Source organism: Pseudomonas sp. zfem002 (genome assembly GCF_032621685.1).
GTDB lineage: Bacteria > Pseudomonadota > Gammaproteobacteria > Pseudomonadales > Pseudomonadaceae > Aquipseudomonas > Aquipseudomonas japonica.
In genome coordinates, this window is record NZ_JAVYJH010000002.1 from 1 (window position 1) to 56,739 (window position 56,739).

53 protein-coding genes and 1 pseudogene (1 of these 54 only partly in view) are annotated in these 56,739 nt (G+C 64.8%); 25 read left to right on the forward strand and 29 right to left on the reverse strand.

What is annotated here, in order from left to right:
- Positions 1-66: 66 nt before the first annotated feature.
- From RTI28_RS03285 to RTI28_RS03320, 8 genes and pseudogenes are all read left to right on the forward strand, one after another.
- Positions 67-198: pseudogene (locus tag RTI28_RS03285) on the forward strand (spermidine/putrescine ABC transporter substrate-binding protein); the annotation flags it as partial.
- A 108-nt stretch (positions 199-306) separates the two neighbouring features.
- A complete protein-coding gene (locus RTI28_RS03290; RefSeq protein WP_316919119.1) occupies positions 307-1,344 on the forward strand; it encodes an ABC transporter ATP-binding protein in 1,038 nt (345 codons plus the stop codon).
- 1 nt (position 1,345) lies between these two features.
- Entirely contained in the window at positions 1,346-2,299 is a 954-nt protein-coding gene (locus RTI28_RS03295) for an ABC transporter permease (RefSeq protein WP_316919120.1), read from the forward strand.
- The gene (locus RTI28_RS03300) at positions 2,289-3,095 is read left to right on the forward strand and encodes an ABC transporter permease (RefSeq protein WP_316919121.1); all 807 of its coding nucleotides are present in this window, start codon (positions 2,289-2,291) and stop codon (positions 3,093-3,095) included. Before RTI28_RS03295 ends, RTI28_RS03300 begins: the two co-directional genes overlap by 11 nt.
- Before the next feature lie 28 nt (positions 3,096-3,123).
- Positions 3,124-4,548, forward strand: a complete 1,425-nt coding sequence (locus RTI28_RS03305) for a gamma-aminobutyraldehyde dehydrogenase (RefSeq protein ID WP_316919122.1) — start codon at positions 3,124-3,126, stop codon at positions 4,546-4,548.
- Between the two features lie 9 nt (positions 4,549-4,557).
- Positions 4,558-6,420, forward strand: coding sequence for an FAD-dependent oxidoreductase (locus RTI28_RS03310; protein ID WP_316919123.1), 1,863 nt, complete (start codon positions 4,558-4,560; stop codon positions 6,418-6,420).
- A gap of 229 nt (positions 6,421-6,649) precedes the next feature.
- Complete coding sequence (locus tag RTI28_RS03315; RefSeq protein ID WP_316919124.1) at positions 6,650-6,880, forward strand: type II toxin-antitoxin system HicA family toxin; 231 nt, start codon at positions 6,650-6,652, stop codon at positions 6,878-6,880.
- On the forward strand, positions 6,877-7,209 hold the full coding sequence (locus tag RTI28_RS03320) for a type II toxin-antitoxin system HicB family antitoxin (protein ID WP_316919125.1): 333 nt from the start codon (positions 6,877-6,879) through the stop codon (positions 7,207-7,209). The genes RTI28_RS03315 and RTI28_RS03320 overlap by 4 nt, the downstream gene beginning before the upstream one ends.
- 36 nt (positions 7,210-7,245) lie before the next feature.
- Here RTI28_RS03320 and RTI28_RS03325 read toward each other — a convergent pair whose 3' ends face one another.
- The 3 genes from RTI28_RS03325 to RTI28_RS03335 all read right to left on the reverse strand — a co-directional run bounded on the left by RTI28_RS03325 (position 7,246) and on the right by RTI28_RS03335 (position 10,756).
- Entirely contained in the window at positions 7,246-8,352 is a 1,107-nt protein-coding gene (locus RTI28_RS03325; RefSeq protein WP_316919126.1) for an NADH:flavin oxidoreductase/NADH oxidase, read from the reverse strand.
- Positions 8,353-8,457: 105 nt separating this feature from the next.
- Positions 8,458-10,167 carry a single-stranded-DNA-specific exonuclease RecJ gene (gene recJ, locus RTI28_RS03330; protein ID WP_316919127.1) on the reverse strand — a complete coding sequence of 570 codons (1,710 nt, stop codon included), beginning with the start codon at positions 10,165-10,167 and terminating at the stop codon, positions 8,458-8,460.
- A gap of 46 nt (positions 10,168-10,213) precedes the next feature.
- Positions 10,214-10,756, reverse strand: coding sequence for a YaeQ family protein (locus tag RTI28_RS03335; protein WP_042122065.1), 543 nt, complete (start codon positions 10,754-10,756; stop codon positions 10,214-10,216).
- Between the two features lie 152 nt (positions 10,757-10,908).
- Here RTI28_RS03335 and RTI28_RS03340 point away from each other — a divergent pair, with 152 nt between their 5' ends.
- Positions 10,909-12,108, forward strand: a complete 1,200-nt coding sequence (locus RTI28_RS03340) for a CaiB/BaiF CoA-transferase family protein (protein WP_316919128.1) — start codon at positions 10,909-10,911, stop codon at positions 12,106-12,108.
- 41 nt (positions 12,109-12,149) lie between these two features.
- A complete protein-coding gene (locus tag RTI28_RS03345) occupies positions 12,150-12,980 on the forward strand; it encodes a TIGR02285 family protein (RefSeq protein ID WP_316919129.1) in 831 nt (276 codons plus the stop codon).
- A 158-nt stretch (positions 12,981-13,138) separates the two neighbouring features.
- On the opposite strand, the gene RTI28_RS03350 is transcribed toward RTI28_RS03345, so the two are convergent.
- The 11 genes from RTI28_RS03350 to ffh all read right to left on the reverse strand — a co-directional run bounded on the left by RTI28_RS03350 (position 13,139) and on the right by ffh (position 23,319).
- On the reverse strand, positions 13,139-13,423 hold the full coding sequence (locus RTI28_RS03350; protein ID WP_316919607.1) for a DUF3509 domain-containing protein: 285 nt from the start codon (positions 13,421-13,423) through the stop codon (positions 13,139-13,141).
- Positions 13,424-13,591: 168 nt separating this feature from the next.
- Complete coding sequence (locus RTI28_RS03355) at positions 13,592-14,812, reverse strand: EAL domain-containing response regulator (RefSeq protein WP_316919130.1); 1,221 nt, start codon at positions 14,810-14,812, stop codon at positions 13,592-13,594.
- A gap of 176 nt (positions 14,813-14,988) precedes the next feature.
- Entirely contained in the window at positions 14,989-16,398 is a 1,410-nt protein-coding gene (gene thrC / locus RTI28_RS03360) for a threonine synthase (RefSeq protein ID WP_316919131.1), read from the reverse strand.
- A gap of 57 nt (positions 16,399-16,455) precedes the next feature.
- On the reverse strand, positions 16,456-17,760 hold the full coding sequence (locus RTI28_RS03365) for a homoserine dehydrogenase (protein ID WP_042122077.1): 1,305 nt from the start codon (positions 17,758-17,760) through the stop codon (positions 16,456-16,458).
- Positions 17,761-17,841: 81 nt separating this feature from the next.
- Positions 17,842-18,573: a bifunctional protein-disulfide isomerase/oxidoreductase DsbC gene (gene dsbC / locus RTI28_RS03370; protein WP_316919132.1), complete on the reverse strand. Its 732-nt coding sequence runs from the start codon at positions 18,571-18,573 to the stop codon at positions 17,842-17,844.
- Between the two features lie 141 nt (positions 18,574-18,714).
- Complete coding sequence (gene xerD, locus RTI28_RS03375) at positions 18,715-19,611, reverse strand: site-specific tyrosine recombinase XerD (RefSeq protein ID WP_316919133.1); 897 nt, start codon at positions 19,609-19,611, stop codon at positions 18,715-18,717.
- Positions 19,612-19,767: 156 nt separating this feature from the next.
- A complete protein-coding gene (rplS, locus tag RTI28_RS03380; protein WP_042122082.1) occupies positions 19,768-20,118 on the reverse strand; it encodes a 50S ribosomal protein L19 in 351 nt (116 codons plus the stop codon).
- A gap of 41 nt (positions 20,119-20,159) precedes the next feature.
- Positions 20,160-20,912: a tRNA (guanosine(37)-N1)-methyltransferase TrmD gene (gene trmD, locus RTI28_RS03385; RefSeq protein ID WP_316919134.1), complete on the reverse strand. Its 753-nt coding sequence runs from the start codon at positions 20,910-20,912 to the stop codon at positions 20,160-20,162.
- 3 nt (positions 20,913-20,915) lie between these two features.
- Positions 20,916-21,452 carry a ribosome maturation factor RimM gene (rimM, locus tag RTI28_RS03390; RefSeq protein WP_042122086.1) on the reverse strand — a complete coding sequence of 179 codons (537 nt, stop codon included), beginning with the start codon at positions 21,450-21,452 and terminating at the stop codon, positions 20,916-20,918.
- A 5-nt stretch (positions 21,453-21,457) separates the two neighbouring features.
- Positions 21,458-21,709, reverse strand: a complete 252-nt coding sequence (gene rpsP, locus RTI28_RS03395) for a 30S ribosomal protein S16 (RefSeq protein WP_042122088.1) — start codon at positions 21,707-21,709, stop codon at positions 21,458-21,460.
- Positions 21,710-21,942: 233 nt separating this feature from the next.
- Complete coding sequence (gene ffh / locus RTI28_RS03400; RefSeq protein WP_042122090.1) at positions 21,943-23,319, reverse strand: signal recognition particle protein; 1,377 nt, start codon at positions 23,317-23,319, stop codon at positions 21,943-21,945.
- Between the two features lie 175 nt (positions 23,320-23,494).
- On the opposite strand from ffh, the gene RTI28_RS03405 reads away from it, so the two are divergent.
- The 3 genes from RTI28_RS03405 to RTI28_RS03415 all read left to right on the forward strand — a co-directional run bounded on the left by RTI28_RS03405 (position 23,495) and on the right by RTI28_RS03415 (position 27,146).
- Positions 23,495-24,307 carry an inner membrane protein YpjD gene (locus tag RTI28_RS03405; protein ID WP_410478945.1) on the forward strand — a complete coding sequence of 271 codons (813 nt, stop codon included), beginning with the start codon at positions 23,495-23,497 and terminating at the stop codon, positions 24,305-24,307.
- A 10-nt stretch (positions 24,308-24,317) separates the two neighbouring features.
- The gene (locus RTI28_RS03410) at positions 24,318-25,538 is read left to right on the forward strand and encodes a transporter associated domain-containing protein (RefSeq protein WP_316919136.1); all 1,221 of its coding nucleotides are present in this window, start codon (positions 24,318-24,320) and stop codon (positions 25,536-25,538) included.
- Between the two features lie 306 nt (positions 25,539-25,844).
- Entirely contained in the window at positions 25,845-27,146 is a 1,302-nt protein-coding gene (locus RTI28_RS03415) for an MFS transporter (protein WP_316919137.1), read from the forward strand.
- 42 nt (positions 27,147-27,188) lie between these two features.
- Here RTI28_RS03415 and purT read toward each other — a convergent pair whose 3' ends face one another.
- From purT to RTI28_RS03440, 5 genes are all read right to left on the reverse strand, one after another.
- Positions 27,189-28,370, reverse strand: coding sequence for a formate-dependent phosphoribosylglycinamide formyltransferase (purT, locus tag RTI28_RS03420; RefSeq protein WP_316919138.1), 1,182 nt, complete (start codon positions 28,368-28,370; stop codon positions 27,189-27,191).
- A gap of 216 nt (positions 28,371-28,586) precedes the next feature.
- On the reverse strand, positions 28,587-29,054 hold the full coding sequence (locus RTI28_RS03425) for a VUT family protein (RefSeq protein ID WP_316919139.1): 468 nt from the start codon (positions 29,052-29,054) through the stop codon (positions 28,587-28,589).
- Between the two features lie 64 nt (positions 29,055-29,118).
- Entirely contained in the window at positions 29,119-29,331 is a 213-nt protein-coding gene (locus RTI28_RS03430; RefSeq protein WP_316919140.1) for a DUF1289 domain-containing protein, read from the reverse strand.
- Positions 29,331-29,855 carry a gamma carbonic anhydrase family protein gene (locus tag RTI28_RS03435; protein ID WP_316919141.1) on the reverse strand — a complete coding sequence of 175 codons (525 nt, stop codon included), beginning with the start codon at positions 29,853-29,855 and terminating at the stop codon, positions 29,331-29,333. The genes RTI28_RS03430 and RTI28_RS03435 overlap by 1 nt, the downstream gene beginning before the upstream one ends.
- A gap of 43 nt (positions 29,856-29,898) precedes the next feature.
- Positions 29,899-30,528: a CoA pyrophosphatase gene (locus tag RTI28_RS03440; RefSeq protein ID WP_281177099.1), complete on the reverse strand. Its 630-nt coding sequence runs from the start codon at positions 30,526-30,528 to the stop codon at positions 29,899-29,901.
- Positions 30,529-30,629: 101 nt separating this feature from the next.
- Here RTI28_RS03440 and RTI28_RS03445 point away from each other — a divergent pair, with 101 nt between their 5' ends.
- Both RTI28_RS03445 and RTI28_RS03450 read left to right on the forward strand, forming a co-directional pair.
- A complete protein-coding gene (locus RTI28_RS03445; RefSeq protein ID WP_316919142.1) occupies positions 30,630-31,190 on the forward strand; it encodes an NUDIX hydrolase in 561 nt (186 codons plus the stop codon).
- Positions 31,191-31,215: 25 nt separating this feature from the next.
- Complete coding sequence (locus RTI28_RS03450; RefSeq protein WP_316919143.1) at positions 31,216-31,776, forward strand: murein L,D-transpeptidase family protein; 561 nt, start codon at positions 31,216-31,218, stop codon at positions 31,774-31,776.
- 135 nt (positions 31,777-31,911) lie between these two features.
- Here RTI28_RS03450 and RTI28_RS03455 read toward each other — a convergent pair whose 3' ends face one another.
- Both RTI28_RS03455 and purL read right to left on the reverse strand, forming a co-directional pair.
- Positions 31,912-32,223 (reverse strand): YqfO family protein, encoded by a 312-nt coding sequence (locus RTI28_RS03455; RefSeq protein ID WP_042122114.1) that lies wholly within the window; start codon positions 32,221-32,223, stop codon positions 31,912-31,914.
- A 1-nt stretch (position 32,224) separates the two neighbouring features.
- Complete coding sequence (gene purL, locus RTI28_RS03460) at positions 32,225-36,124, reverse strand: phosphoribosylformylglycinamidine synthase (protein ID WP_316919144.1); 3,900 nt, start codon at positions 36,122-36,124, stop codon at positions 32,225-32,227.
- A gap of 245 nt (positions 36,125-36,369) precedes the next feature.
- Here purL and mltF point away from each other — a divergent pair, with 245 nt between their 5' ends.
- Complete coding sequence (gene mltF / locus RTI28_RS03465) at positions 36,370-37,830, forward strand: membrane-bound lytic murein transglycosylase MltF (RefSeq protein ID WP_316919145.1); 1,461 nt, start codon at positions 36,370-36,372, stop codon at positions 37,828-37,830.
- Between the two features lie 117 nt (positions 37,831-37,947).
- On the opposite strand, the gene tadA is transcribed toward mltF, so the two are convergent.
- The 6 genes from tadA to RTI28_RS03495 form a co-directional block, all read right to left on the reverse strand.
- The gene (tadA, locus tag RTI28_RS03470) at positions 37,948-38,427 is read right to left on the reverse strand and encodes a tRNA adenosine(34) deaminase TadA (RefSeq protein WP_316919146.1); all 480 of its coding nucleotides are present in this window, start codon (positions 38,425-38,427) and stop codon (positions 37,948-37,950) included.
- Complete coding sequence (locus RTI28_RS03475) at positions 38,427-39,809, reverse strand: multicopper oxidase family protein (RefSeq protein ID WP_316919147.1); 1,383 nt, start codon at positions 39,807-39,809, stop codon at positions 38,427-38,429. Before RTI28_RS03475 ends, tadA begins: the two co-directional genes overlap by 1 nt.
- A 241-nt stretch (positions 39,810-40,050) precedes the next feature.
- Entirely contained in the window at positions 40,051-41,628 is a 1,578-nt protein-coding gene (guaA, locus tag RTI28_RS03480) for a glutamine-hydrolyzing GMP synthase (RefSeq protein WP_316919148.1), read from the reverse strand.
- 80 nt (positions 41,629-41,708) lie between these two features.
- The gene (gene guaB, locus RTI28_RS03485) at positions 41,709-43,178 is read right to left on the reverse strand and encodes an IMP dehydrogenase (protein ID WP_316919149.1); all 1,470 of its coding nucleotides are present in this window, start codon (positions 43,176-43,178) and stop codon (positions 41,709-41,711) included.
- 85 nt (positions 43,179-43,263) lie between these two features.
- Entirely contained in the window at positions 43,264-43,821 is a 558-nt protein-coding gene (locus RTI28_RS03490) for a sugar ABC transporter ATPase (protein ID WP_316919150.1), read from the reverse strand.
- A gap of 24 nt (positions 43,822-43,845) precedes the next feature.
- Entirely contained in the window at positions 43,846-44,610 is a 765-nt protein-coding gene (locus tag RTI28_RS03495; RefSeq protein ID WP_316919608.1) for a sulfite exporter TauE/SafE family protein, read from the reverse strand.
- A 115-nt stretch (positions 44,611-44,725) separates the two neighbouring features.
- Here RTI28_RS03495 and RTI28_RS03500 point away from each other — a divergent pair, with 115 nt between their 5' ends.
- From RTI28_RS03500 to RTI28_RS03510, 3 genes are read left to right on the forward strand one after another with little or no spacing between them, the layout of a single operon-like run.
- The gene (locus RTI28_RS03500; protein WP_316919151.1) at positions 44,726-45,628 is read left to right on the forward strand and encodes a LysR family transcriptional regulator; all 903 of its coding nucleotides are present in this window, start codon (positions 44,726-44,728) and stop codon (positions 45,626-45,628) included.
- 9 nt (positions 45,629-45,637) lie between these two features.
- Positions 45,638-47,017 carry an exodeoxyribonuclease VII large subunit gene (gene xseA / locus RTI28_RS03505; protein ID WP_316919152.1) on the forward strand — a complete coding sequence of 460 codons (1,380 nt, stop codon included), beginning with the start codon at positions 45,638-45,640 and terminating at the stop codon, positions 47,015-47,017.
- A 3-nt stretch (positions 47,018-47,020) separates the two neighbouring features.
- A complete protein-coding gene (locus tag RTI28_RS03510) occupies positions 47,021-47,845 on the forward strand; it encodes a peptidoglycan DD-metalloendopeptidase family protein (RefSeq protein WP_316919153.1) in 825 nt (274 codons plus the stop codon).
- On the opposite strand, the gene RTI28_RS03515 is transcribed toward RTI28_RS03510, so the two are convergent.
- Positions 47,842-48,138, reverse strand: coding sequence for a hypothetical protein (locus RTI28_RS03515; protein ID WP_316919154.1), 297 nt, complete (start codon positions 48,136-48,138; stop codon positions 47,842-47,844). The two genes, RTI28_RS03510 and RTI28_RS03515, sit on opposite strands and share 4 nt — an antisense overlap.
- 183 nt (positions 48,139-48,321) lie before the next feature.
- On the opposite strand from RTI28_RS03515, the gene leuA reads away from it, so the two are divergent.
- From leuA to RTI28_RS03545, 6 genes are all read left to right on the forward strand, one after another.
- The gene (gene leuA, locus RTI28_RS03520; protein WP_316919155.1) at positions 48,322-49,995 is read left to right on the forward strand and encodes a 2-isopropylmalate synthase; all 1,674 of its coding nucleotides are present in this window, start codon (positions 48,322-48,324) and stop codon (positions 49,993-49,995) included.
- 315 nt (positions 49,996-50,310) lie between these two features.
- The gene (locus tag RTI28_RS03525) at positions 50,311-51,702 is read left to right on the forward strand and encodes a hypothetical protein (RefSeq protein WP_316919156.1); all 1,392 of its coding nucleotides are present in this window, start codon (positions 50,311-50,313) and stop codon (positions 51,700-51,702) included.
- A complete protein-coding gene (locus RTI28_RS03530; RefSeq protein ID WP_316919157.1) occupies positions 51,699-52,001 on the forward strand; it encodes a DUF6384 family protein in 303 nt (100 codons plus the stop codon). Before RTI28_RS03525 ends, RTI28_RS03530 begins: the two co-directional genes overlap by 4 nt.
- Before the next feature lie 549 nt (positions 52,002-52,550).
- Entirely contained in the window at positions 52,551-53,921 is a 1,371-nt protein-coding gene (locus RTI28_RS03535) for a hypothetical protein (protein ID WP_316919158.1), read from the forward strand.
- A 10-nt stretch (positions 53,922-53,931) separates the two neighbouring features.
- On the forward strand, positions 53,932-55,074 hold the full coding sequence (locus RTI28_RS03540) for a merozoite surface protein 3b (RefSeq protein WP_316919159.1): 1,143 nt from the start codon (positions 53,932-53,934) through the stop codon (positions 55,072-55,074).
- Complete coding sequence (locus RTI28_RS03545) at positions 55,071-56,039, forward strand: DUF6384 family protein (protein WP_316919160.1); 969 nt, start codon at positions 55,071-55,073, stop codon at positions 56,037-56,039. The genes RTI28_RS03540 and RTI28_RS03545 overlap by 4 nt, the downstream gene beginning before the upstream one ends.
- A 63-nt stretch (positions 56,040-56,102) precedes the next feature.
- Here the strand turns inward: RTI28_RS03545 and RTI28_RS03550 are convergent, their stop codons facing one another.
- Positions 56,103-56,739: the 3' portion of a bifunctional 4-hydroxy-2-oxoglutarate aldolase/2-dehydro-3-deoxy-phosphogluconate aldolase gene (locus RTI28_RS03550; protein WP_316919161.1), read on the reverse strand. The gene runs 41 nt beyond the window's last position; only the last 637 of its 678 coding nucleotides appear in the window; its start codon lies off the right edge, out of view; its stop codon occupies positions 56,103-56,105.

Here is a 56,739-nt window from a genome sequence, read left to right on the forward strand (position 1 = left end):
GACTACATCGCGATCATGGGTGGGCGCTGACAGAACCTAGCCACGCCCCTCTGCTGTAGGAGCGTGGGGTGCAAGACCAACGGCTTCGACCAGTTCGACAAGATCGCCTTCTGGAAGACCCCGCAGGCCGAGGGCGGCAAGTTCGTGCCGTACAGCCGCTGGACCCAGGACTACATCGCGATCATGGGTGGGCGCTGACAGAACCTAGCCACGCTCCTACAAGGGAACGCCCCTCCTTAACACCTCAGTACAGTCGTCCAGGCCTGGGCCGCTGCACACACCCACGCCTATCCGGAGCACCGCACCATGACCCTTGCAGTCCAGTTCACCCAGGTTTCCCGTCTGTTCGGCGAGGTCAAGGCCGTCGACCGGGTATCCATCGATATCCAGGACGGCGAGTTCTTTTCCATGCTCGGCCCGTCCGGCTCAGGCAAGACCACCTGCCTGCGCCTGATCGCCGGCTTCGAACAACCCAGCCACGGTTCGATCCGCATCCACGGCGCCGAAGCCGCCGGCCTGCCGCCCTACCAGCGCGACGTCAACACCGTGTTCCAGGACTACGCGCTGTTCCCGCACATGAGCGTGCTGGACAACGTCGCCTACGGCCTCAAGGTCAAGGGCATCGGCAAGCAGGAACGCCACGCCCGCGCCGAGGAAGCCCTGGCCATGGTCGCCCTCGGCGGCTACGGCGGGCGCAAGCCGGTGCAGCTGTCCGGCGGCCAGCGCCAGCGCGTGGCCCTGGCCCGTGCCCTGGTCAACCGCCCGCGGGTGCTGCTGCTCGACGAACCGCTGGGCGCCCTCGACCTGAAACTGCGTGAGCAGATGCAGTCCGAGCTGAAGAAACTCCAGCGCCAGCTCGGCATCACCTTCATCTTCGTCACCCACGACCAGACCGAAGCGCTGTCGATGTCCGACCGCGTCGCTGTGTTCAACCGCGGCCGCATCGAGCAGGTCGACACCCCGCGCAACCTGTACATGAAGCCGGCCACCACCTTCGTCGCCGAATTCGTCGGCACCTCCAACGTGCTCCGTGGCGACCTCGCCAGCCAGCTCGCCGGCAACACCCAGCCGTTCTCCATCCGCCCCGAGCACATCCGCCTCGGCGAAGCCGCGGCCAGCGGCCAGGTGCAGATCAGCGGCGTGCTCCACGACATCCAGTACCAGGGCAGCGCGACCCGCTACGAACTGAAACTGGACAACGGCCAGCTGCTCAACGTCAGCCAGGCCAACAACCAGTGGCAGGCCGACGTCGCCCAGTTGCAGCCAGGCCAGCGCCTGGCCGCGCACTGGGCCCGCGAGGCAATGACGCCGCTGCAGGAAACCGTGCTGAGCGAGGGTCGCTGAGATGAGCCTGGCCCTGGAAAAACCGGCCCTGGCGCCGACACCGATGTCGCCCATGCGGCGCATCTCCAACCTGCTCTACCGCAAGCCCAACCTGTACCTGGCGCTGCTGCTGATCCCGCCGCTGATCTGGTTCGGCGCGATCTACCTCGGCTCGCTGCTGGGCCTGCTGTGGCAAGGGTTCTACACCTTCGACGACTTCACCATGGCGGTGACGCCGGACCTGACCCTGGCCAACTTCGCCGCGCTGTTCAACCCGGCGAACTTCGACATCATCCTGCGCACCCTGACCATGGCCATCGCCGTGTCCATCGCCAGCGCCACCCTGGCCTTCCCCATCGCCTACTACATGGCGCGCTACACCACGGGCAAGACCAAGGCGTTCTTCTACATCGCGGTGATGATGCCGATGTGGGCCAGCTACATCGTCAAGGCCTACGCCTGGACCCTGCTCCTGGCCAAGGGCGGCGTGGCCCAGTGGTTCGTGCAGTTGCTGCACCTGGAGCCGGTGCTGCAGTTCATCCTCGGCATCCCCGGGGTGGGCGGCAGTACCCTGTCGACCTCGCACCTGGGGCGCTTCATGGTCTTCGTGTACATCTGGCTGCCGTTCATGATCCTGCCGATCCAGGCCTCCCTGGAACGCCTGCCGCCGTCGCTGCTGCACGCCTCGGCGGACCTCGGCGCGACCCCGCGGCAGACCTTCATGCAGGTGATCCTGCCGCTGTCGGTACCGGGCATCGCCGCGGGCTCGATCTTCACCTTCTCCCTGACCCTGGGCGACTTCATCGTCCCGCAACTGGTGGGCCCACCCGGCTACTTCATCGGCGGCATGGTCTACGCCCAGCAAGGCGCGATCGGCAACATGCCGATGGCCGCGGCCTTCACCCTGGTGCCGATCGTGCTGATCGCCCTCTACCTGTCCATCGTCAAACGCCTGGGGGCCTTCGATGCACTCTGAAAAAGCTTCGCTGGGCCTGCGCCTGGCGGCCTGGGGCGGGCTGCTGTTCCTGCACTTCCCGATCCTGATCATCTTCCTCTACGCCTTCAACACCGAGGACGCGGCCTTCAGCTTCCCGCCCCAGGGCTTCACCCTGAAGTGGTTCAGCGTGGCCTTCGCACGCGCCGACGTACTGGAGTCGATCAAGCTGTCGCTGCAGGTGGCGTGCCTCGCCACCCTGATCGCCCTGGTGCTCGGCACCCTGGCCTCGGCGGCGCTGTACCGGCGCAGCTTCTTCGGCAAGGAAGGCATCTCGCTGATGCTGATCCTGCCGATCGCCCTGCCCGGGATCATCACCGGTATCGCCCTGCTCTCGGCGTTCAAGAGCCTGGGCATCGAGCCGGGGATCTTCACCATCGTGGTCGGTCACGCGACCTTCTGCGTGGTGATCGTCTACAACAACGTCATCGCCCGCCTGCGGCGCACCTCGCAGAGCCTGATCGAGGCCTCGATGGACCTCGGCGCCGACGGCTGGCAGACCTTCCGCTACATCATCCTGCCCAACCTCGGCTCGGCGCTGCTGGCCGGCGGCATGCTGGCCTTCGCCCTGTCATTCGACGAGATCATCGTCACCACCTTCACCGCCGGGCACGAACGCACCCTGCCGATCTGGCTGCTCAACCAGCTCAGCCGGCCGCGCGATGTACCAGTGACCAACGTCGTCGCCATGCTGGTCATGATGGTGACCATGCTGCCGATCCTTGGCGCCTACTACCTGACCCGCGGCGGCGAAAGCGTTGCCGGCAGCGGCAAGTGACCCCCTGACTTCCGACGAGGACTGAATCATGCAAACCAAGCTGCTGATCAACGGCCAACTGGTGGCCGGCGAAGGACCTGCCTACGACGTGCTCAACCCGTCCCTGGGCGCCACCCTGGTGAGCATCAACGAAGCCACCGCGGCCCAGGTCGACGCCGCCGTGCGCGCCGCCGACCACGCCTTCGAGGGCTGGTCGCAGACCCCACCGAAAGAACGCGCCGGCCTGCTGCTGAAACTCGCCGACGCCATCGAGGCCCATGGCGAGGAACTGGCGAAACTGGAGTCGGCCAACTGCGGCAAGCCCTACGCCGCCGCGCTGAACGACGAGATCCCGGCCATCGCCGATGTGTTCCGCTTCTTCGCCGGCGCCAGCCGCTGCCTGAATGGCTCGGCCGCGGGCGAGTACCTGGCGGGCCATACCTCGATGATCCGTCGCGACCCGGTGGGCGTGATCGCCTCCATCGCGCCGTGGAACTACCCGCTGATGATGGTCGCCTGGAAGATCGCCCCGGCCCTGGCCGCCGGCAACACCGTGGTGCTCAAGCCGTCCGAACAGACCCCGCTGACCGCCCTGCGCCTGGCGCAGATCGCCGCCGAGCTGTTCCCTGCCGGCGTACTCAACATCGTCTTCGGCAAGGGCCCGAGCGTCGGCGCGCCGCTGGTCACTCATCCGAAGGTGCGCATGGTCTCGCTGACCGGTTCCATCGCCACCGGCTCGAACATCATCTCCAGCACCGCTGACAGCGTGAAGCGCATGCACATGGAGCTGGGCGGCAAGGCGCCGGTGATCATCTTCGACGACGCCGACATCGACGCGGCGGTGGAAGGCATCCGCACCTTCGGCTTCTACAACGCCGGGCAAGACTGCACCGCGGCCTGCCGCATCTACGCACAGAGCGGGATCTACGAAAAGTTCGTCGAGAAGCTCGGCGCGGCGGTGGCGAGCATCAAGTACGGTCTGCAGGACGACCCGGACACCGAGCTCGGCCCGCTGATCACCGCGCAGCACCGTGACCGCGTCGCCGGCTTCGTCGAGCGCGCCATTGCCCAGCCGCATATCCGCCTGGTCACTGGCGGCAAGGCGGTAGCGGGCGACGGCTTCTTCTTCGAACCGACCGTGCTCGCCGATGCCCAGCAGGACGACGAGATCGTCCGCCGCGAAGTGTTCGGCCCGGTGGTCTCGGTGACCCGCTTCGACGACGAGGCGCAGGTGCTGGCCTGGGCCAACGACTCCGACTACGGCCTTGCCTCGTCGCTGTGGACCGCCGACGTCGGCCGCGCCCACCGCGTCTCGGCGCGCCTGCAGTACGGCTGCACCTGGGTCAACACGCACTTCATGCTGGTCAGCGAAATGCCCCACGGCGGTCAGAAACTCTCCGGCTACGGCAAGGACATGTCCATGTACGGCCTGGAAGACTACACCTGCATCCGTCACGTGATGTTCAAACACTAAGGACTCTCCATGCAGATCACCCGACGCGATTTTCTCAACGGCGTCGCCATCGGTATCGCGGCAGGGCTGACCCCGCTGCAGATCCTCCAGGCCGCACCGGACGGACGTTACTACCCGCCGAGCCTGACCGGCCTGCGTGGCAGTCACGCCGGCGCCTTCGAAGTGGCGCACCAGATGGGCTGGGAGAAGAAGACCTTCGCCACCGACGCCCTGCCGATCAGCGAGCAGTATGACCTGATCGTGGTCGGCGGCGGCATCAGCGGCCTGTCGGCAGCCTGGTTCTACCGCCAGCGCCATCCGCAGGCGCGGATCCTGGTGATCGAGAACCACGACGACTTCGGCGGCCACGCCAAGCGCAACGAGTTCAGCGCCGATGGACGGACCCTCATCGGTTATGGCGGCAGCGAGGCGTTCCAGTCGCCGAACCACCTGTACAGCAAGGAAGTGAACGGCCTGCTCAAGGCGCTGGGGGTGGACATCAAGCGCTTCGAGACGGCCTTCGATCGCAACTTCTACCCGGACCTGAAGCTGTCCCGCGCGGTGTTCTTCGACAAGGAGACGTTCGGCGAGGACAAGCTGGTCAGCGGCGACCCGACCCCGATGGTCGCCGACGACATCGCCCCGGAGCGCCTGAACGCCCGTTCGATCCGCGACTTCATCAACGACTTCCCGCTGCCGGAAGCCGATCGCAAGGCCCTGATCGAGCTGCACGAAGCGCCGCGCGACTACCTCGCCGGGCGCAGCCTGAAGGAAAAGAACGAGCACCTGGAGCGCACCAGCTATCGCGACTTCCTGCTCAAGGACGTCGGCCTGTCGCCGACTGCGGTGGCCTACTTCCAGGGCCGTACCAACGACTTCATGGCCCTGAGCATCGATGCGGTGGCGGCTGCCGACGCCTACAACGTCGGTTTCCCCGGCTTCGCCGCGATGCAGCTGGAGCCGATCAGCGAAGAAGCCCGGGCGGAGATGGAAGAGCCGTACATCTACCACTTCCCCGACGGCAATGCCTCGCTGGCGCGCCTGCTGGTGCGCGACCTGATTCCCCAGGTGGCGCCGGGCAAGGGCATGGAGGACATCGTCCTGGCGCAGTTCGACTACAGCCAGCTGGACCAGGCCGCGCACCCGGTGCGCATTCGCCTGAACAGCACGGCGGTGAGCGTGCGCAACGTCGAGGGCGGGGTCAACGTCGGCTACAGCCGTGGCGGACAACTGGCCCAGGTGCGTGGCAAGCACTGCGTGATGGCCTGCTACAACATGATGATTCCGTACCTGCTGCGCGACCTGCCGGCGGAGCAGGCCCATGCCCTGAGCCAGAACGTCAAGTTCCCGCTGGTGTACACCAAGGTGGTGGTGCGCAACTGGCAGGCGTTCCACACGCTCGGCGTGCACGAGATCTATGCCGCGACCCAGCCGTACAGCCGGATCAAGCTGGACTATCCGGTGAGCATGGGCGGCTACGAGCATCCGCGGGATCCGTCGAAGGCCATCGGCCTGCACCTGGTCTACGTGCCGACCACGCCGAACGTGGGCATGAACGCCCGCGACCAGGCCCGCGCCGGTCGCGCGCGGTTGTACGGGCAGACCTTCGAGCAACTGGAAGCGCAGTTGCGCGAGCAGTTGCAGCGCATGCTCGGGCCGGGGGGCTTCGATCACCAGCAGGACATCCTGGCGATCACGGTCAACCGTTGGTCACATGGCTATTCGTGCTTCACCAATACGCTGTTCGATGATGCCGAGCAGACCGAACAGTGGATGAAGACCGCGCGCAGGCCGCTGGGCAAGGTGAGCATCGCCAACTCGGATGCGGCGTGGAGTGCGTATGCCCATGCGGCGATCGATGAGGCATGGCGGGCGGTTGGGGAGTTGAGCTGACGGGCTGATCTCGCGCAGACGCTGTAGGAGCTGGCTTGTCGTGTGACGAACCACTGCGAAAGGACCGCGCAGCGGTCCCTGATTGCCTGACTCTGGATCGGGAACGGGGACCGCTTTGCGGTCCTTTCGCGGGCAAGCCCGCTCCTACAGGAAAATTCCTACCCTACTCGCCTCCTCTGCCTACCCTACGCTTATTGAGTGCTGCTCACTGGTATCATAGTTTGATACCATGAAGTTGATCTTCAGCAAACCACCACCCAAGGGCCTCGAATGGTCACGCATCGAGTCGCTGCTCGTCAGCCTCGGAGCGCTGGTCGTCGAAGGAAGAGGCTCACGGGTCCGTTTCGAATTGAAAGGTGAGGTGGCGACCTTCCATCGCCCTCATCCTGACAAGCATGCCAAGCACTATCAGATCCGCGATGCACGCCGGTTCCTTGAACTGGCAGGAGTGACGCCATGAATGTAATGACCTACAAGGGCTACGCCGCCCGTATCGAATACAGTGATGACGATCAGTTGTTGATTGGCCATGTGGCAGGTATTCGCGATGTCATCGGCTTTCACGCAGAGTCCGTCGTCGAGTTGCGCAAGGCTTTCGAGGAAGCAGTCGACGATTATCTGGAGACTTGCACCCGACTGGGTCGGGAACCACAGAAAGCCTATTCGGGAAAATTGAGCCTGCGCCTGGAGCCAGCATTGCATGCCAGCGTCGCCGCCAAGGCAGAGCTGGAAAACAAGAGCATCAATCAGTGGGTCAGCGATGTATTGAATCAGGCAACCCACGCCTGAAGGACGGGGCAGATTGAAGATCTGCCCCGCTCGTGTTCAATCCCGCAGATCCGACTCATGAATCGGCTGCTCGCGACTGGTCGCGCGCTGGTACTGCGCCGGCCACACCGCCTTGTTGCCGCCCAGGTCATCGTCGGCATGCAGCGGCCAGTACGGATCGCGCAGCAGTTCCCGGGCCAGGAAGATCAGGTCGGCCTGCCCGGTGCGCAGGATGTGCTCGGCCTGCGCAGGTTCGGTGATCATGCCCACCGTGCCCGTGGCAATCCCCGATTCCTTGCGCACCCTTTCGGCGAAGCGGGTCTGGTAGCCCGGTCCGGTGGGGATCTCGGCATGCACCGAGGTACCGCCGGACGACACATCGATCAGATCCGCCCCCAGCGCCTTCAGGCGCCTGGCCAGTTCCACGGTCTCGTCCGGGTTCCAGCCATCCTCCACCCAGTCGGTGGCGGACACCCGCACGAACAGCGGCAACGATTCCGGCCATACCTCGCGCACCGCCTCGGTGACCTGCAAGGTCAGGCGAATGCGGTTGTCGAAACAGCTGCCGTAGCTGTCCCGCCGCTGGTTGCTCAACGGCGACAGGAACTGATGGAGCAGGTAGCCATGGGCAGCATGGATCTCGACCACCTTGAACCCCGCCACCAGCGCCCGCTTCGCCGCGGCGACGAAGGCGTCGATGAGGTCGCGGATCTGCCCCTCGCTCAGTTCACTCGGTGGTGTGTGCTCCGGGTCGAAGGCGATCTTCGACGGGCCCACCGGGATCCAGCCGCCGTCATCCGGCTTGATGCTGCCGTGCTTGCCCAACCATGGCCGATGGGTGCTGGCCTTGCGCCCGGCATGGGCCAGCTGGATCCCCGGCACGGCGCCCTGGGCGGTGACGAAGCGGGTGATGCGCTGCAGCGGCGGGATCTGCCCGTCGTCCCACAGGCCCAGGTCCTGGGCGGTGATGCGACCGTCGGCGGTGACCGCCACGGCCTCGGTGAAGATCAGCCCGGCACCGCCCACGGCACGGCTGCCGAGGTGGACCAGGTGCCAGTCGTTGGCCAGGCCGTCGACGCTGGAATACTGGCACATGGGCGAAACGGCGATGCGGTTGGGCAGGGTCAACTGACGCAGGGTGTAAGGCTCAAGTAGCAGGCTCATGAGGGCACCTCTCAGAACTCCGAATGGTGGGCCGAACCGAGCGCTCGTTCTTCCCTTTGGCTCAGTGCCGGTCCTACACAGCCTAGACCACAATCCTACGCCCGATCAGCGCGGCTCCATATGCGCGATCATCAGTTGCACACTTTCCTGGCCGCGGAACTCGTTGACGTCGAGCTTGTAGGCCAGCTCCACCCAGCGCACCGTGGGATTGGGCCAGACCTCGCGATCGACGCCGAAGGCGATGCCATCGAGTTTCAGCGAGCCGCACTCGCTCTTGAGCACCACCTTGAGGTGACGCTCGCCGACCACACGCTGCTCCACCAGCTGGAACACGCCATGGAACAGCGGCTCGGGGAAGTGCTGGCCCCAGGGACCGGCATGGCGCAGGGCGCGGGCCAGTTCCAGGTGGAATTCCTCCACCGCCAGGGTGCCGTCGGAGAGCAGGCGGCCGGTCAGGTCCTCTTCGCGCAGTTGCCGACGCACTTCCTCGTCGAACGCCGCGGCGAAGGTCGGGAAGTTGTCCGCCGGCAGCGACAGGCCAGCCGCCATGGCGTGGCCACCGAACTTGCTGATCAACTGCGGATGACGCGCCGCCACGGCATCCAGCGCATCGCGGATATGGAAGCCCGGCACCGACCGCGCGGAGCCCTTGAGCATGCCCTCGCCGGCATCGGCGAAGGCGATGGTCGGCCGGTGGTAACGCTCCTTCAGGCGCGAGGCGAGGATACCGATCACCCCTTGGTGCCAGTCGGCCTCGAACAGACACAGACCGAACGGCATCGACTCAACCGGCAAGTCCTTGAGCTGGGCCAGGGCCTCGCGCTGCATGCCCTGCTCGATGGACTTGCGGTCCTGGTTCAGTTCGTCCAGCTGCACCGCCATGTCCCGCGCCAGCGTCGGTTCTTCGCTGAGCAGGCACTCGATGCCCAGGCTCATGTCGTCCAGCCGTCCGGCGGCGTTGAGGCGCGGGCCGAGGATGAAGCCGAGGTCGGTGGAGGTAATGCGCCGGTGATCGCGGCGGGCCACTTCGAGGATCGCCTTGAGTCCCGGGCGGGCACGCCCGGCGCGAATCCGCTCGAGGCCCTGATGCACCAGGATGCGGTTGTTGGCATCCAGCGGCACCACGTCGGCGACGCTGCCCAGGGCTACCAGGTCGAGCAGTTCGCCGAGGTTCGGCTGCGCTTTGTCGTTGTAGTGACCGAGCGCACGCAAGCGCGCACGCAGGGCCATCAGCACATAGAAGATCACCCCGACCCCGGCCAGCGATTTGCTCGGGAACTCGCAGCCCGGCTGGTTCGGGTTGACGATGGCGTCGGCCTGCGGCAGTTCGTGGCCGGGCAGGTGGTGGTCGGTGACCAGCACTTTCAGCCCCGCCGCCCGCGCCGCGGCCACGCCGTCGACGCTGGAAATGCCGTTGTCCACGGTGATCAGCAGGTCGGGGGAGCGCTGCAGCGCCACCGCGACGATCTCCGGGGTCAGGCCGTAGCCGTATTCGAAGCGGTTCGGCACCAGGTAGTCGACGTGGGCCGCGCCCAGCAGGCGCAGGCCGAGCACGCCGACACTGCTTGCGGTGGCGCCGTCGGCATCGAAGTCGCCGACGATGAGAATGCGCTGGCGCCCGGCCAACGCCTCGACCAGCAGGTCCACCGCCGCGTCGATGCCCTTGAGCAGGCTGAACGGCAGCAACCGCGCCAGGCTCTTGTCCAGCTCTTCGGCACTCTGCACGCCGCGGGCGGCGTAGAGGCGGGTCAGCAGGGGCGGCAGGTCGCCGAGAAACGGCAGGGTCGACGGCAGGGATCGCGGTTCGATACGCATGGGGCAGCTATGGCTTCCTGATAAAGACGAGAGGGACGCAGGCGGCTCAGCCGCGCTCGCCCAGCAACCACTCCAATTGCACTTCGTGCTGGCCGCGGTCGTCGGTGACGAAGACCGTGCCTTCGCTGATCATCACGTCCCACTTGATCGAGCGCGGCATGTCGGTGGCCAGGGTTTCCAGGACATCCTGGGGCACTGCGGCGATGTTCAGGTTCTTCAGGCCCTTCACCGCGTCCACCACCTTGTTCTGCCAGACCCGCAGGCTGCCGTAGGCCAGCAGGCTGGTGCGCTCGGTACGGCGCGAGCACCAGGTCAGGCGCTCGGCGTCCGGCTGGCCGACTTCGATCCAGTGCAGGATGCGGTCATCCAGGCTCTTTTCCCACAGCGCGGCTTCATCGACATCCGACAGACCACGACCGAACGACAGGTTCTCGTTGTACCAGAGGGCGTAGGCCAGCAGGCGCACGGCCATGCGCTCCTCGGTTTCCGAAGGATGGCGGGCGATGGTCTGCTTGACGCTTTCGTACACGCCGCGGTCGAGGTCGGTGAGGTTCAGTTCGAATTTGTAGGTGGTGGACGGCTGGGCCATGGGGGCGGGCTTCTGGTATCGGAAAAGTTGCCCAGTCTACCCGATGCGGCGGCAATCGACGACGCGCTGCCACAATCATGCGCTACAACAGTATCTGAGCCTTTCACCCTGTGATAAAAACGAGCGCACTGCCCACCTGCCACGGATACCCCATGTCGCTGCCCAGCAAACCCCTCGCCGGCCTCAAGGTCGTCGAACTCGGAACCCTGATCGCCGGCCCCTTCGCGTCACGCATCTGCGCCGAATTCGGCGCGCAGGTGGTCAAGGTCGAATCACCGGACGGCGGCGATCCGCTGCGCAAATGGCGCAAGCTGTACGAGGGCACCTCGCTGTGGTGGTTCGTCCAGGCACGCAACAAGCAGTCGCTGACCCTCAACCTCAAGCACCCGGAAGGCATGGCGATCCTCAAGCGCCTGCTCGCCGACGCCGACATCCTCATCGAGAACTTCCGCCCCGGCGTCCTGGAAAAGCTCGGCCTCGGCTGGGATGTGCTCAAGGCGCTGAACCCGAAGCTGGTCATGGTGCGCCTGTCCGGCTTCGGCCAGACCGGGCCGATGAAGGACCAGCCGGGCTTCGGCGCGGTCGGTGAGTCCATGGGCGGCCTGCGCTACATCACCGGTTTCGAGGACCGCCCGCCGGTACGCACGGGGATTTCCATCGGCGACTCCATCGCCGCCCTGTGGGGCGTGATCGGCGCGCTGATGGCCCTGCGTCATCGCGAGGTCAACGGCGGTGAAGGCCAGGTGGTGGACGTGGCGCTGTACGAGGCGATCTTCGCCATGATGGAAAGCATGGTTCCGGAATTCGACGTGTTCGGCTTCATCCGCGAGCGCACCGGCAACATCATGCCCGGCATCACCCCCTCCTCCATCCACACCAGCGCCGACGGCAAGCACGTGCAGATCGGCGCCAACGGCGATGCCATCTTCAAGCGCTTCATGCTCGCCATCGGTCGCAGCGACCTGGCCGAGGACCCGAGCCTGGCCAGCAACGACGGCCGCGACCTGCGCCGCGACGAGCTGTACGGGGTGATCGATCGCTGGGCCAACAGCGTGCCGCTGGACAGCCTGATGAAGACCCTCACCGACGCCGAGGTGCCCGCCAGCCGCATCTATAGCGCCGAGGACATGTTCACCGACCCGCAATTCCTCGCCCGCGAGATGTTCCTCCAGGCGAAGCTGCCGGACGGCAAGCCGTTCAAGATGCCCGGCATCGTGCCCAAGCTCTCCGACACCCCCGGTTCCAGCGAATGGGTCGGGCCGAAGCTGGGCGAGCACACCGAGCAGTTGCTTGGCGAGCTGGGCTACAGCGCCGCGGCCATCAGTGACCTGCGCGAGCAGGGTGCCATCTGAATCGGCCTTGGCGCGGCACCGGCCTGGGGCTGCTGCTCGGCATGCTGCTGAGCACCTCCAGCATGGTGTCGGCCAAGGAACGACTGATCTGGCTGCTGCGTGACCTGCCGCCGCTGACCATCTTCGAAGGCTCGCGCAAAGGCCAGGGCGCCGTGGACCAGATGCTCGTGCGGCTGATCGAGCAGATGCCCGAGTACGATCACAGCATCATGCGCGTCAACCGCGCCCGGGCCATGCAGATGCTCCAGGAACCCAGCTTCACCTGCGATGCGACGCTGCTGTGGACTCCGGAACGGGCGCGCTTCATCCATTTCTCGCTGCCGAGCATGGGCACCCTGAGCAACGGCCTGATCGTGCGCAGGCAGGACGCGGCGATGGTCGAGCCGTTCCTGGTCGACGGCAAGGTCGACCTCAAGGCGCTGCTGGCGAGCCAGACCGCGCGCCTGGGCATGGTTGCCGAACGCAGCTACAGCCCGCCGGTGGATAGCCTGCTCAAGGCCACCCCGGCGGACAGCCTCACCCCGCACTACGGCAACGACGCCGTGCGCAGCCTGCTGCAGATGCAGAGCCTGGGCCGACTGAAATGGCTGCTGGGCTACTGGCCCGAGGTGCGCTACCTGACCCAGGACCTGGGCCAGCCAGCGGAGACGCTGACCTTCTATCCGATCCAGGGCATGGCCGATTATCAGTTCATTCATGTCGGCTGCTCCGATACACCGCTCGGGCGCGAGGCGGTTAGCCACGTCAACCAGTTGCTGCTGCAGATGCGCCAGGACACGCTGCCGCCGCTCTACGCCGACTGGCTCGATGCGCAGACCCGCGAAACCTACCTGCGCGACGCCGCGCATTTCTTCGACGACGACCACCCCTGAATCGCGGGCAAAAAGAAACCCCGAACGGTGGGGAGCCCGAACGGGGTTAAACGAAGGCCATGGGTGACCTTGCGTGCAAGCAGTCAGTCAGCATCGGAGCAAAATGCCATCTACCTGCCTGTAGGATGTCTGATTGCCATGGAGGGTAAAGGTTCCTCTCACAAGGTAGCCGATAAACCGCGACCCTGCCGGGCATGTTGCCAGGCCGCGATCACACAGGGTTGCAAACGCCCTTCGGCGATGCGCAGATCGCGGCGCAGGCCATCCACCAGATCCACCAGCAGGCGCTGGTCCTGCAACTGGCTGGCGCGGGCGCTGCGTTGCAGCACGTCGAAGCCATGCTCGTCGAGCAGCGACAAGCTGAAGTCGCCACTCCCCGCCGGCGCCAGAACGACCTGGTAGGGTGCCAAGGCTTCATTGAGCAACAAGCTCACCGATTCCATCGTGTTCACTGTTCACCTCGCTAGCACCAAGTGGTCTTCGACTGACTCCGCCAACGCCGGAAAAGTTCGGCGAAACGGGGCTTTCACCAAGGGTTCAAGCGAGCATGCCGGGGAAAGATGACAGATTGAACGTGCCCTGGCGCCGCAGTATCAAAAAGCCACCAATCCTTACGCCACGCCCTTCCGGCCCGGGTTTGCGCTGTCGCGGCCGCTGATCCATTTGAGCAGTTCGCCACCGGACATCGGCCGGGCGAGGAAATCGCCCTGCACCAGCGGCCGCCCCAGGCCCTGCACGGCCTGCCAGTCGGTCAGGGTATCGACGTCGTTCACCACCACGTCCAGTTCGCAGCGTCGGGCCAGGATCAGCGCCGCCGCGACCACCGCCGCCCGGGTGCCGTCCTCGGCCATTGCGCGCACGAAGCCGGCGGCAAGTTTCAGTTCGTTCAGCGGCAGATCGAACAGCTGGCGCAGGTTCGTCGTGCCCCGTCCGAATCCGTCGAGACACAGACGGCAGCCAAAGCGACGCAGGGCCGCCAGCTGCCGCAACTGGGCAGCCTCGAGCCGGCCGCAATGACGCTCATCCACGGCCAGGGTGAGGCTCCCGGCAGGCAATCGATGCTGGCGCAGCAGCGCCGCCAGGCGGTCGACGAAGGTCGTCCCGAGCAACAGCGCCGGCGGTACGTTGACCGCCATGGGCAGTGGCCGGTCGCCGTCCAGGCGAATCGCCGCACTGACCGCCAGCGCCTTGTCCAGTACGTGCCAGGTCAGCATGTCCAGCAGGCCGGCACCCTGCATCACCGTGAAGAACTGCCCGGGCGCCAGCAAACCGAGGGTTGGGTGCTGCCAGCGCACCGAGGCCTCGACCGCGAGCAACACGCCGTCGACGTCGAGCCTGGGTTGGTAGTTCACTTTCCATTGCGCGCGCGAATGGGCCAGTTGCTCGGGGGACAGCCTGCCCAGCTCGATGATCTGCGGCGCGGTACTGATGGCCACGGGCTCGCTGGCGCTGTCGTGGTACTCGCCGAGCAGACGGTGCAGCGTCACGCCGCTGGCCGGCTTCTGCAGGCAACCAAGCAGGCGCAGGCCCAGTTGCGGGGCGAGTTCGGCGATGTTGTCGAGCAGGGCCGGTTCGGCATCGCTGAGCACGACCAGGGCCGAGGCCAGGCGCTTCTCGGCGAGATGACGGATCATCGCCAGGCCGTCGGGGCCCTCCATGTACAGGTCGCAGATGGCCACATCCACCGGCCCGCGGCGTTCGAGCATCTGCATGGCACAGATCACCGAGTCCGCCGCGAGCACGTCGAACACACCATTGGCATTGAGCACCTGGTGCAATGCCATGAGCTGAAAGGGATGGTCTTCGAGGATAAGGACCTTGAGCGAGTGCATGGACAGTTCTCCGTGACGGCACGAAGACGCAACTCTAGGGAAATCCTCCCGGCCCCCCTATAGGACAAATCCGAAGGATGGGCTTCCATTTCCGATGGCTGCCGGAGCGCCCATGCCGCGCCCGGCCGCAAACAAAAAAGCCCGTCACGCAGGACGGGCTTTTTTACCGGTATCGCTTACAGCGGCTTGCCACGATTGCCATGCTGGCTGACGAATGCCTGGACCTTGCCCAGGTCGTTGGCCAGGACGGTGCAGCGCTCTTCCCGCGAGAACAGGTCGGAGAGGTGCGCCGGCAGTTCCAGGGCCTTGGCGACGCCGGCCTGTTCCACCGCATCGGGGAACTTGACCGGATGCGCGGTGCCCAGCACCACCATCGGGGTGTCCAGGCTGCGACGGCATTCGCGGGCGGCCTTGACGCCGATCGCGGTATGCGGATCCAGCACTTCGCCGGTCTGGGCGAAGACTTCGGCGATGGTTTCGCAGGTCTGCGCGTCATCCACGGCCAGCGAGTCGAACAGCTTGCGGGCCTCGGTCCAGCGATCCTGCTCGACGCTGAAGCCGCCGCCCTGCTTGAAGTTCGCCATCAGCTCGGCGATCGCCGCGCCATTACGACCGTGCAGGTCGAACAGCAGGCGTTCGAAGTTCGACGAAACCATGATGTCCATGGACGGCGACAGGGTCGCGTGCAGGGTTTCCTTGACGTACTGGTTGCCGCTCATGAAGCGGTGCAGGATGTCGTTGCGGTTGGTCGCGACGATCAGTTGGCTGATCGGCAGGCCCATGTTGCGCGCCAGGTAGCCGGCGAAGATGTCGCCGAAGTTGCCGGTCGGCACCGAGAACGCCACCGAACGGGCCGGGCCGCCGAGCTGCAGCGCCGCGTGGAAGTAGTAGACGATCTGGGCCATGATCCGCGCCCAGTTGATCGAGTTGACCGCCACCAGGCGGGTGCCCTTGAGGAAGCCCTGGTCGGCGAAGCTGGCCTTGACCATCTCCTGGCAGTCGTCGAAGTTGCCTTCGATGGCGATGTTGTGGATGTTCTCGCCGAGGATGGTGGTCATCTGCCGGCGCTGGACTTCCGACACGCGCTGGTGCGGGTGCAGGATGAAGATGTCGACGTTGTCGCAACGGCGGCAACCTTCGATGGCCGCGGAACCGGTGTCACCGCTGGTGGCGCCGATGATCACCACGCGCTCGCCGCGCTTGGCCAGGACGTGGTCGAGCAGGCGACCGAGCAGTTGCAGGGCGAAGTCCTTGAACGCCAGGGTCGGGCCGTGGAACAGCTCCAGTACCCACTCGTTGCTGTTCAACTGACGCAGCGGGGCGACCGCGGCGTGGGCGAACTCACCGTAGGTTTCTTCGAGGATTTTCTTGAAGTCGGCATCGGCGATGCTGCCGGTGACGAACGGGCGCATGACCCGGAACGCCAGCTCGTGATACGGCAGGCCGGCCCAGGACGCGATCTCTTCCTGGGTGAAGCGCGGCAGGTTCTCCGGTACGTAGAGGCCGCCGTCGCTGGCCAGGCCAGCCAGCAGCACGTCTTCGAAATTCAGGGCCGGAGCCTGGCCGCGGGTACTGATATAGCGCATGACACAAACCTTTCTTTGAGCCGCAAGCCGCGCGCCTCGCGCGACTCGCGGCTGGAATTAATTGAGTTGTTCGACGCGGATCCGCACGACCTTGCCGATCACGTCCTGCAAGGCTTCCAGGGCGACGATCGCGTCGTTCATGCGTTGTTCCTGCACCTCGTGGGTCAGCAGGATCATCGGTACCAGGCCGTCCTGTTCTTCGACGTCCTTCTGCATGATCGATTCGATGTTGATACCGCGCTCGGAGAGGATGCTCGCCACCTGGGCCAGTACGCCCGGATGGTCCTTGGCCTGGATGCGCAGGTAGTACGCGGTTTCGCAGGCTTCGATCGGCAGGATCGGATGGGCGGACAGCGAATCCGGCTGGAAGGCCAGGTGCGGAACGCGGTTTTCCGGGTCGGAGGTCATCGCACGGACCACATCCACCAGGTCGGCGACCACCGACGAGGCGGTCGGCTCCATGCCGGCACCGGCGCCGTAGAACAGGGTGGAGCCGGCGGCGTCGCCGTTGACCATGACCGCGTTCATCACGCCATTGACGTTGGCGATCAGGCGGTCGGCCGGAATCAGGGTCGGGTGCACGCGCAGCTCGATGCCGGCAGCGGTGCTGCGGGCCACGCCCAGGTGCTTGATGCGGTAGCCCAGGGCCTCGGCGTAGTTGACGTCGGCGGTGGTCAGCTGGGTGATGCCCTCGGTGTAGGCCTTGTCGAACTGCAGCGGAATGCCGAAGGCGATGGACGCGAGGATGGTCAGCTTGTGCGCGGCGTCGATGCCTTCGACGTCGAAGGTCGGGTCGGCTTCGGCATAACCCAGCGCCTGGGCTTCGGCCAGGACGTCAGGGAAGGTGCGGCCTTTCTCGCGCATTTCGGTGAGGATGAAGTTGCCGGTGCCGTTGATGATGCCGGCAACCCAGTTGATGCGGTTGGCCGAGAGGCCTTCGCGGATCGCCTTGATCACCGGGATGCCGCCGGCCACCGCGGCTTCGAAGGCGACGATGACGCCCTTCTCGCGGGCGCGGGCGAAGATCTCGTTGCCGTGCACGGCGATCAGCGCCTTGTTCGCGGTGACCACGTGCTTGCCATTGTCGATGGCCTTGAGCACCAGCTCGCGGGCCACGGTATAGCCACCAATCAGTTCAATGACAATATCGATCTCGGGGTTGCTCGCCACCTCGAACACGTCAGCGGTAATGGGGGTACCGGTAATCTGGCAGTTCGGGTTGGGCGAACGCATGGCAATCTGTGCCACTTCGATTCCACGCCCGGCGCGACGGGCGATTTCCTCGGCGTTTCGCTTAAGAACATTGAAGGTTCCGCCACCGACGGTCCCCAACCCACAGATGCCTACTTTGACCGGTTTCACTGTGAACTCCCCATTGAACGACCGGCACACGGCCGGTCGTGAAAAAGGCCGCCTCCCCATGAAGGCGGCCCGCTGATTGAATTACTTGCTGCTGGCCAGGGCCAGCTTGGCCACTTGCGGCGCCGGCTGGTAGCCGGGGATCACCTGGCCGTCCTCGAGGACGATGGCCGGCGTGCCGTTGACGCCGATCGACTGGCCCATGGCGAACTGCTTGCCAACCGGGTTCTCGCACTTGGCGGCCTTGATTTCCTTGCCGTCGATCATCTTGTCCAGGGCGCCGTTGCGGTCCTTGGAACACCAGACCGCCTGCAGTTGCTCATCGCCCGGCGAGCCGAGGCCCTGGCGCGGAAAGGCGACGTAGCGCACTTCGATGCCCAGGCGGTTGAGCTCGGGTACTTCGGCATGCAGCTTGTGGCAGTACGGGCAGGTGGTGTCGGTGAACACCGTGATGTGCGACTTGACTGGGCCCTTGGCAGGATAAACCACCATTTCCGCGGCAGGAATGGCGTTGATGGTCTTGGCGATGGCCTGTCGTTCGGTCTTCTCGGTGAGGTTGACCGGCTTGCCGTCCTGCATCTGGAACAGGTAGCCCTGGACCAGGAACTGGCCGTCGGCGCTGGCATACAGGACACGCCCGCCCTGCAGCTTGACCTCGTAGAGGCCGTTGAGCGGGCTGGAGGAAATGCTGTCGACCGGCACTTCCGATTCCAGGGATTTCAGGGTCTTGCGGATCGCCTGTTCAGCATCGTCGGCCACGGCGAACGAGGTGACCAGCGCCAGGGCGGCGGCCGCAAGGGTCTGGATCAAACGCATGGGGGAACTCCTTACATGGGAACCGGCATCAGGGACGCCCGTGCTGAAAACGCGGGGATTTCGCCGGCCCAGGACGTGTACTGCCGAAGACTAACACATTCATCGGGGGGTAACGGGCCCCGTGAAGCGCCAAATGGGCCGCTAACCGCGTGGATGGTGGCGGGCATGCAGCTCCTGCAGGCGGGCCTTGGCCACATGGGTGTAGATCTGCGTGGTCGACAGGTCGCTGTGCCCCAGCAGCATCTGCACCACGCGCAGGTCGGCGCCGTGGTTGAGCAGGTGGGTGGCGAAGGCATGGCGCAGGGTGTGCGGCGACAGCGCCTTGTCGATGCCCGCGACCCTGGCGTGATGCTTGATGCGATGCCAGAAGGTCTGGCGGGTCATTTCCTCGCCGCGCAGGCTGGGAAACAGCACATCGCTGGGACGACCGTTGAGCAGGCCGTTGCGTCCGTCGCGCAGGTAGCGCTCGAGCCAGACCACCGCCTCCTCGCCCATGGGCACCAGGCGCTCCTTGCTGCCCTTGCCCATCACCCGCAGCACGCCCTGGCGCAGGTTGATCTGGTCGAGGGTCAGGCTGACCAGCTCGGTCACCCGCAGGCCGCAGGCGTAGAGCACTTCGAGCATGGCGCGGTCACGCTGGCCGATGTCCTCGCTCAGGTCCGGGGCGCGCAGCAGCGCTTCGACATCGGCTTCCGACAGGGACTTGGGCAACGGCCGGCCCAGTTGCGGCATTTCCACCTGCAGGGTGGGATCGACGGCGATCAGTTTTTCCCGCAGCAGGTAACGATAGAAGCCACGCGCGCCGGACAGGAAGCGCGCCGTGGAGCGCGGCTTGTAGGCGTTGTCGAGGCGCCAGGCAAGGTGATCGAGGAGCAACTCGCGACCGGCATCGGGCAGCGCGATGCCTTTTTCCTGCAGCCAGCCGTTGAACAGGGCCAGATCGCTGCGGTAGGAGACACGGGTATTGTCGGAAAGACCTTTCTCCAGCCACAGGGCATCGAGAAACTGGTCGATCAGGGGGTGGTCGATGGCAGGCATGGGAACTCGAAAGCGGGGCGCTGGGTGCGCCGGGATGCCGCTAGTCTTCCACAACCCCGCGGATCAGGGGAACCCGCTCCCCCAGGGTTCGCGTAACGCAAAAACAAAAAGGGCAGCCCGTAGGCTGCCCTTTCTTTCGCAAAGGTCGGACTGGACTCAGGCCAGTTTTTCCTTGATGCGAGCTGCTTTACCGGACAGGTCACGCAGGTAGTACAGCTTGGCTTTACGCACGTCACCACGACGTTTCACGGCCAGGCTGTCGATTTGCGGGCTGTAGGTCTGGAAAGTACGCTCAACGCCAACACCGTTGGAGATTTTGCGAACGGTGAATGCGCTGTTCAGACCACGGTTGCGCTTGGCGATTACAACGCCTTCGAACGCCTGCAGACGGGAACGGTCGCCTTCCTTCACTTTCACCTGAACGACAACGGTGTCGCCCGGGGCAAAGGTCGGGATCTCTTTGCTCATCTGCTCAGCTTCGATCTGCTGAATGATTTTGTTGGTCATCTTGTGCTCCTAAGGCAAATCTCGGATTTACCATCGATACGTTAACTATCGTCCCGCTCGCGAATGTACTCGTCGAGCAGCTTCTTCTCTTCTCCAGAAAGTGAGCGACTTTCCAGAAGATCGGCGCGTCGTTCCCAGGTCCGCCCAAGGGACTGCTGTAAACGCCAACGCCGGATGTGTGCATGGTTGCCACTAAGCAACACGTCGGGAACACGCTGATCCGCATACACCTCAGGTCGGGTGTAGTGCGGGCAATCCAGCAGACCGTCGGTGAAGGAATCCTCTTCCGCCGAGTCCACATGCCCTAAAGCTCCGGGCAGCAGCCGTGTAACCGCATCGATCAGGACCATCGCCGGCAGCTCGCCGCCAGACAGTACATAGTCGCCAATCGACCACTCTTCATCGACATGAGCTTCAATGAAACGCTCGTCGATGCCTTCGTAACGCCCGGCTATCAGAATCAACGATTCATGCGTCGCCAGGTCCTTGACCGCCGACTGAGTCAGCTTGCGGCCTTGGGGCGAGAGGTAGATCACCTTCGCCGCTCCTCCGGTTGCCTGCCTGGCCTGGACCAGGGCGTCTTCCAGAGGTTTGATCTTCATCACCATGCCCGGACCACCGCCAAAAGGCCGATCATCCACCGTATGGTGTCGATCCGTGGTGTAGTCCCGCGGGTTCCAGCAGGTCAGTTGCAACAACCCCTGTTTCACCGCTCGGCTGGTAATGCCGTACTCACTGATGGCCGAGAACATCTCGGGGAACAACGTGATGACGTCTACGCGCAGGCTGGCCATTGCTTAGAAATCCGCGTCCCACTCGACCCTCATTTCGCTTGCCGCCAGGTCGATTGCCAACACGCATTGCCGGGTATAGGGCAATAGCCGTTCACGATCATCCAGGCTGCCAGCACAGGGCTTGACCACCATTACATCGTTCGCGCCGGTCTCCAACAGGTGATCAACCTTGCCGAACAGATGTCCGTCCTGGTTGATGACACTCAGGCCCACGAGCTGGTACCAGTAGTACTCGTCGTTGGCCAGGTTGGGCAAAAGGCTTCGCGAGATACAGATCTCATAACCGCTCAGAAGACGAGCTTCATCGCGATCGTCGAGCCCCTTGAGCTTGGCGACCAGATCCTTTTGACCGGATCGGCCCTTGACCAGCTCTACCTGCTTGACCACGCCTTCGCGCCGAAGCGTCCAGTGGCGGTACTGCAACAGGTTGTCGATCGGATCGGTAAAGGAAAACACCTTCACCTCGCCGCGAACGCCGTGTACCGAAAAAATCTTGCCGACGACGATCAGGTCGTCCGCATTTTCTGGCGTCGCGTTCATATTGCTCAGGCAGCGGCCTTGGCAGCTTCCTTCAGCAGCTGAGCAACGCGCTCAGACGGCTGTGCACCTTGAGCCAGCCAGTAGGTGGCGCGCTCTTGGTTTACGGACAGTTTGACTTCTGCGCCCGAAGCAATCGGGTTGAAGAAGCCGATACGCTCAACGAAACGACCATCGCGCGCGTTGCGGCTGTTGGTCACGGTGAGGTGGTAGAATGGGCGCTTTTTGGAGCCGCCACGGGCAAGACGGATGGTTACCATGTGAACATCGTTCCTGTAGTCGGTGCTGCAAATCTATAGGCCAAGCGGGCACGGGTGCCCGAAAGGCCGCATATTCTCAGGGAATACACGGACTTTTGCAAATGCCTTTTTTCTGGCAACTGCCTGTCTGTCATACAGATCTGCAATGAGGCTGTCCTATATAAGGCAGCGATTTTCCCGCCAAGGCGGGTTTCAAGGAAGGCGCCGCACGCGACACCTCCCCGGAATCGGGTTTACAGCTTGGGCATGCCGCCGCCGGGCATCATGCCGCCCAGGCCGCGCATCATCTTGGCCATGCCGCCCTTGGCAGAAAACTTCTTCATCATTTTCTGCATCTGCTTGTGCTGCTTGATCAGGCGACCGATGTCCTGCACCTGGGTGCCGGAACCGAGGGCGATGCGGCGCTTGCGCGAGCCGCTGATCAGGTCCGGGTCGCGACGCTCGGCCGGGGTCATGGAGTTGATGATCGCCTCCATCTGCTTGAACTGCTTCTCGGCCGCGCCCTGGGCGTTGCCCATCTGCGCCAGGTTGACCCCGCCGATGCTCGGCAGCTTGTCCATCAGGCCGCCGAGGCCGCCCATGTTCTTCATCTGCTGCAGCTGGTCGCGGAAGTCTTCGAGGTCGAAGCCCTTGCCCTTCTTCAGCTTCTTGGCCAGCTTGTCGGCCTTGGCCTTGTCGATGTTCTGCTCGGCCTGCTCGATCAGGCTGAGCACGTCGCCCATGCCGAGGATGCGCGAGGCGATACGGTCCGGGTGGAACGGCTCCAGGGCCTCGGTCTTCTCGCCCATGCCGATGAACTTGATCGGCTTGCCGGTGATGGCGCGCACCGACAGCGCGGCACCGCCACGGGCGTCGCCGTCGACCTTGGTCAGCACCACGCCGGTCAGCGGCAGTGCGTCGCCGAAGGCCTTGGCGGTGTTGGCGGCGTCCTGGCCGGTCATGGCGTCGACCACGAACAGCGTCTCGATCGGCTTGACCGCGGCGTGCAGGTCCTTGATCTCGGTCATCATTTCCGCGTCGACGTGCAGGCGACCGGCGGTGTCGACGATGACCACGTCGATGAATTTCAGCTTGGCTTCGCGAATCGCCGCTTCAGCGATGGCCACCGGCTTCTGGCTGATGTCGGACGGGAAGAAGGTCACGCCGATGTCGTTGGCCAGGGTTTCCAGCTGCTTGATCGCCGCCGGGCGGTAGACGTCGGCGGAGACGACCATGACGGTCTTCTTCTTGCGTTCCTTGAGGAAGCGCGCCAGCTTGCCGGCAGTCGTGGTTTTACCCGCACCCTGCAGACCGGCCATCAGCACCACCGCAGGTGGCGCGGCGTTCAGGCTCAGGTCTTCGTTGGCCGCGCCCATCAGCTCTTCGAGCTCGGCCTGGACGATCTTCACGAACGCCTGGCCCGGGGTCAGGCTGCGGGAAACCTCGGTACCGACCGCACGTTCCTTGACCTTGTTGACGAAGTCCTTGACCACCGGCAGGGCGACGTCGGCTTCGAGCAACGCCATGCGCACTTCGCGCAGGGTGTCTTTGATGTTGTCTTCATTCAGCTTGGCCTTGCCGGTGACATGGCGCAGCGTCTGTGACAGACGATCGGTCAGGTTTTCAAACATGGGGATCCTTTCAGGCTCTGTGGAACCGGGGTTTAGCCAGCCCAGGGGCGCGGGCAGGGGCGCGATTATAACGAAGACTGGCGCCAGCGCACACCATGCCGTCGGCGCGCAGTCTTCCTAGGGGGCGGCGTTCTATGCCAAACTCGTCGACTTTCGGGCTTGCCTAACAGGACTTATGCTCCCCTTGTCACCCAGCTTGCTACCCAACCTGATCGCCGCCTGCCTGTACGCCGCCGCGTTCACCCTCCAAGCCATCGGCCTGTCCCGCGGCATCAAGGCCGACAAACGGCTGCTCGGCCTGCTGGGAGCCCTGGCCGTGATCGCCCAGGGCAGCGCACTGTTCTGGCAGTTGCTCACGCCGCTGGGCCTGAGCCTGGACTTCTTCAGCGCCGCCAGCCTGATCGCCACCGCGGTGATCGCCATCACCCTGCTCGCCTGCCTGCGCAGTCCGGTGGAGAACCTGCTCCTGCTGCTGTTCCCGCTCGGCCTGCTGACCGCGCTGATCGCCCAGTTCGCGCCGTCCGGCACGGTACCGCTGATCAACGAGCAACCGGGCATCCTCGCCCATATCCTGCTGTCGATCCTGGCCTACGGCCTGTTCACCATCGCGGTGTTCCAGGCGCTGCTGCTGCTGGTGCAGGATCACCAGCTCAAGCACAAGCACCCGTCGGGCCTGATCCGCAACTTCCCGCCGCTGCAGACCATGGAAAGCCTGCTCTTCGGCTTCCTCTGGGCCGGCTGGGGCCTGCTCTCGCTGTCGCTGATTTCCGGCTGGCTGTTCCTCGACAACCTGTTCGCCCAGCACCTGGTGCACAAGACCCTGCTGGCCTGCGTCGCCTGGGTGGTGTTCAGCGTGCTGCTGTGGGGCCGTACCCGCCTCGGCTGGCGCGGACACAAGGCGATCCGCTGGACCCTGGCCGGGTTCTGCCTGCTGATGCTGGCGTACTTCGGCAGCAAGCTGGTACGCGAATTCATCCTGCATATCTGACGAGCGACCGATGAACACTCTGCCGCTGGCTCCGCTGCTCGGGCTCCTGGCCCTGGCCTTGTTGTGGTCGGCACTGTTCACTGCCGTCGACGCCGCACGCCAGCGCCTGGCCAGCACCCGACGCAACGGCAATACCCCGGCCCTCGACGGCATCCCGGCGCAGGCGCTGGTCCTGGCCGCGAGCCTGGGCAAGCTGCTGGTGCTCACCCTCGCCGCCCTCGCCGGCCTGCGCTGCCAGGGCGAAAGCGGTTTCTGGCTGGGCTGCCTGGGCGCGGCCCTGCTGCTGCTGATCTGCGCCGAGTACCTGCCCCGGCAACTGGCCCGACGCAATCCCGAGGCGTTCATCGGCCTTGGTGTAATCCTCCGAATACCGCTGCGCCTGCTGCAGCCGCTGGCCTGTCTGCTGGACGGCATCGCCCGGCTGATCGTGCGGCCCTTCGCCGTCAAGCCGACAGTGGTCAACCACCACGAGCACGACGCCGAGAATGCCGAGGACCACCAGGAAGACGACGACACCCCCGGCGCGCATACCCTGCCCACCAGCCTCAAGGCCCTGGAAAAGATCACCGTCAATCACATCCTGGTGCCGCGCAGCGAAGTGGACGGGGTCAACCTCGACGAGTCGATCGAGGTCATCATCGAGCAACTCAAGGCCTGCGAGCACACGCGCCTGCCGGTGTTCCACAGCGACATCAACCAGATCCAGGCGGTGCTCAACATCCGCCACATCGCCCACCTGCTGCCCAAGGCCGAGCTGACCCATGAAAGCCTGCTGGCCGCCTGCTACGAACCGTACTTCGTCCCGGAAAGCACACCGTTGCAACTGCAGTTGCTGAATTTCCACAAGCAGCAGCGGCGCATGGGCATCGTCGTCGACGAGTACGGGGAGGTGCAGGGCATCGTCACCCTGGAAGACATCCTCGAAGAAATCGTCGGCGAGTTCGAAGAACAGGACAGCCAGGACAACCCGCATGTCCATCCGCAGGACGACGGGCGCTACGTGATCGACGGCGCCATCGCGATCCGCGAGCTGAATCGCTGCCTCGGCTGGCATCTGCCCAGCGACGGCCCGAAAACCCTCAACGGCCTGGTCACCGAGGCCCTGGAAAGCATCCCCGACAGCGCGGTGTGCCTGAAGATCGGCCGCTATCGCCTGGAAATCCTCGAAACCGAGGACAATCGGGCCAGCCGCATCCTGGTCTGGACCGTGGCGCGCCCGCCGACCGCCTGACCCCGCACGCCGCCAGCACCCGAGCTAGACACATCCTGTATCGAATGTAGCTATACTCGCCCCACGCTTACCCAGCCCTGCCGTCGCCTCCGCTACCCGCATCCGGCGCTTCGGCCAGTGCGCACCGCCCGCATCGCGCGCCCAAACGGTACTGCTTCACACCCCGAACAGTGCCCGCGCCCGCCCTCATCCCCACAGGGCGTATGCTCGGCGGTTGCGAGTCATTCCAATGAAAACAATGCTCCGGCCCCTCTGCCCTGCATGCAGGGAGGCCAGAAGAGCTCTCGACTGTCAGGGGTACACCGCATGACCAGCAGCACCTACAACGAGACAGACGCCGCGCCACCCGGCAATTCGCCAGCCCGCGTCGCCACCGCCAGCTTCATCGGCACCGCCATCGAGTTCTACGATTTCTACGTCTACGCCACCGCCGCGGCACTGGTGATCGGTCCGGTGTTCTTTCCGCAGAGCTCCGGCACCGCGCAGATGCTCTCGGCCTTCCTCACCTTCGGTATCGCCTTTCTCGCCCGCCCGCTGGGTTCGGCGCTGTTCGGCCACTTCGGCGACCGCATCGGGCGCAAGTCGACCCTGGTCGCCTCGCTGCTGCTGATGGGCGTGTGTACCACCCTGATCGGCGTACTGCCGGGACACGACAGCATCGGTGTCTGGGCGCCGATCCTGCTCTGCGTCCTGCGTTTCGGCCAGGGCCTGGGGCTGGGCGGCGAATGGGGCGGTGCCGCGCTGCTGGCCACCGAGAACGCACCCAAGGGCAAGCGCGCCTGGTTCGGCATGTTCCCGCAACTCGGCCCGTCCATCGGCTTTCTCGCCGCCAACGGCCTGTTCCTCGCCCTGGCCATGCTGCTCAGCGACGAGGACTTCCGCGCCTGGGGCTGGCGCATTCCCTTCCTGCTCAGCGCCGCGCTGGTCATCGTCGGCCTGTACGTGCGATTGAAACTGGAGGAAACCCCGGTGTTCGCCAAGGCCATCGCCCGTCACGAGCGAGTGAAGATGCCGGTGGTCGAGCTGTTCGCCCAGTACTGGCTGCCGGTCCTGCTCGGCGCCATGGCGATGGTGGTGTGCTACGCGCTGTTCTACATCTCCACGGTGTTTTCCCTGAGCTACGGCGTGTCGACGCTGGGCTACAGCCGCGAGACCTTCCTCGGCCTGCTGTGCTTCGCCGTACTCTTCATGGCCCTGGCCACGCCGCTGTCGGCCTGGCTCAGCGACCGCTACGGGCGCAAGCCGGTGCTGATCGTCGGTGCCCTGCTGGCAATCGCCTCGGGCTTCACCATGCAACCGCTGCTGACCTCGGGCTCCACCGCCGGGGTGGCGCTGTTCCTGGCCATCGAACTGTTCCTCATGGGCGTGACCTTCGCCCCGATGGGCGCGCTGCTGCCGGAGCTGTTCCCGACCCACGTGCGCTACACCGGGGCCTCGGCGGCGTACAACCTGGGCGGTATCGTCGGCGCCTCGGCAGCCCCCTTCTTCGCGCAGAAGCTGGTGGCGCTGGGCGGGCTGAGCTGGGTGGGAGGTTATGTTTCGGTGGCGGCCCTGCTGAGCCTGATCGCCGTGCTGTGCCTGAAGGAAACCCGGCACTCGGACTTGTAAATGAACATGGGGCCGCTTTGCGGCCCCAGTTGGTCCTGAGCCTTACAGCTCGACCTTGACCGCTTGCGAAGCGCGGGTCGCCTTGGCCCGGGCTGCTTCGATCGATTCGTCACGCGCCAGGCACACGCCCATGCGCCGCTGGCCGTTGACTTCCGGTTTGCCGAACAGGCGCAGCGCGGTATCCGGCTCGGCCAGGGCGGCGCCGAGGTTGTCGAAGGCGGTCTGCTGCGAAGTACCTTCCACCAGGATCACCGCCGAGGCCGACGGGCCGAACTGGCGGATCGCCGGGATCGGCAGGCCGAGGATGGCCCGTGCGTGCAGGGCGAACTGCGACAGGTCCTGGGAAATCAGGGTCACCAGGCCGGTGTCGTGCGGACGCGGCGACACTTCGCTGAACCAGACCTGATCGCCCTTGACGAACAGTTCCACGCCGAACAGACCACGGCCACCCAGGGCCTCGGTGACCGCCTTGGCCACCCGCTCGGACTCGGCCAGGGCCACCGGACTCATGGCCTGTGGCTGCCAGGACTCCTGGTAGTCGCCCTTCTCCTGGCGATGGCCGACCGGGGCGCAGAAGGTGGTGCCGCCGATATGCCGAACGGTCAGCAGGGTGATTTCATAGTCGAAATCGATGAAGCCCTCGATGATCACCCGCCCCTTGCCGGCGCGACCGCCTTCCTGGGCGTAGTCCCAGGCTTTCTGCAGGTCGTCGGCGCTCTTCAGCAGGCTCTGGCCCTTGCCCGACGAACTCATCACCGGCTTGACCACGCACGGGAAGCCCAGGTCCAGGACGGCCTTCTGGTAGTCCTCGAAGGTGTCGGCGAAGTGATACGGCGAGGTCGGCAGGTCCAGCTCCTCGGCGGCCAGGCGGCGGATGCCTTCGCGGTTCATGGTCAGCTGGGCGGCGCGAGCGGTCGGCACCACGGTGAAGCCTTCGGCTTCCAGTTCCACCAGGGTGGCGGTGGCGATGGCTTCGATTTCCGGGACGATGTAGTGCGGCTTCTCCGCTTCGATCACCGCGCGCAGCGCAGCACCGTCGAGCATGTTGATCACATGGCTGCGGTGCGCGACTTGCATGGCCGGGGCATTGGCGTAACGGTCCACGGCGATCACTTCGACGCCCAGGCGTTGCAGCTCGATCACCACTTCCTTGCCCAGCTCGCCGCAGCCACAGAGCAGTACGCGGGTCGCGGTGGGCGACAATGGGGTTCCGATACGAGTCATCTCAGGTCCTCAGCGGGAGAAATCCAGGACCGCCCCAGCACGGTGCGGGCCAGCGAAAGGCGCGTATTTTACATGAGGGCCGGGGGTTTGGGCTGCGGACAAAGACGAGAGATCCGACGCGGAGCTTGTGGGAGCGGGCGTTGCCCGCGATTGCGATGGTGAATTCACTGCCGCAATCGCGGGCAACGCCCGCTCCCACAAGGCCCGCGCAACGGTTTAGTTCGCGACGGCGCTCTTGCGCACGCGCCAGGCCATCGCCAGCCACACCGCAGTGACCCCGGCGAACTTCGAGGCCAGTGCGGTACCGACCACGGCCGGCGTCAGGGCGCCGATCATGCCGAAGAAGATGAAGGTATCGATGGGAATGCTCAGCGCCGAGCTGATCCACAGGCGATCATGCAACGGCCGCCGGGTGATGCTGAACACCAGCCAGTCGATCAGCTCCGACACGGCGAAGGCGGTGGCGCTGGCCAGGGCGATGGCCGGGTCCGAGGTGACATAGGACAGCACCAGCGCCACCAGCATGGCGACCAGGGCGCCATGGCCGAAGCGGGTCTGCACCATGTCGCGCAGGACGAACACCAGGCCGCCCCAGGCGGACCAGATGACATCCAGGTGCGGTGCACTGGAGAAGGCGTAGTTGATCAGCACCACGCTGCTGATATAGGCGATGAGAAAGAACATGGGAAGCGACCGGTGGACAAGCCGCACAGGGTACTGCACAGCCCCCGCGCGGCCAAGCCCGACGTCAGCTGGCGCTGGCCTTCTGGCCGAAGATCAGGCCGGCGGCCAGGGCGCGCTCATGGCACAGGCCCAGCACCCGGCGGCGCTCGGCGTTGTCCATGCGCCCCCAGCGGGTGATTTCGCCAGCCGTGCGCTGGCAACCGATGCAGATGTCGTGGTCGTCCAGCGCGCAGACGCTGACGCAGGGCGAGGCGACCGGCTTTTCCGTGGTGCTCATCACTCGTCCTCGGCGACCAGGTCGCGGGCGTAGCGCTGGGCGTTGTGCACGTAGTGGGCGGCGCTGGCCTCCAGCAGCTGCTTCTGCACGTCGCTCAGCTCGCGCACCACCTTGCCCGGCGAACCCATCACCAGCGAACCGTCGGGGATTTCCTTGCCTTCCGGGATCAGCGCATTGGCGCCGATGATGCAGTGCTTGCCGATCTTCGCGCCGTTGAGAATCACCGCGTTGATGCCGATCAGGCTGTAGTCGTCCACCGTGCAGCCGTGGAGCATGGCGTTGTGGCCGATGGTCACGCCCTTGCCGATGGTCAGCGGCGAGCCCATGTCGGTGTGCATCACCGTGCCGTCCTGGACGTTGCTGTTCTCGCCGATGTCGATCAGCTCGTTGTCACCACGCAGCACCGCGTTGAACCAGACATTGGCTCCTGCCTGCAGGCGTACCTTGCCGATCAGCGTGGCATTGGGCGCCACCCAGCTTTGCGGATGGGTTTCGACCCGCAGGTCGCCCAGACGGTATTTCATGCGTGGATCCTCACGGTGGATGCGCGGCGGGTGGTCCCGCTCGTCAGATTGGAGTGAAGCGTTCAGGCGGCTGGTGCAGGCTGATTTTCGCATCGTAGAGCAGGTTGACCAGCTCGACGATCATGATCGCCGACAGGCCCCAGATCTTGTATTCGCCGAAGCGGTAGCTCGGTACGTACCAACTGCGGCCTTGGTAATCGATACGGTGGGTGTGGTCGCGCGGATCCTGGCGGAAGAACTCCAGCGGCACGCTGAAAACCGCGGCGATCTCGGCATCGTTGGGCCGGTACTCGACGTAGTCGGGAATCAGCCCGACATAGGGCGTGACCTTCAGGCCATGCAGCGAGACCAGCGGACTCAGCGGACCGATGACTTCCACCAGGCCAGGCGGCAGGCCGATTTCCTCTTCGGCTTCGCGCAGCGCGGTGAACACCAGGTCCGGGTCTTCCGGGTCGCGCCGCCCGCCGGGGAAGGCCACCTCGCCACCATGGGTAGACAAACCCTTGGCGCGCAGGGTCAGGACCAGCTCGGGGTCTTCGCTGCGAGTGATGGGCAACAACACCGCGGCCTCGGGAAAACGTCGGTCGGTTTCCAGAGTGCTCGGGGTGTGACTGCTCACACGGCGAAGAAGCTCGTCCAGCATGGTTTCTCTCGTTTCGGTAACGTTCTGCATCATGCACCAAAGCCGCGCAACGCCCAACCCCCACTGACGATCGCACTTGCGGCGGGCGCGAACGGGGCGCGAAGATAGCGGCAACTCTCAGGAAGATAAGCATGAAATACTGCAGCGCGTGCGGCAAAGCGGTCACCCAGCGCATTCCCGACGGCGATTCCCGTCTGCGCTATGTCTGCGATCACTGTCAGACCATCCATTACCAGAATCCCAATATCGTCGCCGGCGTGCTGCCCAGCCATGGCAGCAAGGTCCTGCTCTGTCGCCGCGCCATCGAGCCGCGCCGGGGTTACTGGACCCTGCCCGCCGGCTTCATGGAGAACGGCGAGACCATGGAACAGGCCGCGCGCCGGGAGACCGTGGAGGAAGCCTGCGCCCGTCTGCGGGAACTGACGCTCTACCACCTCTACGACCTGCCCCATATCAATCAGGTCCATGTGTTCTTCCGCGGCGAGCTGGCCGACCTCGATTTCGACGTCGGTGTCGAGAGCCTGGAAGTCCGCTTGTTCGAGGAACATGAGATCCCATGGGACGAGCTGGCTTTCCGCACCGTGCGCGTCACACTAGAATGCTACTATCGGGACCGCGAAAAGCAGCACTACCCGGTGCGCAACGACTGCCTGCCGCCCTCTTTCGCCCCGCCACCTTCTGTCGATTCGTGAAACCGCTTTTCGGGGATACCGTTCAATGCGCTGGTTGCTCGCTCTTTTCTGCCTCAGTGTGGCTTCGGTGTCCCAGGCCGCCTTTATCGAAACGACCATCAGGAAACCCATCGGCCCGGATGCCCCCGCCGCGTCCCCGGCCGACCTGCGACCGTCGATGGAACGCATCGACAAGGTCCTGGTGATCAAGTCGCAACGCCGCCTGCAACTGATCAGCGCCGGCGAACCACTGAAGACCTACCGTATCTCCCTCGGCAAGAAACCCGTCGGCGCCAAGGAGCGCGAGGGCGACAAGCGCACCCCGGAAGGCTTCTACTGGCTGGACTGGCGCAAGGTATCGGACCGCTACAACCTGGCGATCCATGTGTCGTACCCGAATGTCAGCGATGCGGCCAAGGCCCGTCGCGACGGGGTGAGCCCGGGCGGGATGATCATGGTCCACGGCACGCCGCTGGGGGACGAATATCCGGAAGAGGTGTTCCATACCCTGGACTGGACCGAAGGCTGCATTGCCATGCGCAATGAAGACATGCGGGAAGTCTGGCGACTGGTGAAGGACGGGACGATGATCGAGATCCGCCCCTGACCGACCACCCCCATAGGAGCGTGGCTTGCCCGCGAAAGGATCGCCCAGCGATCCCAATCGGATAATCGGGCATGGGGACCGCGTTGCGGTCCTTTCGCGGGCAAGCCGCGCTCCTACGAGAGTCGCGCAAGCCCGTCAGATATCAGCGAGCTTCCAGGCCTCATAAGCTGGGGTTTCATACGGATGGCTCTGCTTCAGCGCCGCAACGACCTGATGAATCAGCTCGTCCGCCACCACCAGCTCCACCCGCCACTCCTCCACCGACTCGATGACACCACTCTGCCCGATGAACGGCGTTGCACCGTCCAGCGGGCGGAACTGACCCTGGCCCAGCACCTGCCAGGCACAGCAGTCATAGTCGCCGATGCGCCCGCCGCCCGCGGCGAACACGGCCTGCTTGACCGTGTCGACGTGGCTTGGCGGGACGAAGAACGCGAGTTTGTACAACTCAGTTCACCCAGGCCCGCGCGTTGCGGAACATGCGCATCCAGCCGGCATCCTCGTTCCAGTCGTCCGGACGCCAGGAGTTCTGCACGGCACGGAAGACCCGCTCAGGGTGCGGCATCATGATGGTGACGCGACCGTCGCGGCTGGTCAGGCCGGTGATCCCGCGCGGCGAGCCGTTCGGGTTGGCCGGATAGCGCTCGGTGACCTTGCCGTGGTTGTCGACGAAACGCAGGGCCACGCAACCGGACAGGTCGGCTTCCAGCAGCGCTTCCTCGCTGGCGAACTCGGCATGGCCTTCACCGTGGGCGATGGCGATCGGCATGCGCGAACCGGCCATGCCCTGCAGGAAGATCGAGTTGGACTCCTGGACCTGGACCATGGCCACCCGCGCCTCGAACTGCTCGGAGCGGTTGCGCACGAAGTGCGGCCAGTATTCGCTGCCCGGAATCAGCTCGTGCAGGTTGGACATCATCTGGCAACCGTTGCACACGCCGAGGGCGAAGCTGTCGGTGCGCGCGAAGAAGCCCTGGAAGGCGTCGCGGGCACGGGCGTTGAACAGCGCCGATTTGGCCCAGCCCTCACCGGCGCCGAGGACGTCACCGTAGGAGAAGCCACCACAGGCCACCAGGCCCTTGAACTCATTGAGGTCGACACGGCCGGCGAGGATATCGCTCATGTGCACGTCGATGGCGTTGAAGCCGGCGCGGTCGAAGGCCGCGGCCATTTCCACCTGACCGTTGACGCCCTGCTCGCGCAGCACCGCCACCTGCGGACGCACGCCTTTCTTGATGTACGGCGCGGCGATGTCCTGGTTGACGTCGAAGCCCAGCTTGACGCTCAGGCCCGGGTTGTCTTCTTCCAGCAGCAGGTCGAATTCCTGGTCGGCGCACTCGGCGTTGTCGCGCAGGCGCTGGATCTGGTAGCTGGTCTCGGCCCACTGGCGCTGCAGCAGACGGCGCTGGCCGTCGAACAGCACTTCGCCATTCAGGCTGATGGACACCTGGTTGCTGTTGACCGGCTTGCCGATCACCGCCACGCAGTCTTCGCCAAGGCCGGCGGCGCTGAACTGGGCCAGCACGTCCGGGGTGGCGTCCTGGCGAACCTGGATCACCGCACCCAACTCTTCGTTGAAGAGGATCGCCGCGACTTTCTCGCGCTTGCTGGTCAGGGTGTCCAGCTCAAGGTTCAGGCCGCAGTGACCGGCGAAGGCCATTTCCAGCGCGCTGACCAGCAGACCGCCGTCGGAGCGGTCGTGGTAGGCGAGCAGGTGACCGTCGGCGTTGAGGCCCTGGATCACCGCGAAGAAGGCCTTGAGGTCTTCGGCGTCATCGACGTCCGGTGCCTTCGCGCCCAGCTGGCCGTGGGTCTGCGCCAGGATCGAGGCGCCCATGCGGTTCTGCCCGCGGCCCAGGTCGATGAGGATCAGGTCGGTCTCGCCCTTGTCCATGCGCAGCTCTGGCGTCAGGGTCTTGCGGATGTCGGTGACCGGGGCGAAGCCGGTGACGATCAGCGACAGCGGCGAGGTGACGGTCTTCTCGGCACCCTCGTCGCTCCAGCGGGTCTTCATGGACATGGAGTCCTTGCCCACCGGAATGGTCAGGCCCAGCTCGGGGCAGAGTTCCATGCCCACGGCCTTGACGGTGTCGTACAGGCGGGCGTCTTCGCCCGGATGGCCGGCGGCGGACATCCAGTTGGCCGACAGCTTGATGTCGGAGAGTTTCTCGATGCGCGAGGCGGCCATGTTGGTCAGGGTCTCGCCGATCGCCATGCGCCCGGACGCCGGGGCATCCAGCAGCGCCAGCGGGGTGCGCTCGCCCATCGCCATGGACTCGCCGGTGTAGACGTCGAAGCTGGTGGCGGTGACGGCGCAGTCGGCGACCGGGACCTGCCACGGGCCGACCATCTGGTCGCGGGCGACCAGGCCGGTGATGGTGCGGTCGCCGATGGTGATCAGGAAGCTCTTGCTGGCCACGGCCGGGTGGCGCAGGACGCGCTCGATGGAGTCGCCCAGTTCCAGGGTGGCCGGGTCGAAATCATCGCCCTGCTCGGCTTCGCGGGTGACCGAACGGTGCATGCGCGGCGGCTTGCCCAGCAGCACTTCCAGCGGCATGTCCACCGGGGTGTTGCCGAAGTGGCTGTCGGTGACGGTCAGTTGCGGCGCTTCGGTGGCTTCGCCGACCACCGCGAACGGGCAACGCTCGCGCTCGCAGATGGCCTGGAAGCGCTCGAAGTCGACCGCGCTGACGGCCAGCACGTAACGCTCCTGGGACTCGTTGCTCCAGATTTCGTGCGGGGCCATGCCTGGCTCGTCGTTCGGCACGTTGCGCAGCTCGAAGCGACCGCCACGGCCGCCGTCGTTGACCAGTTCCGGGAAGGCGTTGGAGATACCGCCGGCACCGACGTCATGGATGAAGGCGATCGGGTTCTTGTCGCCCAGCTGCCAGCAACGGTCGATGACCTCCTGGCAGCGGCGCTCCATTTCCGGGTTTTCCCGCTGCACGGAAGCGAAGTCCAGGTCGGCGGAACTGGCGCCGGTGGCCATGGACGAGGCAGCGCCGCCGCCCAGGCCGATCAGCATGGCCGGGCCGCCGAGGACGATCAGCTTGGCGCCGACGGTGATTTCACCCTTTTTAACGTGCTCTTCGCGGATGTTGCCCATGCCGCCGGCGAGCATGATCGGCTTGTGGTAGCCGCGCACTTCGTCGCCGTGCGGGGTGCTGATGGATTGCTCGAAGGTACGGAAGTAGCCGGTCAGGGCCGGACGGCCGAATTCGTTGTTGAACGCGGCGCCGCCCAGCGGGCCTTCGATCATGATGTCGAGGGCGTCGACGATGCGCTCGGGCTTGCCGTATGCCTTCTCCCACGGCTGTTCGAAGCCCGGGATACGCAGGTTGGATACGGTGAAGCCGGTCAGGCCGGCTTTCGGCTTGGCGCCGCGACCGGTGGCGCCTTCGTCGCGGATCTCGCCGCCGGAACCGGTGGACGCGCCCGGGAACGGGGCGATGGCGGTCGGGTGGTTGTGGGTCTCGACCTTCATCAGGATGTGCACCGGCTCCTGCACCGCGCCGTACTGGCGGGTCTCGGGATTCGGGAAGAAGCGGCCGGCCACCGACCCGACGATCACCGAGGCGTTGTCCTTGTACGCGGACAGGACGCCTTCGCTGTGCATCTGGTAGGTGTTCTTGATCATGCCGAACAGGCTTTTTTCCTGGCTCTGGCCGTCGATGTCCCAACTGGCGTTGAAGATCTTGTGACGGCAGTGCTCGGAGTTGGCCTGGGCGAACATCATCAGTTCGATGTCGTGCGGGTTGCGCTTGAGGCCCTGGAAGGCGTTGACCAGGTAGTCGATCTCGTCTTCGGCGAGGGCCAGGCCCAGCTCGACGTTGGCCTTTTCCAGCGCGGCGCGGCCGCCGCCGAGGACGTCCACGGCGGTCAGCGGCTTGGGCTCGGCGTGGCTGAACAGGCCGGCGGCCTCTTCCAGCCGCGCCAGGACCACCTGGGTCATGCGGTCGTGCAGCAGTTCGGCGACGCTGGCGGCATCGGCTTCGCTCAGCTCACCACCGACGTAGTAGGCGATGCCGCGCTCCAGGCGACGAACGACTTCCAGACCGCAGTTGTGGGCGATGTCGCTGGCCTTGCTCGACCAGGGCGAGATGGTGCCGAAACGTGGCATGACCAGGAACAGGCGACCGGCTGGCTCCTGCACCGGGACGCTCGGGCCGTACTTGAGCAGGCGCGCGAGCACCTGCTGTTGGTCGGCGGTCAGATCGCCGTCAACCTCGGCGAAATGAGCGAATTCAGCGTACAAACCACTAACAGCGGGGACTTTCTGGCTCAGTTGCTCGAGTAATTTACCGTGGCGAAAGGCAGAAAGGGCAGGAGCGCCGCGCAGGATCAACATCGTCGGGACAGCCTCAGAAGGGGGTGTGCTTGGAGGCCGTGCATTCTAGCCTAAACCGGCGCGTCAGGCACTCGAAACGCTGCATCGGCGGCCATCCGAATGTCGGCGGGTGTATTCCAGACGTGTCGGAGCATTCCCGCGAAGGCCGAACTGCGCTGAAAAGTCGCAACCACAGGGAGCGATAGCAGACAAGCTATCTGTTGTCGAGATATGGCGCGGCAAGCCCTTTGCGTATACTGCACCCTATGTCTGCCCACACTGCTCTGCGCCAGCGGTGCGCCCAATGGCTCATCGCAATCGGACTCTTCCTGATGCTCGGTGCCTGCGTTGAAAAACCCAGCACCCTGGAACGCATCAAGGAGGACGGCGTATTGCGGGTCATAACCCGCAACAGCCCGGCCACCTATTTCCAGGACCGCAACGGCGAAACCGGCTTCGAGTACGAGCTGGTCAAGCGTTTCGCCGAGGACCTGGGCGTCGAGCTGCAGATCGAGACCGCCGACAACCTCGACGACCTGTTCAGCCAGCTCGGCCAGCCCAACGGCCCGGTGCTGGCGGCAGCGGGCCTGGTCAACAGCGAGCAGCGCAAGCACCAGGCGCGCTTCTCCCATCCGTACCTGGAAGTCACCCCGCAGGTCATCTACCGCAACGGCAAGACCCGCCCGACCAACGCCGCCGGCCTGGTCGGCAAGCGCATCCTCGTGCTCAAGGGCAGCAGCCATGCCGAACAGCTGGCGGAACTGAAGAAGCAGCACCCCGGCCTGGAGTACGAGGAATCCGACCAGGTGGAAGTGGTCGACCTGCTGCGCATGGTCGACGAAGGGCAGATCGACCTGACCCTGGTGGACTCCAACGAGCTGGCGATGAACCAGGTGTACTTCCCCAACGTGCGCGTCGCCTTCGACCTCGGCGATGCCCGCGACCAGCGCTGGGCGGTAGCCGCCGGCGAAGACAACAGCCTGCTCAACGAAATCGACAAGTTCCTCGACAAGGTCGAGAAGAACGGCACCCTGCAACGCCTGAAGGACCGCTACTACGGCCATGTCGACGTACTCGGCTACGTCGGTGCCTACACCTTCGCCCAGCACCTGCAGGAGCGCCTGCCGCGCTTCGAGAAGCATTTTCGCAACTCGGCCAAGCAGGAACAGGTGGACTGGCGCCTGCTGGCGGCCATCGGCTACCAGGAATCCATGTGGCAGCCGGAAGTCACCTCCAAGACCGGCGTGCGCGGCCTGATGATGCTGACCCAGCGCACCGCCCAGGCCATGGGCGTGTCCAACCGCCTCGATCCGGTGCAGAGCATCCGCGGCGGCGCCAAGTACTTCATGCATGTCAAGGAAGAGCTCGACGACTCGATCAAGGAGCCGGACCGCACCTGGTTCGCCCTGGCCGCCTACAACGTTGGCGGTGGCCACCTCGACGACGCGCGCAAGATGGCCGAGCGCGAGGGCCTGAACCCGAACAAGTGGCTGGACGTGAAGAAGATGCTGCCGCGTCTTTCGCAGAAGAAGTACTACAGCAAGACGCGCTACGGCTACGCCCGCGGCGGCGAACCGGTGCATTTCGTCGCCAACATCCGCCGCTACTACGACATCCTCACCTGGGTGACCCAGCCGCAGCTGGAAGGCAGCCAGGTCGCCGAAGGCAGCCTGCATGTCCCGGGCGTCAACAAGGACAAGCCCGCAGAGCAGAGCCCGCAGTTGTAGGAGCTGGCTTGCCTGCGAAAGGACCGCGCAGCGGTCCCGGACCTCACCGCTATTTGGGACCGCTGCGCAGTCCTTTCGCAGGCAAGCCAGCTCCTACAAGCCAGTGCCAGATCGATCTCAGGCCTTGGCCCGGCGCGCCTTGAAGAACTCGCTGAGAATCGCCCCGCACTCCTCCGCCAGCACCCCACCCTCGTAGATCACCCGATGGTTGAGAAAGCCCTGGGTGAAGAACTGTCCCTGGCTCTGGACGATCCCCGCCTTCGGCTCCAGCGCGCCGTAGACCACGCGGTTGACCCGCGAATGGACGATCAGCCCGGCACACATGCTGCAGGGCTCGAGAGTGACGTACAGGGTGCTGCCCGGCAGGCGATAGTTGCTCGCCGCCCTGGCCGCGGCGCGGATCGCGACCATTTCCGCGTGGGCGCTGGGGTCGCTGTCGGTGATCGGGCGGTTGAAGCCCTGGCCGAGGACCTGCCCGTGCTGCACCAGCACCGCACCCACCGGCACCTCGCCGAGGGCCGCGCCTTCAGCGGCGAGTTGCAGGGCCAGGCGCATGAATTCCTGATCGCGACTGCGATCGATGATCTGCGGACGCATCAGACCACCGCGATCGCGGCCATCAGGCCGGTTTCCATATGGTCGATGACATGGCAATGGAACATCCAGGTGCCCGGGTTATCCGCCACCAGCGCCACCTGGGCGCGTTCGTTCTTGCCCAGCAGGTAGGTGTCGGTGAACCACGGTTCGACGATCTGCCGGCGGTTCGAGGCGATCACCTTGAAACTCATGCCGTGCAGATGCACCGGATGCTGGTACTGGGTCATGTTCTTCAACTCGAGGATGTAGCTCTTGCCCTTCTGCAGGGTGGCGATGGGCCGATCGGCGCAGGTCTTGTCGGTGATGTCCCAGGCCTGGCCGTTGATCTGCCACAGGCTTGGCGGCCGACCGTTGTCGGTGTCCACCGAGACCTTGCCGACCCATTCGAAATTGAAGTTGAGCTTCTCGGCATTCTCCAGGTCCGGTTCGGCGATCGGGTTCGGCGGCAGCGCCGGCGGCCAGTCGCCCGGCTGGTCGGCGCTGGCCACCGAGCGCAGGGTGCCCAGGCGCACGAAGCCGTCGCGCAGGGAGATCTCCTCGCCCGCCTCGGGAATGCGGATCGCCAGGCAGATACGCATGCCCGGGCCGAGCCAGTAGTCGTCCTCCAGCGGGTGCGGCGTGACGGGGTTGCCGTCGAGGGCATAGACCATCGCCTCGCAATTGCCCTTGAGGTTGAGGCGGTAGGTCCAGGTGTTGTCCAGGTTGAGCAGGCGCACCCGCACCACCTGGCCGGCCGGCAGTTCGGTGACCGCGTCGGCCTGGCCGTTGATGGTGATCAGGCGCCCGGCGGTACCGTTGCGCGCGGCCTCGCGGGGGATGCTGAACGGCAGGAAGGCGCCCTGCTCGTCGACGTGCCAGGTCTTCAGGCTGAGGGTGCGCTCGTGCCTGAAACCGGTGGGTTCGCGCTCCTCGACGATCAGCGGGCCGACCAGGCCGCGGCCCAGCTCTTCACTGCTGCTGACGTGGGGGTGGTACCAGTAGCTGCCGGCGTCCGGCACGCGGAACTTGTAGTCGAAGAACTCGCCCGGCTTGACCGGCAGTTGCGAGACGTAGGGCACCCCGTCCATTTCCAGGGGCAGGCGGATGCCGTGCCAGTGGATGGTGGTCTCCACCGGCAGACGATTGATGAAGCGCACCCGCAGCCAGGTGCCCTGGCGCACGCGCAGCTCGGTGCCCGGTGCCGACGGACCGAAGGCCCAGGCCTCGGTCTTGAAGCCGGGGACCAGCTCCACGTCGAGAGGCGCGGCGATCAGTTCGTAGTCGTGCCCGGCATTCTCGTCCTCGACCTTGCCCAGCCAGTAACGGGCCGCACCACCGGCACCAAGACCAACCACCACCAGGCCGGTGAGGCCTTTGAGCATTTGTCGACGGGAAAAGGACATTGCAGCAGGCACCTCGTATCGCGGGGGACTGGCCATCACCGGGCCAGTTCGAAGGGCAAATACGATACACCCGCATTTGCGAAATATTAAGTGAAGACTTGTCGCAGGCGGGTTTGCGCCACTGCTGGCGTCATCGCTGGCCGCTCGGCGTGCCAGCCCTGCAGAAAGCCGAAAGCCCGCAATCACGCGGGCTTTCGGTTGTGCTGCAAGCGATCGCTGCCGGGCTACGCCGGACGCGGGATCATTCCCACTCGATCGTCGCCGGCGGCTTGCTCGAGACGTCGTAGGTCACGCGGGAAATGCCTTCGATCTCGTTGATGATCCGGCCGCTGACGGTTTCCAGCAGCTCGTACGGCAGGTGCGCCCAGCGCGCGGTCATGAAGTCCACGGTCTCGACGGCACGCAGGGCCACGACCCAGGCGTAGCGACGGCCATCACCGACCACGCCGACCGATTTCACCGGCTGGAACACCACGAACGCCTGGCTGGTCTTGTGGTACCAGTCGGCCTTGCGCAGTTCTTCGATGAAGATGTGGTCGGCACGACGCAGCAGGTCGGCGTATTCCTTCTTCACTTCGCCGAGGATGCGCACGCCCAGGCCCGGGCCCGGGAACGGGTGACGGTAGACCATGTCGTACGGCAGGCCCAGTTCCAGGCCGATCTTGCGCACTTCGTCCTTGAACAGCTCACGCAGTGGCTCGACCAGCTTGAGGTTCATTTCCTCCGGCAGGCCGCCGACGTTGTGGTGCGACTTGATCACGTGGGCCTTGCCGCTCTTGGCGCCGGCCGACTCGATGACGTCCGGGTAGATGGTGCCCTGGGCGAGGAACTGGATGTTCTCCAGCTTGCTGGCCTCGGCATCGAACACGTCGATGAAGGTGCGACCGATGATCTTGCGCTTCTTCTCCGGGTCGGCTTCGCCTTCCAGGTTGCCGAGGAACTGCGCTTCGGCATCGGCACGGATGACCTTGACGCCCATGTTCTCCTTGAACATGGCCATGACCTGGTCACCTTCGTGCAGACGCAGCAGGCCGTTGTCGACGAAGACGCAGGTCAGCTGGTCGCCGATGGCGCGGTGCAGCAGGGCGGCGACCACGGAGGAGTCGACGCCGCCGGACAGGCCCAGCAGGACGTTGGCCGAACCGACCTGCTCACGGACCTGGGCAATTGCGTCCTCGACGATGTTCGAGGCGGTCCACAGGGCTTCGCAGCCGCAGATGTCGAGGATGAAGCGGGACAGGATGCGACCGCCCTGCTTGGTGTGGGTCACTTCCGGGTGGAACTGCACGCCGTAGTAGCCGCGGGCGTCGTTGAACATGCCGGCGATCGGGCAGCTCGGGGTGCTGGCCAGGACGTGGAAGTCTTCCGGCATGCGGGTGACCTTGTCACCGTGGCTCATCCACACGTCCAGACCGAGGACGCCGTCGTCGTCGACGTGGTCTTCGATGCCGTCGAGCAGGCGGCTCTTGCCGACCACGTCGACACGGGCATAGCCGAATTCGCGCAGCTCGGAACCTTCGACCTTGCCGCCCATCTGCTCGGCCATGGTCTGCATGCCGTAGCAGATGCCCAGCACCGGTACGTTCAGGTCGAAAACGGCCTGTGGCGCGCGCGGGCTGTTGGCTTCGTGAACCGACTCAGGACCGCCGGCGAGGATGATCCCGCGCGGGTTGAAGGCACGAATCGCTTCATCGTCCATGTCGAACGGGTGCAGTTCGCAGTACACGCCGATTTCGCGCACGCGGCGGGCGATCAGCTGGGTGTACTGGGAACCGAAGTCGAGAATCAGGATGCGGTGAGCGTGAATGTCGAGGGCCATGACTCAATCTCGTCAGTGGTAATCGGAAACGACGCGGGGCTGTTCGATAACAGCCCCGCTTCAAGGTGTTGCCAGGAGCATCAACCTACGCGGTAGTTTGGCGCTTCCTTGGTGATCTGTACGTCATGCACATGGGACTCGGCCATGCCGGCACCGGTGATGCGCACGAACTCGGGCTTGGTGCGCATCTCTTCGATGTTGGCGCTGCCGGTGTAGCCCATCGAGGAACGCAGGCCACCCATCAGCTGGTGGATGATCGCGGCCAGTGCGCCCTTGTACGGCACGCGGCCTTCGATGCCTTCCGGCACCAGCTTCTCGGCGCCGGCCGAGGAGTCCTGGAAGTAACGGTCGGAGGAACCTTGCGCCTGGGCCATGGCACCCAGCGAACCCATGCCGCGGTACGCCTTGTAGGAACGGCCCTGGAACAGCTCGACTTCGCCCGGCGCTTCTTCGGTACCGGCGAACATCGAACCCATCATGACGCAGGAAGCACCGGCGACGATGGCCTTGGACAGGTCACCGGAGAAGCGGATGCCGCCGTCGGCGATCAGCGGAACACCAGTGCCTTCAAGGGCGGCGGCGACGTTGGCGATGGCGCTGATCTGCGGCACGCCGACACCGGCGACGATACGGGTGGTGCAGATCGAGCCAGGGCCGATACCGACCTTGACCGCGTCGGCGCCGGCTTCGGCCAGGGCCTTGGCGGCAGCGCCGGTGGCGATGTTGCCGCCGATCACCTGCACTTGCGGGAAGTTCTCTTTCACCCAGCGAACGCGGTCGATCACGCCCTTGGAGTGACCGTGAGCGGTGTCGACGACGACCACGTCAACGCCGGCGGAAACCAGTGCGGCCACGCGCTCGGCGGTGTCCTTGCCGGTGCCGACGGCGGCGCCGACACGCAGACGACCCTGGTCGTCCTTGCTCGCCAGCGGGTAGGCCTTGGCCTTCTCGATGTCCTTGACGGTCATCATGCCCTTCAGCGCGAAGTCGGCATCGACGATCAGGACCTTTTCCAGGCGGTGCTTGTGCAGCAGCTCGCGGACTTCGTTCTTGTCGGCGCCCTCGCGGACGGTGACCAGACGCTCTTTCGGGGTCATCACGTCGCGGACGGCGATGTCCAGGCGCGACTCGAAACGCACGTCGCGGGAGGTGACGATGCCGACCAGGTCGCCGTTGTGCAGCACCGGAACGCCGGAGATGTTGTTCAGGCGGGTCAGCTCGAAGAGGTCACGCACGGTGGCGTCGGCGTCGATGGTGATCGGGTCCTTGACCACGCCGGCCTCGAACTTCTTGACCTTGCGTACTTCGCCGGCCTGCTGCTCGATGGTCATGTTCTTGTGGATGATGCCGATGCCGCCTTCCTGCGCCATGGCGATGGCCAGGCGGGCTTCGGTCACGGTATCCATGGCGGCGGAGACCAACGGAATGTTCAGCTCGATGCCACGGGTCAAACGGGTCTTGAGACTGACTTCGTTGGGCAGTACCTCGGAATAGCCAGGTACAAGGAGAATGTCGTCGAAGGTCAGGGCTTCTTGGCTGATACGCAGCATCGCGGGGGCTCCCGGGCGGGAAAAATGGAAGCGCGCCATTATACTCATGCGCGCCGATTCGCTCAATGTAAAGATGGGCCTTCGGTCAGTTGCCCGGCAGCTTCACCCGCACCACCGCCACCGGCTGGTCCAGCCAGTCGGCGAAGGCATCGAGGAAGGCCGGCCTGAAACCGGCGTCGGCCCACCCGTTGAAGATGAAACCAAGGTTGGAAAAGGCACATGGCTGGAGAAACAGGAAGCCGTTGATGTCGTCTTCGTGGGCGCATTCGGGGCAGATGAAGTTGTCGGTCTGCGCCGGCATCCACGCTTCCAGGCTGTCGAACAGCGCCTCGCCGATCTCCTGGCGGCACTCCGGGCAGCCGGCCTCTTCGAGGAAACCCTCCGACGGCGTATAGATGCAGCGCTTGGTGATGATCTCGAGGCCGTTGATGCGCTTGCCGAACGGCAGCAGCTCGGGGCGCTCGACGATCTTGCGCGCGCCCTCGGCGATGGCGTGGCCCATGCGGTTGCCGGTGGCGCCGCAGGTGCTGAGGCTTTCCTCGACGATCTTCTCGCGCACCAGCCAGCGCAGGATGGCCCGCGCACGGGCTTCGTGCACGGGGATGGAGGACATGCGGGGAACGATGATGCTCTGGGTGATCATGACAGCGGTCGGGTCGGTTCAAAGTCACCAGTTTACCTGACTCAGGTAGCGCCCGATCAGCGCCACGCCACTGGCCAGCACCAGCCAGGTGACCAGGCGCACGAAGGCTTCCCGCGACAGGTTCAGGGTCAGCCGGCGGCCGATGCGCAGGCCGAGCAGCATCATCGGCAGCAGGCACAGGGCCAGGAGCAGCAGCGGCCAGTCGGCGTAGACCCCGGCGATCAGGAACAGGCTCAGGCGCACCACCGTGCTGCAACTGATCAGCGCGCTCTGGGTGGCTCGTGCCTGCTCGGTCGAGGGCAGCCGCGCATTCAGGTACAGCGCATAGAGAAAGCCGCCGCTGCCGAACAGCGCGCCGAACAGCCCGCCCAGGGTCCCCGTCGGCACTGCCCAGGCCGGCGCCAGGTTGGCGGGCCTGACCTTCACCGCCAGGCTGTACAGCGCATAGCCGCTGACGAACAGGCCCATCAGCAGCATCAGTACATCGGCATGCAGGTTGAGCAGGAACACCACGCCAAGGGTGCAGCCCAGGGCCATGAACGGCAGCAGGCGCAGCAACTCGCCCCTGGCCACGGCCTTGCGCGCCGGCAGCCAGTTGCCGAAGGCGGCGATGAAATCCAGCAGCACCAGCAGCGGAATGATCCGCGACAGCGGCATGAAATTGATCAGCACCGGCCCCGCGACCAGCGCGGTGCCGAACCCGGCGATGCCGAACACCACATAGGCCGCGGCCACGCCGAGCAGGATCGGCAGCCAGTCGAGCGAAGAAAACGGCAGTTGGGCGAACAGGGTCGAGAGCATCCGGGCAGCACCTTGGCAATGGGTTCAAGCCACCTTAACCAGTCGACAGCCATGCCGACCAATAGGCAATATCGCCGTAAGCCATCTCGAAACGGCATAGCTCATGATCACTACCCGCCAGTTGCGCTACTTCGTCGAAATCGCCGAGAGCGGCAGCTTCAGTGCCGCCGCCGAACGCCTGTACATCGCCCAGTCGGCCCTGAGCCGGCAGGTCCGTGAGCTGGAACAACAACTGGACACCGCGCTGTTCGAACGCACCGCGCGCCAGCCACGCCTGACCGCAGCGGGCGCGGCGTTCCTGTCGCGGGCGCGCAATCTGCTGCAGGACCTGGAAAAGGCCAGCGACCTGGCCCGCGCCGTCGGCCAGGGCCTGCGCGGCGGCCTGCGCCTGAGCCATTCCAGCACCGTGCCGCTGACCGGCGCGCTGCTGCAGCGGGTCAGCGGCTACCTGCGCGACAACACCGGGGTATCCATGGAAATAGCCCAGCTGTCCTCGGAGGGCCAGCTCGAAGAACTGGCCGAGAGCCGCCTGGATATCGGACTGCTGCGCCTGCCGGTGCTGCGCCAGCATGAAGGGCTGTGCGTCGAGCCGCTGCTGGAGGAACCACTGCTGCTCGCCGTGGCCGAGTCCCATCCACTGGCCGAAAAGACCAGCGTGTGCCTGGCCGAACTGCGCGACGAGGCCTTCATCTCCATCCCCCATCGCCAGCGCGGCGGGCTGAGCTACCTGTCGGCGGAACTGTGCATGGCCGCCGGTTTCTTCCCGCGACCGGCGCGGGTGGTGTCGCGCAAAACCACCCAGCTGCAACTGATCCAGGCCGGCTTCGGCATTGCCCTGCTGCCGCGCTGCATGCAGGACATCGCCCCGGCGTCGCTGCGTTTCATTCCCCTGTCCGACCCGGGCTGCGTCAGTACAGTGGCGATTGCCTATCGGCGGGATGCCGGGCCGCTGGTCAGGCAATTCCTTGGTCATATGCACGACACCCCACCACCCAATCCTTTATAGTCCCGCCCCATGATCAGAGACCCTTTCGAACGCCTCGGCCTCGACCGTGAAGTGCTCACCGTCAGCCAACTCAACGGCCGCGCCCGCGTGCTGCTGGAAGATGTCTTCAGCAGCATCTGGGTCGAAGGCGAGATATCCAACCTCGCCCGCCCGGCTTCCGGCCATGTCTACTTCACCCTCAAGGACAGCGGTGCCCAGGTGCGCTGCGCGCTGTTTCGCAACAACGCCGCGCGGGTCCGCCAGGCCCTGCGCGATGGCCTGGCGGTCAAGGTCCGCGGCAAGGTCTCGCTGTTCGAAGGACGCGGCGACTACCAGCTGATCCTCGACACCGTCGAACCGGCTGGCGACGGCGCCCTGCGCCTGGCCTTCGAGGCGCTGAAGGAAAAGCTCGGCGCCGAAGGCCTGTTCGCCGCCGAACGCAAGCGTGCCCTGCCCGCCCATCCGCAGCGCATCGGCATCATCAGCTCGCCGACCGGCGCGGTAATCCGCGACATCATCAGTGTGTTCCGCCGCCGCGCGCCACAGGTCGAACTGAACCTGCTGCCCACCGCCGTGCAGGGCCGCGAGGCCATCGCGCAGATCGTCCGCGCCATCCAGAAGGCCGACGCCCAGGGCTTCGACGCGCTGATCCTGGCCCGTGGCGGCGGCTCGCTGGAAGACCTCTGGTGCTTCAACGAGGAGGCCGTGGCCCGTGCCATCGCCGCCTGCGTGACGCCGATCGTCAGCGCCGTCGGGCATGAAACCGATGTCTCGATCAGTGACTTCGTCGCCGACGTCCGCGCCCCGACCCCGTCCGCGGCCGCCGAGCTGCTGGCGCCGGACAGCAGCGACCTGCAACGGCGCCTGGAAAGCCTGCAACGGCGCCTGCTGCTGCGCATGCAGAACCGCCTGGTGCACGATCGCCTGCGCCTCGACGGCCTGACCCGACGCCTGCGTCATCCCGGCGAACGCCTGCGCCAGCAGGCCCAGCGCCTCGACGACCTGGACATGCGCCTGCGCCGCGCCTTCGAGCAGCGTCTCAACCAGCGCCGCGAGCGCCTCGCGCGCCTCGACACGCGCCTCGCCGCGCAGCATCCGGGACGCACCCTGGCCCTGCTCAAGCAGCGCCTGGACAACCTCGCCGAGCGCCTGCCCAAAGCCATGCGCGACACCCTCAAGGACCGTCGCCAGCGCCTCCAGGCCCAGGTGCAGATGCTCGAACTGGTCAGCCCGCTGGCCACCCTCGGCCGCGGCTACAGCATCCTCCTCGACGAACGCGGCCAGGCCATCCGCAGCGCCGCGCAAACGCAGAACGGCCAGCGCCTGAAGGCCCGCCTCGGCGAAGGCGAACTGCTGGTGCGGGTCGAGGACAATCACCAGACTCCGGTCACGCTTTCCCTTCTGGACTGACACATGCCACGACTGCTCGTTTCCCTGTTCCTGCTTTGCCTGGGCTTCGCCAGTGCCGCCCAGGCCAGCTATATCACCCGCCAGTTGAACAAGCCGGTGCCCGGCGGCGTAGCCGTGGTCGACCTCGGCCCCTCGGCCCAGCCGCTGACCGCCCGCTTCGACGGCAAGCCGGTGCTGGTGGTGAAGGAAGGCGCCAACTGGCTGGCCATCGTCGGCCTGCCGCTGACCCAGAAGCCCGGTACCGCGACCCTGGTCCAGGGCAATCGCAGCCTGAGCTTCAGCGTCGGCAGCAAGCAGTACCAGGAACAGCGCATCACCCTGAAGAACCAGCGCCAGGTCAACCCGAACCCGGCCGACCTCAAGCGCATCGATGCCGAACTGGCCGAGCAGTTGAAGGCCTACCGCAGCTTCAGCCCGGGCACGCCGAGCAACCTGCTGCTGGACAAACCGGTGTCCGGCCCGCTGTCGAGCCGTTTCGGCGTGCGCCGCTTCTTCAACGGCGAGGAACGCAACCCGCACTCCGGCCTGGACTTCGCCGTGCCGGCCGGCACCCCGATCAAGACCCCGGCCAACGGCAAGGTGATCCTCACCGGCAACTACTTCTTCAATGGCAACACCGTGTTCGTCGACCACGGCCAGGGCTTCATCAGCATGTTCTGCCACCTGTCGAAGATCGACGTGCAGACCGGCCAGGTCCTGACCCGCGGCGCAGTGGTCGGCAAGGTCGGCTCCACCGGGCGCGCCACCGGTCCGCACATGCACTGGAACGTCAGCCTCAACGATGCGCGGGTCGACCCGGCGATTTTCATCGGTGCCTTCCAGCCTTAGCGGCTCAACGCTTGTCCTTGCTCGCGAATGGGCGCGAAAGCGGCCACAAAGCCTGAGTCCTCGTTGTATCTGCAAGCCCCGGGACTCAGGTTTACGACGGCTGCGCCGCCGTTCGCGAGCAAGCTCGCTCCCACAGGAATTCCTGGCTGCTCGGGAACAACCCGAACGGCGCCCTTGCGCCAATCAAAAAGACCGCGCAACTGGCGCGGTCTTTTTCGTTCGGATGCGAGATTAAATGCTGACAAATCACCGATTCCGCACATTTCTATCAATTTTTTCGAGGTGCTTGCCATCTTTCACCCCACTGGTTAGGGTTGAGGGCATGAAAACCTTTGAAACCATCATCCGCCTTCGTCAACACCGCAGCCTTTGCCTGGTCAGTGCACGACTACCAAGCTGAACCGCGTCGCCTCGCCCATCCAAAAAAAATTTCGTTTCGGCAGGCCCGTTCCAGGCCGCATTCAAGGATTGCCCACATGACCATGCTCAAAGACCCTTCGAAGAAGTACCGCGCGTTTCCGACCATCGACCTGCCTGACCGCACCTGGCCGTCGAAGACCATCACCCAGGCGCCGATCTGGTGCAGCTCCGACCTGCGCGACGGCAACCAGTCGCTGATCGAGCCGATGGATTCGGAAAAGAAACTGCGTTTCTGGAAGACCCTGGTCAAGGTCGGCGTGAAGGAAATCGAAGCGTCGTTCCCGTCCGCCTCGCAGACCGACTTCGACTTCGTGCGTACCCTGATCGAAGACGGCCACATCCCTGACGACACCACTATCCAGGTGCTGACCCAGGCCCGCGAAGACCTGATCGCGCGCACCTTCGAATCGCTGCGCGGCGCGAAGAAGGCCATCGTCCACCTGTACAACGCCACCAGCCCGTCGTTCCGCCGCATCGTCTTCAACCAGGACAAGCAGGGCGTGAAGGACATCGCGGTGAACGCGGCCAAGCTGTTCGTCAAGTACGCCGCCCAGCAGCCGGAAACCCAGTGGACCTTCCAGTACTCGCCGGAGACCTTCAGCGCCACCGAGCTGGAGTTCGCCAAGGAAGTCTGCGACGCGGTCATCGAAGTCTGGAACCCGACGCCCGAGCACAAGGTCATCCTCAACCTGCCGGCCACCGTCGAAGTCTCGACGCCGAACATCTACGCCGACCAGATCGAGTGGTTCTGCCGTCACGTCAGCCGTCGTGACAGCGTGATCATCAGCCTGCACACCCACAACGACCGTGGCACCGGCGTCGCCGCCACCGAGCTGGGCCTGATGGCTGGCGCCGACCGCGCCGAAGGCTGCCTGTTCGGCAACGGCGAGCGTACCGGCAACGTCGACCTGGTGACCCTGGCGCTGAACCTCTATACCCAAGGCATCGACCCGGGCCTGGACTTCTCCGACATCGACGGCGTGCGCAAGGTGGTCGAGGAATGCAACCAGCTGCCGGTGCACCCACGTCACCCGTACGTCGGCGACCTGGTGCACACCGCGTTCTCCGGCTCGCACCAGGACGCCATCCGCAAGGGCTTCGCCCAGCAGAAGGATGACGCGCTGTGGGAAGTGCCGTACCTGCCGATCGACCCGGCCGACATCGGCCGCAGCTACGAGGCGGTGATCCGCGTCAACAGCCAGTCCGGCAAGGGCGGTATCACCTACCTGCTGGAACAGGAATACGGCATCAGCCTGCCGCGCCGCATGCAGATCGAGTTCAGCCAGGTCGTCCAGGGTGAAACCGACCGCCTGGGCCTGGAAATGACCGCGCAGCAGATCTACAAGCTGCTGCAGCGCGAATACCTGCAGGCCAACTCCCCGTACGCGCTGGTCAGCCATCGCCTGCAGGAAGAAAACGGCCACAGCGCGGTGGAAGTGGAAGTCTCCGGCGAAGGCGAGACCACCCTGCACTGGCGCGGCAAGGGCAATGGCGCCCTGGAAGCCCTGGTGGCCGGCCTGCCGGTGGCCGTGGAGATCATGGACTACAACGAACACGCCATCGGCGCCGGCACCAACGCCAAGGCCGCGGCGTACATCGAACTGCGCGTCGCCGGTGGTCGTCCGGTGCATGGCGTGGGCATCGATGAAAACATCACCACCGCCAGCTTCAAGGCGCTGTTCAGTGCGCTGAACCGCTCGCTGAGCCAGCAGGCGGCGAAGGCGGCGTAAGCCTTCGCTGAATGACGAAGCCCGCATCGAGAGATGCGGGCTTTTTTATTGCTTGCGAGAGCCTTGTGGGAGCGAGCCTGCCCGCGAACGGCGGCGTAGCCGTCGCGAACGTTTGACAGGCATACCAGTTGCTCGTCACAGCTCGTAGGCGGGCCCAAGAAAATGCCATCATTTTGAGTTCATCGTTGGTTATACTTCACCATCCGCACCATCGCCGCAGCACATCAAGATCATGGACGACCTGGAAAAACATCTGCGCCTCACTGCCGCCCCTTCCTACAAGCTGGCACTACCCAGCTCCGTAGAGCTCTCCCAATGACACTGACTGCCTGCGTGATGCTGCGCCAGACCTTCGACACCTGGTACGGCCATGCCCAGGCTTACATCGGCACAATGTCGGCAATGGCCGATCTGAATGACGCGCGGGTAGTGAAAGGCTGGGAGCTGGTCACCAATCTGCGCAGCCTGGGTCTGCTCAGGCAGCCCGATCCCACGGCCGAAGACGATCACAACTGGCATTCGAACCTCGCCGAACATCGTCGCACCTGCGAACGACATCGCGGGGAAATAGCTGACATGCTGCCAGATATGGCCGCAAGCCTGGCCATGCTGGTCAGCCGGATCGAACGTCTGGGCCAGGCCCGGAGCCTGGCGACGGAAGCACTTCTTCGTTCGGACGACTACCTGGTCCTTTACCGTCGCAGGCACGACCAGCAGCTCGCCCAAAAGGCGGCCGCAGGGGGTTACCGGGAGATCCGCGATGAGTGCAGCACCAAGCTGGCCCAGTACGACAGCGATCCCAACTACCGGTTTCTGCGCGAGCATCAGTTCGACACCGAGCATTATCGGCGCGGCCCACTAGAACGGGTGCTGGACAACTGGCTGGCGAAACAGATTGACTACCGCCGCAACAGGCAAAACGAACGCATCCTGCTGGAAATGCAGGAAAGCAACGAAACCCGGCAGACGGACCTGGCACAGCAGATCGCTGACAGCACCGAGCAGATCGAAGCACTGCTGGGCAGCGCCCGGGAGCAAAGTGATGTCCGTGAGGCCCGGACCTCTGCGATCTCCCTCAGCGATGCAGCCTGGAGCTTGTTCAATGGCATATGGGAATCCATCTGCAACTGCGAACACGTCGCGCTGTGCTGGGACAGCCATGGCGCCGCGGTTTTCGAGTCGCTGAAAAATCGCCTGGAAGGCAGGAAGTTCACCCAGTGGCAGGACGAAGTGGCCGCACTGCCCGGCTCCGCGGACTCACCTGCTGCACGAGAGACCCGCGACATCCTCAAGCAGATGATCGAGCAAGAGCGGATCCTGACCGGCCTCCAGCAGGACCTCAAGGCAAAAAGACAAATCCACCTGCAGGCCTTCGATCTGCTCGGGGGGCTGCGCAATGTGCTGTTTTCGTCATGCCAATGTGATTTCGACTGCGAATGCGATTGCCACACGCGCCATTACGCCTCTACGCGCAAGGGTTGCCGACGGTGCCAATGCAACTGTACCTGTGCACGCTACGGCAAAGACGAGCGCGAAGACCGCTTCGACCACCAGCCTCTCTACCAGGAAAACTTCAACCTTCCCGAACTGCTGAAGGACCATGTGCAACAGCGTCTCAGCATCGGCGCATTGATGAAACAGGTGCGCGCAAAGCGACAGGCCATTGACGCCTTGCCGCCCCCGATTGCCCGGGAGGTGATTTCGTGAACCCGCAACCGCCCGCTGGCAAAGCCGCCCCCTTGAGCGAAACCCTTGGCGCGATGAGCGTCGTCGATGAACTTCGCTGGCGCCAGGCCAGGATCGAAGAGCATCTGGACCTGCCACGGCGACGCGCGGAAATCGCCAACAACATTCGCGCCTATTACCAAAGCCACGGCATCCCCTTCGACGACGCCCTGGTCGAGCAAGGTGTGCGCGAATTCTTCTCCCGCCGCCTGGTTTATGAAGCGCCCAGATTGAGTGGTTTCAAGCGCTATCTCTGCAGACTTATCACCGGACAGCAGTAGCCCCTCGGAGGGTCGCGCCCACTGCGGCGCAACTCTACGGTGCCGCACCGCCAACCGAGCCGGACAGATACTGGAGAACCCAAGGAATGTCCTCGCGCACTTCTACGACACGCTTCCCCTCCCCATCTCCAGCGTGCTGAGCCAGGCAGAAAGACAGCAACACCTGGAAGCGATGGAGTTCCATTACCCCGCTTACCTCAAGCTGGTTAAAGGACCTGGAAATCGAGCTCGATATCATCGACAGCTTCTTTTCACTCAAGCGCGAGATGGATGAGGTTCTGAATAGTGAGGACTATCGCAAAGCACGCCTGCGCTATCCGTTCATCCGGGAGCTGGGTAGAAGCCTGGAACACACCTACAGCCAGGCGGCCGCAAGTGCCCATGACACGCTACGCACTCGTTTGAGCAGCCTGAAGCGTGCCATCTACAGCACTTCGACGCCTTGATCGACGGCTCAAAAAACGCCTGATACATGCCACTATTTTGCCGCCCTCGATAGGTATACTCCCTTATTGAATTCACTCTCACCGTATCGAGGTCACGGACGACGTGCGCAATCTCCTGACCCCAGGCGCCCTGCTGGCCCTGGTGGAAGACAATGTTCGCCACTACGAACTCCTCATGAGTGGCCACGAGTCGTCGCTGCTGGATCTTTGGCATCGCCACACCCTGGTAGCCCAAAGCATCGTCGCCGAGCTGCGTGGCCAGCCCGGCGCACGGCTGCGCCATCCGGAACTGGAAGTCGAGGTACGCCATGCCGTCGCGCAACGCCAGGGGCAAGTGGCGAAGGCACAACAGGTACTCGACGAGATAGAGCGGGACATCGGCCAACTGATCGGCGAGCTTCGCCTGCTCGTTGCCCAGCGCGAACGGCAGATGACACAACTCTGGCGCGACCATCTGGCAAGACCCGAGTTAGCCAACTGGCTGCGCGAACATGACTTGCTGGCCGCCGAGCATGCACGCCTGAGCGAATCCCTTGCCCGCCTGGCCCGGGAACGTGACGAGAAAATGCCTGCCTACGAAGGCAATCCTTTCTACGTGCACCTGCGCAGCAGGCGCTATGCCACTGGCGACTATGCCCGCAGCGGCCTGTTCCGCCGGCTGGACGACTGGCTGGCGAACAAGACCAACTATCGCGAAAACCGCCGCAATGAACTGATCCTGCGTTCGATGCCCGATGCTGTGAGCGATCTGATCAACCAGTGCGCCAGCAAGGCCCAGGCCATCGAGCAAAGCAGCTCCACGGTGTGGCTCACCAGCCTGAAGCCTTTGCGCGAGGGCCCGGATGCATTGCGCCTGAGCCTGCTGGTCAAACAGATCATTGCCGCCAAGGTCCGCGCCAATACCGCCTACGAGGTGGTCGAATCGTTCAGCCACGAAGAAGATGAATGGAGCGCGAACGCGAACCAGTGGCTGGACGAGCAGATCGCTGAAGAGGACCTGTACACCGTCCTGGAGAAGCTGATAGAGCGCCATCCCGATGACCGGGAGGCCTACGACCGACACTGGGAAGCCTTGACCGCCGTAATTGAGGAAGGCGAAGCCCTGAACCAGCGAATCGAGCAGGCAGCGCAGGACTACAAGCACGCCAAGGAGCTGGAGTGGGCGCTGCGAGACCTGCGCAGCTCGGAAGGGGCCTGTGGCGAATCCTGCACCTGCGCGTGCCACACATCGGGCGACACATTCAATGGCCAGTGCCCCTGCCTGTACAACGACGAACGCTACTACACCTACCCTGCCACCATGGACTGTCGCGGCCTGATCAGCGCCTACATGAAACGCAACCTCAGCGCGGAAGACCTGGTCGAGCTGTTCGACAACCAGCGCCAGGCCTTCGCCGACACCATGACGCCGACGCCCGCCGCAAGCGCAGCACGCAGCGCACCACCGATCACCGACGAAAGCCTTTCCTCGTAAGGACACCCCCATGAGCCAATACCTCGAACGCGCCATCACCGGTCTGCGCACCATCGGCATCGACCTCGGCCGCCCGGCCCAGGAGGCCCCGGTTCTGGCGCTGCTGGACAAGGTCGCGCAGTACGACAACGACAAGGTCACCACCATCGCCGCCGTGCTGCAGCAGTCCACCAGCTTCAACAGCATGGTGCGCGAGCAGATCGAAGGCATGCAGATCTCCACCCTGTTCATGGACATCACCAACAGCTTCACCTCCATTCGCGAAGATGCCGCGGCCATGGCCTTGTGGATGGAGGACGGGCACCTGGATACCATGGAGCGCCTGAAGCTGGCATGGATGAACATGCGCCGCGGATCGATCCCGAGCCGCTTCGAAGACATCCGCAAGCACTACCTGCAAGCCTGCAAGCTGGCCAACGAACAGATCGCCCGGGAAAACACCATACTGGAGTCCTACATGGACTTCCGCCTGGCCATGAAGACCGCCGAGGTCAGCGCTCAGGAAGTGCTGGCGGTGGCCGGTGAAACGCTGGCGGGGCGCAGTCGCGAACTCGACGAAGCCAACCAGGCCGTGACCGCCGGCGATGCCCTGGCTGCGGCCGAACGCGCGGCGCTGGAACTCAAGCGCGACATGGCCGTGCGCGAACTGCAGAACGAAGACAAGCGCTACCAGATCGTCAAGGACATCGCCGATGACCTGCGGGTCGGCTACAACACCGCGGAAATGGTCTTCGCCCGCATCAGCCAGGTACATGTGGTCAAGGAGCGCCAGTACCAGCGCATGGTGTCGTTCTTCTCCACCAACGAAATCGTCCTGACCAGCCTGGCCGTGTCTTTCACCGCCAACCAGGGCATGGCCGAAGCGACCCACACCCTCAATGCCACCACCGACGGCATCAGCAAGGGCCTGGAAGCGCTGGGCCACAGCGCCGGCAGCCAGATGGACCAGGCACTCAAGGCCAGCTACGGCTCGACCATCCGCGTCGATTCGGTACGCGCCCTGGCCCAGGCTACCCTGGCGTTCCAGAACGACATGAAGACCCTGACCGACAACTATCGCAGCGAATCGACCAATGCCTCGCGGGACATCGCCGCGGCCGTCGAGGACGCCAAGCGGGCCTTCGCCGCCCTGCTGACCAAGGCCGTGGAATGAGCAAGGGACTTCTCTCCGAGCAGATGGGGGCGATGGCCCTCGTCGACGAGTTGCGTCACCGCCGCATGGAGATCGAGGAGCACCTCGACCTGCCGCGGCGCGAGGCCGAGGTCGCAGAGCGCATCCGCGCGTACTACAAGAGCCAGGGTATCGACTGCGACGACGACCTGGTCGCGCAAGGTGTGCGCGAGTTCTTCACCCATCGCCTGGTGTTCGAAGGCCCGCCGATGAGCTGGCGCGAGCGCTTTCTCGGGCGGCTGGTCATCAGCACTGCGTTTCGCATCTGGATGGTGGCGATGCTGGCCTTCCTGGTGGTGTTCACGGTGTCGTTCTACAACGGCTACACGAAATCCCATGCCCCTCACGCGCCGGTCGCTCCCGCCGCCGCCCGCGTGGGGAGCACTCCGGAAGCCGCCATGGCACGCTTTCGCCAGTTGCACGAGCGCTATGCCGCCTTGCCGCTGTCCGATGCCGATCGCCAGCGGGCGCAGCGCGGTTTCGACTTCTATGCCAAGGCTGCGGCACTGGGCGGCACCTACGCCGACGAAGTGCTGGACGAGTTCGAAGGCCAGACCAATTTCACCGCCCCGGCGCTGACGCTCTCGGTGACCCACCTCGCCGATGGCCGCACCGGCGTGGAAATCTGCAGGCAGGGCGACGGTTGCCAGCAAACCAGCCGGTTCATCTTCATCCGCGCCAGCGACGACGAAGGACGACCGGTCGATTTCGCCCTGGCCGGAAACGACCGGATGAATATCCTGCCGATCAAGGGGATCGAGGTCTCCCAGGCCGAGTACCTGCGGTTCAAGAATGATCTGCGCGACAATGGCCGCATCGATGAGGCGGTGGTAGGCAACAGCCCGGCAGCCAATCATCGGGAGTTCTACGACAAGCGTTTCTCCAGCGCGCCGCGAAGCCTCGATCCTGCAACGCTGAACAGCGTGACGCTGCTGGACAGCTTCTGACAGGCAAAAAAAAGGGGCGCCGACCAAGCGCCCCGAACAGCCGTAAAACACACAACCTGATGCTCAGTCCTCGAACAGCGCCATCGCCTCGGCGCTGCACTTCTCCACCGCAGCCCAGTCGCCGTTGCTGATCCAGGCACTGTCGAGCATCCAGGTGCCGCCCACGCACATGACATTGGGCAGGCTCATGTAGCTGTGCAGGTTGCCTGGCTTGACCCCGCCGGTGGGGCAGAAACGCACATCGGCGAACGGCCCGGCAAAGGCCTTGATCGCCGCCACACCGCCGCTGATCTCCGCCGGAAACAGCTTGAAGCGCCGATAGCCCATGGCGTAGCCCATCATGATTTCCGACGGCGTGCAGATCCCCGGCAACAGCGGGATATCGCTGTCGACGCCGGCCTGGAGAATCTCCTGGGTCACCCCCGGGGTGACCACGAACTGCGCTCCCGCCGCCGTCACCGCGTCGAACTGCGCGCGATCGAGCACGGTGCCCGCGCCGACGCACAACTGCGGCCGCTGCTCGCGCAGGACCTTGATGGCCTTGAGCCCGTGCGCGGAGCGCAAGGTCACTTCCAGGGTGCGGATACCGCCCGCGGCCAAGGCATCGGCCAGCGGCAGGATATCGGCCTCACGGGCGATGGTGATCACCGGCAGGATGCGCGCCTGGCCACAGATCGCGTCGATCCGGGCGATTTTTTCA

Coding starts and splice junctions, on each gene's coding strand:
- trmD (WP_316919134.1), bottom strand. CDS start 20,912: ATGGCCAGCCTGCGCGTAGACGTCATCACGTTGTTCCCCGAGATGTTC.
- ffh (WP_042122090.1), bottom strand. CDS start 23,319: ATGTTTGAAAACCTGACCGATCGTCTGTCACAGACGCTGCGCCATGTC.
- RTI28_RS03415 (WP_316919137.1), top strand. CDS start 25,845: ATGACCAGCAGCACCTACAACGAGACAGACGCCGCGCCACCCGGCAAT.
- thrC (WP_316919131.1), bottom strand. CDS start 16,398: ATGCGCTATATCAGTACCCGCGGCCAGGCTCCGGCCCTGAATTTCGAA.
- RTI28_RS03545 (WP_316919160.1), top strand. CDS start 55,071: ATGAGCAAGGGACTTCTCTCCGAGCAGATGGGGGCGATGGCCCTCGTC.
- RTI28_RS03540 (WP_316919159.1), top strand. CDS start 53,932: ATGAGCCAATACCTCGAACGCGCCATCACCGGTCTGCGCACCATCGGC.
- RTI28_RS03305 (WP_316919122.1), top strand. CDS start 3,124: ATGCAAACCAAGCTGCTGATCAACGGCCAACTGGTGGCCGGCGAAGGA.
- RTI28_RS03350 (WP_316919607.1), bottom strand. CDS start 13,423: ATGGAATCGGTGAGCTTGTTGCTCAATGAAGCCTTGGCACCCTACCAG.
- RTI28_RS03440 (WP_281177099.1), bottom strand. CDS start 30,528: ATGCAGAACGTTACCGAAACGAGAGAAACCATGCTGGACGAGCTTCTT.
- leuA (WP_316919155.1), top strand. CDS start 48,322: ATGACCATGCTCAAAGACCCTTCGAAGAAGTACCGCGCGTTTCCGACC.
- RTI28_RS03340 (WP_316919128.1), top strand. CDS start 10,909: ATGTCGCTGCCCAGCAAACCCCTCGCCGGCCTCAAGGTCGTCGAACTC.
- rimM (WP_042122086.1), bottom strand. CDS start 21,452: ATGAACGCGACGCCAGAAAATGCGGACGACCTGATCGTCGTCGGCAAG.
- RTI28_RS03525 (WP_316919156.1), top strand. CDS start 50,311: ATGACACTGACTGCCTGCGTGATGCTGCGCCAGACCTTCGACACCTGG.
- RTI28_RS03450 (WP_316919143.1), top strand. CDS start 31,216: ATGCGCTGGTTGCTCGCTCTTTTCTGCCTCAGTGTGGCTTCGGTGTCC.
- RTI28_RS03310 (WP_316919123.1), top strand. CDS start 4,558: ATGCAGATCACCCGACGCGATTTTCTCAACGGCGTCGCCATCGGTATC.
- RTI28_RS03515 (WP_316919154.1), bottom strand. CDS start 48,138: ATGGCAAGCACCTCGAAAAAATTGATAGAAATGTGCGGAATCGGTGAT.
- RTI28_RS03435 (WP_316919141.1), bottom strand. CDS start 29,855: ATGAAATACCGTCTGGGCGACCTGCGGGTCGAAACCCATCCGCAAAGC.
- recJ (WP_316919127.1), bottom strand. CDS start 10,167: ATGCGTATCGAACCGCGATCCCTGCCGTCGACCCTGCCGTTTCTCGGC.
- RTI28_RS03315 (WP_316919124.1), top strand. CDS start 6,650: ATGAAGTTGATCTTCAGCAAACCACCACCCAAGGGCCTCGAATGGTCA.
- RTI28_RS03410 (WP_316919136.1), top strand. CDS start 24,318: ATGAACACTCTGCCGCTGGCTCCGCTGCTCGGGCTCCTGGCCCTGGCC.
- RTI28_RS03510 (WP_316919153.1), top strand. CDS start 47,021: ATGCCACGACTGCTCGTTTCCCTGTTCCTGCTTTGCCTGGGCTTCGCC.
- purL (WP_316919144.1), bottom strand. CDS start 36,124: ATGTTGATCCTGCGCGGCGCTCCTGCCCTTTCTGCCTTTCGCCACGGT.
- RTI28_RS03490 (WP_316919150.1), bottom strand. CDS start 43,821: ATGATCACCCAGAGCATCATCGTTCCCCGCATGTCCTCCATCCCCGTG.
- RTI28_RS03425 (WP_316919139.1), bottom strand. CDS start 29,054: ATGTTCTTTCTCATCGCCTATATCAGCAGCGTGGTGCTGATCAACTAC.
- guaA (WP_316919148.1), bottom strand. CDS start 41,628: ATGGCCCTCGACATTCACGCTCACCGCATCCTGATTCTCGACTTCGGT.
- RTI28_RS03355 (WP_316919130.1), bottom strand. CDS start 14,812: ATGCACTCGCTCAAGGTCCTTATCCTCGAAGACCATCCCTTTCAGCTC.
- rpsP (WP_042122088.1), bottom strand. CDS start 21,709: ATGGTAACCATCCGTCTTGCCCGTGGCGGCTCCAAAAAGCGCCCATTC.
- RTI28_RS03500 (WP_316919151.1), top strand. CDS start 44,726: ATGATCACTACCCGCCAGTTGCGCTACTTCGTCGAAATCGCCGAGAGC.
- RTI28_RS03300 (WP_316919121.1), top strand. CDS start 2,289: ATGCACTCTGAAAAAGCTTCGCTGGGCCTGCGCCTGGCGGCCTGGGGC.
- RTI28_RS03325 (WP_316919126.1), bottom strand. CDS start 8,352: ATGAGCCTGCTACTTGAGCCTTACACCCTGCGTCAGTTGACCCTGCCC.
- RTI28_RS03295 (WP_316919120.1), top strand. CDS start 1,346: ATGAGCCTGGCCCTGGAAAAACCGGCCCTGGCGCCGACACCGATGTCG.
- tadA (WP_316919146.1), bottom strand. CDS start 38,427: ATGCGTCCGCAGATCATCGATCGCAGTCGCGATCAGGAATTCATGCGC.
- RTI28_RS03335 (WP_042122065.1), bottom strand. CDS start 10,756: ATGGCCCAGCCGTCCACCACCTACAAATTCGAACTGAACCTCACCGAC.
- xseA (WP_316919152.1), top strand. CDS start 45,638: ATGATCAGAGACCCTTTCGAACGCCTCGGCCTCGACCGTGAAGTGCTC.
- RTI28_RS03290 (WP_316919119.1), top strand. CDS start 307: ATGACCCTTGCAGTCCAGTTCACCCAGGTTTCCCGTCTGTTCGGCGAG.
- RTI28_RS03430 (WP_316919140.1), bottom strand. CDS start 29,331: ATGAGCACCACGGAAAAGCCGGTCGCCTCGCCCTGCGTCAGCGTCTGC.
- rplS (WP_042122082.1), bottom strand. CDS start 20,118: ATGACCAACAAAATCATTCAGCAGATCGAAGCTGAGCAGATGAGCAAA.
- RTI28_RS03345 (WP_316919129.1), top strand. CDS start 12,150: ATGCTGCTGAGCACCTCCAGCATGGTGTCGGCCAAGGAACGACTGATC.
- mltF (WP_316919145.1), top strand. CDS start 36,370: ATGTCTGCCCACACTGCTCTGCGCCAGCGGTGCGCCCAATGGCTCATC.
- RTI28_RS03320 (WP_316919125.1), top strand. CDS start 6,877: ATGAATGTAATGACCTACAAGGGCTACGCCGCCCGTATCGAATACAGT.
- RTI28_RS03445 (WP_316919142.1), top strand. CDS start 30,630: ATGAAATACTGCAGCGCGTGCGGCAAAGCGGTCACCCAGCGCATTCCC.
- xerD (WP_316919133.1), bottom strand. CDS start 19,611: ATGCCTGCCATCGACCACCCCCTGATCGACCAGTTTCTCGATGCCCTG.
- RTI28_RS03475 (WP_316919147.1), bottom strand. CDS start 39,809: ATGTCCTTTTCCCGTCGACAAATGCTCAAAGGCCTCACCGGCCTGGTG.
- guaB (WP_316919149.1), bottom strand. CDS start 43,178: ATGCTGCGTATCAGCCAAGAAGCCCTGACCTTCGACGACATTCTCCTT.
- purT (WP_316919138.1), bottom strand. CDS start 28,370: ATGACTCGTATCGGAACCCCATTGTCGCCCACCGCGACCCGCGTACTG.
- RTI28_RS03405 (WP_410478945.1), top strand. CDS start 23,495: ATGCTCCCCTTGTCACCCAGCTTGCTACCCAACCTGATCGCCGCCTGC.
- dsbC (WP_316919132.1), bottom strand. CDS start 18,573: ATGCGTTTGATCCAGACCCTTGCGGCCGCCGCCCTGGCGCTGGTCACC.